Consider the following 57671-nt stretch of genomic DNA (forward strand, 5'->3'; position numbering starts at 1 on the left):
ATACTGAGTTCGAGGTAAGACATGGGACAACACCTTAGCGAAATGCTCAGGTGTTGCACTCAGTTTCTGCGGCCAAGTTGGTTTATTAGATAGTTTTGTTGATTTATTAATTAATTAGCTATCTTTTATTTCATACTTTCTAAAGTCTCGTTAGGGTCTTTTTATTATGCGCAAGTCATTCTTTTTTTAGCTTGCTTAGTGGCTTTTATCATTATTTAATGCCGATGCATCTCATCCCCTGCATCGACACTGGTAACGAACCATATGCTCTCTTTTATTTTGTTCTCGGGAGGCCGCCATGTTTGAGCGTCGGCCACTCTTCCTAGCGGTAGGGATCGCGCTGGGGACTCTTTCATTAGCTGGATGTGGTTCAAGCGGCGGTGGCGGAGGCGATGGCAGCCAAGGAGTGCATACCCCTCAAAGTCTCTCTCCTGAAAATATGAACTATAACTCTGCTGAGGCATTAAAGCCTGGGCTCGTTCGAGTAGCGGTCACAGACAGTGCCTTCAATGTTGCCAGTATCACTAACAGTGAGCGTGTGATCGGCAGCTTAGATGTGTATACCGGTTCAACGGATGTAAGTGGGGTAGATGAGTGGCATGGTAATGCCGTCACTTCGGCCATCACCGGCGGTACTTTGGGTAATGCCCGATTAGACCTACTGAAAGTAGAAGATAGCCTAGGTAACACCCTTAGTAGTGCACTCGATTACGCTGTAGGTGAAGCGGCCAGCCGTGGTGCGCGGGTCATTAACGCTAGTTTTTCACGTCGTTTAGAGGCCAGCGACCCTCGGCTCTCTTTTAATGGAGTGACATCGGCGACTTCCTATCAGCGCGTCGTCGATGCCAACGGCGGCAAAGGCGCGATTTACGTGATCAGTGCCGGTAATACTGGGCGTGCTATCGATACTCAAGGCAAGCCTATTTACACCAGCCAACCTGGGCTTTACGAGATGATGCTCATTGCTGTTGGCACCCGGGCAAATGGCGATATTCACCCTTCGAGTAGCTACCCAGGAGACGATGCTCAGCTGCAATCACGCACCATAGCGACTGATTTTGTAAACCGCGACGTAGGTGCACAGGGCACGTCGATTTCTGCTGCACGCATTTCCGAGTACGCTGCTGGTATTGTGGGCCAGTGGCCGCACCTTTCTGCACAGCAGGCGAGCCAGCGGCTTCTCGACACGGCGAGCCAGGAGAGCGCTCTGTTTCAGCAGAATAACTGCGGCGCGAGCGGCACGTTGAACTGTGGCGCGTTCTACTTGGGCCAAGGCATTGCCGATATTGACGCAGCCCTGGCCCCGGAAGGCGATCTGGTCGTTAGCCAAAGCCAGCGAGTGGACGACGGTGGCGCGCTAGCCGATGTCTCTTACCTGCAGCTTTCCGATGCCTATGGCGATGCGGTCGCAGCGTCTGGCGTGTTAGAGAACGTGGTGGCCTTTGACGCGCTGGGCCGAGATTACGCCATTGATTTAGGGCGCAATACGCAGCCCCGCACCGCGCGGGCCACGCAGCTTCGCGATCAGATGCAGCAGATGGCAAGCGCCTCCCCATCGCACGCCACTACTCAGACGGCGATTGAAGGCAACTATCGTTTCTCCACCAGCACCACGGCCTTCGGTGAGCTGTTGGCCAGCCGTTTCGACGGCACCTTTGGCAATGCGCAGCTCAGCGCCTTTCGTTTTTCGGGCGACCAGCCCAGCCCCATGGGCAGCTACGCCGAACTAGGCGTGATGCCGATGATCTCGTTTCAAGCAGGGTCGGCGCTAACCAATGCCTTCGAGAGTGTTGACGGCGTAGAAACCCGCTATGCGCTGGGGGAACGGCTCAGCATGACGGCCTCTCATTGGGCGGGAAATATGGCTGACGATGCGGCCAGCGACTATCAAGCGCAGCGCTCGGACGTAGGTTTGGCATGGCAAATCGCTCCATGGCTGAGTATCGACAGCTACGTCGGCCAGCTTACCGAGCAGCAGGGACTACTGGGCGCTAGCGGCAACGGTGCATTGGGCTTAGGCGACGATAATCAGATGCGTTTTGCGGGCATCAGTGTGCAAGCTCAAATGGATGGCTTTCGCGGTTTTGCTGAATTTGAGCAGGGGCAGGGGAGCGCGTCGGGTAGCGGCCTTTTGACCAGCGTGAACGGCATGCGCGCCCAGCAAATGGCGCTGGGGCTACAGTGGCAAGGGGAAGGCGAGCGCGCCGAGCGCTGGGCGCTGACCCTGCGTCAGCCGCTGCGTATAGACACCGCCACGGCGAGCTTCGATGTGCCCGTAGGGCGCCGCTTGGATGGCAGCGTGGTGCGTGAAACGCGAAGCGCGTCTCTGGAGCCGTCGGGCCGTCAGCTTGATATCGAGCTGGGCTATGGATTTGCTACCAGTGAGCGCAGCCAGTGGCAGTTCAACCTGCTGCACACCCGAGAGCCGGGCCACGACGCTGACGCACCGAGCGACACAGCGGCCATGATAAACTACACCTACGCTTGGTAATAGGTGTGTCATGACCACATTAATGATTCAAGGTACCACCTCGGATGCGGGTAAAAGCACCGTGGTGGCCGGGCTTTGCCGCGTTCTCAAGCGCCGGGGTATCTCGGTGGCCCCGTTTAAGCCGCAAAACATGGCGCTGAACAGTGCGGTGACCAGCGATGGCGGCGAGATTGGCCGCTCCACTGCGCTACAGGCGCAGGCGGCGGGCGTTACTCCCCATAGCGATATGAACCCGGTACTGCTAAAGCCGGAAACCGACCGGGGTGCCCAGGTGATTCTGCGCGGTAAGGTGTACGGCCATATGGACGCGCTGGACTACCACGCCTTCAAGCGTACGGCCCAAGAGAGCGTGATGGCAGCGTGGCAGGCGCTGGAAAGCCGTTTCGATGTGATTATTGCCGAAGGGGCAGGCAGCCCGGCGGAAATCAACCTGCGCAAAGGCGATATTGCCAATATGGGCTTTGCCGAGGCCGCTGACTGCCCGGTACTGCTGGTGGGCGATATTGACCGTGGCGGCGTGTTTGCTCAACTGGTCGGCACGCTGGCGCTACTGAGTGACAGCGAACAGGCTCGCACCAAAGGTTTTATCATCAACCGTTTTCGGGGCGATATTGCGCTGCTGGAGCCAGGGCTTGAGTGGTTGGAAGCGCGCACTCAAAAGCCGGTGCTGGGCACGCTGCCGTATCTGCAAGGGCTGCTGCTGGATGCCGAAGATAGCATCGGCACTGTGCAGGCGGAGAAAGAGAGCCAAACGATCAAGGTTATCGTTCCCGCACTGCCGCGCATCAGTAACCACACCGATTTCGACCCGCTGCGCCTGCACCCTCAGGTATCGCTTAGCTTTATCGGCCCCGACCAGACCATTCCCCCCGCTGATGTCATCGTACTTCCCGGCAGTAAAAGCACCGCCAGCGACTTAGCTTGGTTAAAGCGCCAGGGCTGGGACGCGGCGATTACTCGCCATCTGCGCTACGGCGGCAAAGTGCTGGGCATTTGCGGCGGTTTTCAAATGTTGGGGGAGTGGGTGGATGACCCCGACGGGCTGGAAGGTGCTCCTGGAAAGGTGGCCGGGTTGGGGCTATTACCGCTGACGACTCGCATGGTAGCGGGCAAACAGCTTCGCAACGTGAGCGGCGTGTTGGTAGGGGAAGAGGCAAAGGTAGATGGGTACGAGATTCATAACGGTGTTAGCGAAGGCCCCGCCCTGAGCAGGCCACTCTTCGATGTAGGCACCCACTTGGATGGGGCCATCAGCGAGGATGGTCAAGTGATGGGCACTTACCTACACGGCCTGTTTGACCACCCAGAAGCCTGCCAAGCGCTCCTCACCAAGCTTGGGCTAGCCAAGGCAGGCAGCGTCGATTACAACGCCCACCGCGAACAAGCCTTGGAGCGCTTGGCCGATACGCTAGAAGCGCACTTGGATATTGAAGCGGTGTTGGCATGGTTAAAATGATAGTAGGGCTATTCCGCTGCGAGGTCTTTCTTAGGTCGCTTTGCCATCAGCGTGATTTCCACGGTACTGGCACCGCAAATGTGGGGTGATTCAGTACAAGTGCGCGCAGGGTAGTGGCCCGGCTCAAAAAATTCGGCGTAGATGCTGTCTAGCGCATTGATCTGTTTTAGGTCAGTGAGGTGAACATCCACGCGAACCACGTCCGCTAGACGGCTACCTTCTTGCACCAGCATACGTTCCAGCTCGCGCATCACTAATCGGGTCTCTTCTTTGACATCGCCACGGGAGGCGCTGCCGTTGGAAAGGTCGGCGACTGTTAGGCCAGAAATAAAGATATAGTGATCGTCAACTACCATGTGACTACCCGGAAAACTGGGTTTTGGCAGGGTAGGGTCGTTGATGAACTGTGTCATGTGCTCTCCTTGGCATTAAGGCTCAAATAAAGCAGCCTGACAACGTCTGACTCGTTACTTTTTGAGTCGTTCAATAATGAGTAGCAGTTAAAAATCCAGTGGTTTGCGAAAATACTCTGCTAAAAAATCTATGAGCAACCGCACTCGAATCGGCGTGTATTGGCTGTAAGGATAAACCGCATAAATATCAGCGTTAGGTAAAGCGTAGTCAGGCAGTAAGCGAATCAGCTTGCCGCTTTTCAAATGCTTCACAACATCCCACTCTGCCCTAACCGTCACGCCCATCCCTTGCAGTGTCCAGTGTAAAACGGTTTCACCATCGTTAGCGCTTAGCGAACCAGCCACTTTGACGTGGTGATGCTCGTTCTCTTTGATAAATGTCCAGTTGCCATAGGTGTCATCGTTTTGACGTAAAAATAAACAATTATGCTGAGCAAGCTCACGTGGATGTTCAGGGGTGCCCGCTTTTTTTAAATAGCGAGGAGCCGCACATAGCCACCGTTGGTGGGTGACCAATTTACGGGCGTGCAGGGTGGAGTCAGGTAAGTTGCCAAAACGGATGCACACATCAAATGAGCGCTCAATGAGATTTACTGGGTGATCCGTTAAATAGAGCTGGCAGTCAATTTGTGGATAGTCACGCACAAAATGTGAGATGGCATCTGCCATATACTTTCGTCCAAATCCAAACGGTGCATTAATCCGTATTGTGCCTTCTGCGCCAGTGCTCTGCTGGCGGATCGCACGTCGCATCGTCTCCATTTCACGGCTAATTTTCTGAGCATATTCAAGATATAGCTGCCCGCTGCTAGTGAGGCTCATCGCTCTTGTAGATCGAATAACTAGCTGACAACCCATGTTTTTTTCAATTTGGGCTAGCCGTTTGCTAGCCGCCGCCGAAGAAATGTCCAGCGCTTTCGCAGCGTTTGAAATACTGCCTTCCGCGCAAAGTAAAATAAAAAAATCGAGTTCAGATACGCTGCTCATTGTTAACTCTCAGGTTATATCTAAATTAACTCTGAGTTTATTGCCGAATTCTTATGATGTCACCTAGGATGCGTTCAGTCCCTAGCAATAAGTCCTTAACAAGCAGGAGCATCCAATGCGTACACATAACGTGGCAGTCATCCCTGGTGATGGTATCGGTACAGAAGTAATTGGCGCTGGTAAAAAAGTGCTTGAAGCGCTGGCGAAGAAGAGCGGTGACTTTACCTTTAATTTTGAAGAGTTTGACTGGAGTTCTCAGCGCTATCTGGATCAAGGCCAGTATATTCCCGAGGGCGGCCTAGAAAAATTAGCGACGTTTGATGCTATTTACTTTGGTGCTGTGGGCAGTCAACAGGTGCCAGACCATATTTCACTTTGGGAGCTGCGGTTAGCTATTTGTCAGGGTTTTGACCAATACGCCAATGTGCGCCCTGCTCGTGTATTACCGGGAGTCAACAGTCGGTTACAGCATGCTGACAAGATTGACTGGGTGATTATTCGTGAAAACAGCGAGGGTGAGTATTCAGGTAATGGTGGTCGCGTTCACCGCGGACTACCGGACGAAGTAGCGACAGAAGTGTCGATTTTCTCTCGCAAAGGTATCGAGCGTATCCACCGTTTTGCCTTCAAGATGGCCCAAAGTCGGCCCCGTAAACAGCTTACTCTGGTTACTAAATCCAATGCACAACGACACGGTATGGTGCTGTGGGATGAAATCTTTTTTGAAGTGGCCAAAGAGTATCCCGATGTTTCCATTGACCGTGAGTTGGTGGATGCGGTGACTACGCGCATGGTGTTGAAACCTGAAACGCTTGACGTGGTGGTAGCGACTAATTTGCATGCCGATATTCTCTCCGATTTAGCCGCTGCGCTTTCAGGCAGCTTAGGGATTGCTCCTACGGCAAACCTTAATCCAGAACGACAATTCCCCTCGATGTTTGAGCCCATCCACGGTTCTGCCTTTGACATTGCGGGCCAGGGCATAGCCAACCCTGTGGGTTCTTTTTGGACCGCGGTCATGATGCTGGAGCATCTGGGCGAACAGTTAGCCGCTGAGCGTCTTATGGCAGCCATTGAGCGTCTAACGGCTTCAGGATTACAGACCAAGGATCTTGGAGGTACGGCTACTACCCACGATGTCACTCTCGCTATTTGTTCTGATATTGAAAGCCAGGCGTAAGCTATCGTCATGAACATTTTGATAGCGCCAGATAGCTATAAAGGATCGCTTAGCGCGACTGAAGCCGCTGCAGCCATGGCGCGTGGTTTCAAGCGCGGCTGCCCCGATGCTCAGATTACTCAATGCCCGCTTGCTGATGGTGGAGAAGGAACATTGGATGTTCTGTTAGTCAGCGGTTATGCCACGCGGCAAACGCGTTCTGTCATTGACGCATATGGTTGTGAGCATCAGGCGGCGTGGGGGTGGGATGAGCAGAATGCGACGGCATTTATAGAACTGGCGCAGGCAAGTGGGTTATGTGCTGATATGGCGAGCAAGCCAGGTGCTGTGGAGCGTGCTAGCACCTTTGGCGTTGGCCAGCTTATCCGCGAAGCGCTGGACAAACAGGTTCAGCATATTGTGTTGACGTTAGGAGGAAGCGCTACCAACGACGCCGGTGCAGGCATGTTAACGGCCCTAGGCGCACAGCTTCTGGATGCAGAGGGCCACTGCCTGCCTTTAGGAGCCGCCGCACTGGAAAGGGTTCAGCGCGTGGCGCTGGATGCGCTAGATCCTAGGCTTGCCAGCGTGTCATTTACTGCTGCGGTGGATGTTAGTAACCCTTTGCTCGGTCAAAACGGGGCCACCGCGATTTTTGGTCCACAAAAAGGAGTCGCAGCTGGCTCGGTCACAAGGTTGGATCGCGCATTAGCGAACTTTGCACGGTGTCTTTGTCTGGCGCTGGATAAGCCATTGGTCGATTTTCCTGGTGCGGGCGCGGCCGGGGGAATGGGGTTCGCTGCCCAGGTTGCGTTGGGTGCCGAGCTAACGCCTGGTATCGAGCTTGTCATGAGGCATTGCCAATTTGATTGCCTTTTAAAGAAATGCGATTGGGTGGTGACGGGAGAAGGTCGGCTAGATGGGCAGAGTCTTGCCGGGAAAACGCCTATTGGCGTCTCTAAAGCAGCGGCGGTACAAGGTGTTCCCGTCGTGGTGCTTGCAGGCAGTTTAGGTGACGGCTGGCAGAATGCCTATCAAGCGGGTGTTACTGCTGCATTTTCACTGGTAGACGGCCCTGTCTTATTAGTGGATGCCATCGCTCACACCAACAAGCTGATTGAAGATCGCTGTGAAGCGTTGGCGCGATTAATGACGGTGAATCAATTAAATAACCTACCCAAGGAGGTGTTTTCTCACGCTAACTCATGATGACTTTATTCTTTTCTACATAACGAACGCAGCATTCATAGCAACAGTGACAACAACATTAATGGAGTATTCCTATGAAAACGTTCACAACACTTTTAACGAGTGCATTGTTCACTGCCGTTGCGGGCAACGCCCTTGCTGATGATCGTAGTGATTGGCCAAACAGTCTTACGATTGGTACCGGTAGCCAAGGTGCGACCTATTACATCTATGGCTCGGGTTGGGGAAATATAGCCAGTGAGGCGACTGGCGCCAATTTCGGAGCAGAGGTCACCGGTGGGCCAGTCCAAAACGTGACGCTAGTGCAAATGGGTGAACACGAGTTCGGTATGGTGACCATGGGGCCTGCTTACCAAGCTTGGGTTGGTGAAAGTGCCCTGGCTCCAGGTGTCGAGCATACTGACATTCGGGCAGTATTTCCGATGTACCAGACCGCCCTTCAGGTGATTGCTCTAGAAAGTTCCGGAATTGAGTCCATCGCTGATTTAGATGGCAAAACGGTGGGGATTGGCCCTGCTGGCGGTACCGGGGATCTGTATTATCCCCAGCTTTTTGATGCTTTAGGTTTGGACGTCGAGACACGTAATGCCGGAGCAGCCGATCAAGCGGGGCAGGTACAGGATGGATTGCTAGATGCGTTTGCCTTTGCTTCTGGCATGCCGGTATCTGCATTTAGTCAGCTAGAAGCTCAGGCTGATGTCAATATTTTCTCGTTTTCCCCCAATGAAATCGCCGTATTTGCCGAGCAGTTCCCTGAACTGTCTGCTTCCGTGATACCTGCCTCTATTTATAGCAGCTTAGAAGAGGATACCTCTGCGGTATCGCTGTGGAACGTTGCCATTACGCATAAAGATATGCCTGATTCGCTGGTGTATGAAGTGACGAAGGCGGTGATGGAGAATAACGACCGGATGATGCAGGTACATGGCGCTGCTATTGAAACGCTACCTGAGAACGCTAAGCACAACGCTTTTATTCCCTGGCATCCGGGAGCTGTCCGCTGGTTTGAAGAAAATGGCGTAGAGATTGACGACGATTTGAAAGGTTAATTAAAACGGCATATTGCGTGCGGGTATAACTCGCACGCCTTCATCCCCAGGCTCAGTCGGCCTAGAAGGTAGGACAGCATGAGTAACAATACTTCAGAAGTGCAGCCCATCATCCGCACCGATAGTGTGTCGGATGTGCCCGTTGCCCATAACGAACGGCTGCTGTCCGGGATGACCGGCAGCATTATTTTCCTTGCGTGTGTTTTGTTTACCTCAATGCACCTATATGCCTTGAATGTCTCGCCCATCGAGACTTGGACATTTCGGATACTTCACGTTGCTGGGGGCTTGGTAGTTGGGTTTGCTTTAACTGCCGCTGTGACGCTTGAACGTGACACCCAGGTCCATCGACGTTCAGCCACTGAGTGGCTAGCGTTAGCTATTAGTGGTACTGCTCTTGGTTACGCAGCGCTATGCATGGTATATGCCTGGTGGTTGCGAGATATGCAGGAAGTTGCATCAGTGACCGCGCCCTTATATCAGCTTAGTTGGGCATTAGTCATCGCTACGACATGCGCACTTCTCAGTAGTTGGACGTGGCGCAGTGATGATAAACATATTCACTGGGCTGATTGGATGTTGATGGTGGCTTCTATTTTGGTCGCTGCTTACTTAATCTTTGTTATTGATCGCTGGCGTATGGTGGCAGGTATGCCACTAGTGGGCCAAACGGAACTGCTTGTGTCCGTTGTTGGTGTTGCGTTGATTATGGAGTTAACGCGTCGCGTAGCGGGGCTAGCATTGATTGTCATCACCGGGGTGTTTTTGGTGTATGCGTTTGCTGGACCGTTACTGCCTGGCATTCTTGAGCATCAGGGCTATGGCGCACCGCGCTTCTTCTCCTATCTCTATACCGACAATGGGATTCTTGGCCCGACAACGGCGGTGTCGTCAACGTATATCATTCTATTCATTACCTTTGCCGCGTTTTTACAAGCGTCCAAGGTGGGTGACTACTTTGTCAATTTTGCCTTTGCTGCAGCGGGGCGCTCCCGTGGTGGGCCTGCCAAAGTAGCCGTCTTTGCATCTGGTTTAATGGGGATGATCAACGGAACGTCTGCGGGCAACGTGGTAGCCACTGGTTCGCTGACTATTCCGCTCATGAAGCGTGTGGGGTATCACCCGCGCAGCGCAGGGGGGATTGAGGCGGCCGCGTCTACGGGCGGACAAATCGTACCGCCCATTATGGGCGCTGGTGCCTTTATTATGGCTGAAATTACCGGTATTCCTTATACCGATATCGCCATTGCCGCTTTAATCCCTGCCGGGCTCTATTTTCTATCTATTTATTTGATGGTGGATCTGGAGGCCCGTCGAGATGGCATGCAGGGCTTGGCAAAAGACCAACTGCCTGTTTTTAAAGATATGGTGAAGCAGGTCTACCTATTTTTACCCATCATCATTCTGGTTGGCACGCTATTTATGGGCTACTCCGTCATTCGTGCGGGCACGCTGGCCATGATCAGTGCAGCGGTGGTTTCCTGGTTCACTCCTCACTGGATGGGACCTAAGGCCTTGCTTAATGCGCTTTCCTTGGGTGCCCGTATGGCGGTTCCATTGATTGCCGTATGTGCCTGTGCGGGCATTATTGTAGGGGTGATCTCATTAACGGGCGTTGGCGCGCGGTTTGCTTCAATGCTGCTAGGCATTGCTGATGCTAGCCATTTTCTAGCGCTCTTTTTCGCTATGTGTATTTCTATTTTGCTGGGAATGGGCATGCCTACGACAGCCGCCTATGCCGTCGCTGCTTCCGTGGTAGCACCCGGATTGCAGCAAATTGGTATTCCACCGCTGGTGGCCCATTTCTTTGTTTTTTATTATGCCGTGCTCTCTGCGATTACTCCGCCAGTGGCCTTGGCAGGCTATGCAGCCTCTGCCATTGCCAATACGGATCCTCTTAAAACGGCCATGACATCGTTTAAGTTCGGGCTATCTGCGTTCATTGTTCCATTTATTTTCTTCTACAGCCCTGCGCTGTTGATGGATGGTCACTGGTGGGAAATCCTCCGGGTAGTGATCACGGCGAGCATTGGGATTTACCTGCTGGCGGCGGCGGTACAAGGCTACTTTATGAGTGGACGCGCGAATGTTTTGCAGCGCCTGATTCTTCTATTAGCAGCGCTGGCGATGATCGCCGGTGGCTGGATGACGGATTTATTGGGTATTGGGTTAGGAAGTATCGTACTGACAACGCAGCTTGTCGCCTCTCGTTCAATGGCAAAATCTCCCAGTTAAACTGGTGTCATCACGCGCTTTGCTCTACGCTGGCGGGCTTTTATAGCTCGCCAGCGCTTGTTGTAAGGTAAAGAAGTGGCGGGGTGATTGAACGCAACGAGAGAGCGTTATGAAGGTAGTCCATGTAAGTCAGAGTGAGCCGCGTGATGCGTGTTTGGCCAAGCTATGTGCTGAGGTGTATGGCCAGCAGGCAGGCCTAACGCCGCTGGTAGTGTTTACCGGTACTAAAAATGTGCTGTTTGCCCAAGAAGGCGCACGCCTTTTGGCGGGTGTGGACGGTGCGGGCAAGCCGCTGGCGCTAGCCCTGCTGGTGCTTGATGAAGCGGGCCAGGGCATGACCGTGACCCATGCCTGCGAGTTTGCAGAGGGCGCGAAAGCGCGTTTACTCAGTGAGTTAAGCCTTAAAGCACCGCTGCGCATTGATGTTCAGGATGAAAACGAGAAGACGTTTTATCAGCAGTGTGGGTTCAAACGCTGGCTAGCGGCGGATAACGGCCAACATATTGGCCTGTCGGCCCGCCATCCTGCCAAAAGCGTCGAGGCGCTATCGCCCACGTTAGCGCTGGATGAAGCGCTGATTTTGCGGCGCTTTAAACACGATGCGGCTGCGTTTGCTCAGGCTAAAGAGGCATTTTTGGCCGGGATCAATAGCGTGCCTGCGACGCTTTGATGCAACGCAGTGTTCCATTTTTTGCAACCAACTTCCTCGCTGTTGTCATGATCTGGTGAGCTGTGCCGGGTAAAATAGTGCCATCGTTTAACGTTGATTAAGAGGAATAACAGATGGCACTAACAGTGATGGACAGCTCTACGCGTTACGGACTGGTGAGTCGGGTATTACATTGGGGAATGGCGCTGCTGTTTGTGTGGCAATTTAGTAGTGCTGCCGCCAGAGTGTTTTTAGAAGATACGGCGATTGAAGGTTTCCTTTGGGGTACCCATAGCCAAGTGGGTGTTGTGTTAATGGCGCTCGTTGTGATTCGCGCTGTGTGGGCGGTGATGAATGCGTCACGGCGTCCGCCAGCGGTAAGCGTGATGGCAAAGCTTGGCCACTTGGCGCTTTACGGTTTGATGATCGCCGTGCCTGCGATTGCGCTGATTCGCCAGTACGGCTCGGGCCGTGCGCTGGATGTGTTGGGCATTAATCTGATGGCGGGCGGTGGCGAGCGCATCGAGTGGATGACTAACTTGGGCGGCTTGTTACACGGCGAGCTGGGTTGGGCGCTGTTAGCCTTGGTGGTAGGCCATATCGCGATGGCGGTATTGCACCGCAGGCTGACCAACCACAGCATTATGACGCGCATGGCTTAGCCATTTAGGCGTTGCAATATGCGCAACGGCGCACCCACTGGGTGCGCCGTTTTTGTTGCTGCTATTGTTGCTGCCTGGGCCAACGCTACTTCGCCAATTCGCGCATGGCGGTTTCCAGGCCTTCCAGCGTCATCGGGTACATACGGTCGTCGATGAGTTCGCGGATCAACTGGGTGGAGTAGGTGTACTCCCAAGCCCTGGGAGGCATCGGGTTTAGCCAGGCTAAACGGGGGAATTTCTCGGCCAAGCGTTTGAGCCACACGCCGCCGGCTTCGTCATTAAAGTGCTCGACGCTGCCGCCGCGGTGCGTTACCTCGTAAGGCGACATGGCGGCGTCGCCTACGATCACCACCTGGTAATCTGCGCCGTAGGTGTGCAGTACGTCCATGGTAGGGATGCGTTCGTTGCCACGGCGCTGATTATTTCTCCACACACCTTCATACAGGCAGTTATGAAAGTAGAAATGCTCTAGGTGCTTAAACTCAGAGCGGGCCGCCGAGAATAGCTCTTCACAGACGCGAATGTGGTCATCCATCGAGCCGCCTACGTCCAGAAACAGCAGCACTTTGACTGCATTGTGGCGCTCTGGGCGCATCTGAACGTTGAGCAGCCCGGCATCCTTGGCGGTTTCACGGATGGTGCTATCCACGTCGAACTCTTCTAACGCCCCTTGGCGGGCGAATTTGCGCAGCCGCCGCAGGGCCATTTTGATATTACGGGTGCCCAGCTCCAGCGAGTCATCGTAATCCCGAAAGCGCCGCTCATCCCACACCTTGGTAGCGCGCCGATGGCGTGAGCCATCCTGCCCGATGCGAATGCCTTCTGGGTTGTAGCCGTAAGCCCCAAACGGACTGGTGCCGCCGGTACCAATCCACTTATTGCCGCCCGCGTGGCGCTCTTTCTGCTCCTCCAGGCGTTTCTTAAAGGTCTCGATGAGTTCCTCTAAGCCACCGAGAGACTCGATCTTGGCTTTCTCTTCGTCGGTGAGCTGTTTTTCGAACTCGCGGCGCAGCCACTCACCAGGAATCAGCGCTTCGATGGCGGCGTCCATGTCCTCAAGGCCCTTAAACCAAGCGGCAAAGGCGCGATCGAAGCGGTCAAAGTGGCGCTCATCTTTGACCATCACCGTACGCGCCACCTGATAAAACGCCTCCATATCGGCAAACACCACGCCCCGCTCGACCACGGCGTGAAGGTCTAACAGCTCCCGCAGTGAAACAGGTACGCCCGCGCGCTTGAGGGTTTCAAATAAGCCGATAAACATGGCTTAGCGCCCGTTGTTCTTCTGGCGACGCATCATAAAGGCCAGGCGTTCAAGCAGGTGGGTATCCTGCTCATTTTTGACCAGCGCACCGGCCATGGGCGGCAGCGCTTTGGCGGGGTCGCGATGGTAGAGCGCTTCTTGCGCCAGCTCGTCGGCCATCAACAGCTTGAGCCAGTCGACCAGCTCTGAGGTTGAGGGCTTTTTCTTCAGCCCTGGGGCGCTGCGCAGGTCAAAGAAAACCTCCAGTGCTTCGCTGACCAGTTTCGGGGCGATGCTCGGGAAGTGAACATCCACAATCGCCTGCATGGTCTCGCGGTCGGGGAATTCGATGTAGTGGAAAAAGCAGCGGCGCAGAAAAGCATCCGGCAGTTCTTTTTCGTTATTGGAGGTGATGACGATAATCGGGCGCTTTTCGGCGCGGATAGTTTCACCGGTTTCGTAGACGTGAAACTCCATACGGCCCAGCTCTTGGAGCAGGTCGTTGGGGAATTCGATATCCGCCTTGTCGATTTCATCAATCAGCAGTACCACCCGCTTATCGGCGGTAAAGGCTTCCCACAGTTTGCCGGGCTTGATGTAGTTAGCGACGTTCTCAACACCTTCTACACCTAGCTGTGAATCCCGCAGGCGGCTCACCGCATCGTACTCATACAGCCCTTGGGCAGCTTTGGTGCTGGATTTGATGTGCCAAGTGATCAGCTTGGTGCCGAGGGATTCTGCCAGCTCTTCTGCTAATAAGGTTTTGCCGGTGCCCGGCTCGCCTTTGATCAGCAGCGGGCGCTCAAGCACCACGGCAGCATTCACCGCCTGTTTAAGCGCATGGGTTGCGATATACGAAGAAGTGGAGTCAAACGCCATAGTAGGCCTCGGCTTGTTAAAAACGTGGTGAATATCAGATTCAAACAAGTGTACGTGAGGCAAGGTGCCCAAGCCAAGCAGGCCTGGGCAGGTGCGTGCTGAGCTTAGCGTTCGGCTCTCAGACGTTCGGCTTGAGCAAGAGCGCAGTCGCTGAACAAGTCAAACGCACCCAGTGCATCGTCAGTGACAAAGGGGTGTGGCTCATCTGAGGCGCGTTGGATTAGCAGCTCGATACGTTCAATGCTGTTATCACGTCGAGCATGGTTGGACAGGAAAACATCCACGTTTGCGGCTTCCGCTAAATGACGAAAGCGAGCACCTGATGCTGAGTACTCGCGAAGCCGTGCCTCATCTGGGCCGAAGTTGAACCCGGTGCCGCCCCATAGCCCGACGTAATGCGTGTCGTTGCCATCATGAACAGGGAAAATCAGCGACAGTGTCCCGGCTGTATGGCCTGGCGTGACGTACATGGAAATGTCTGTATCTCCTAGACTCAGCACGTCACCGTCGGCCACGGTGATATCCCTTAGGGGCGGTTCTCCCCAGCGTGGGTTGCTAACGCTGAGTTCTTCTTGTTCCAAAGCCGCCCAGTCTGCTTCTGCCATAAGCACGCGAGGAGTGAAGTTGTCCACTAAATACTGTTGTCCGCCGTAATGATCCCCGTGGGCATGAGTGATGATGAGGTGCGTAATATCATTGGGGTCCAGGCCCAACGCGATAAGCCCTTGTTCAATAAAAGCCTTGGCTTCTTCATCATTATTCATTGCATCGATCAACACGATGCCTTCATCAGTGGTGACCGCCCAACTTGTGACGCCTCGATGTCCTACAAAGTACAGATTATCAAAGACTCGAGTCGGCATCGCTTCTGGAGGCGTGCGCTCTTCCCGATGCTCATGGCGACGATTATCAGCACCCGCGGAGCGTTGTCCGGCAACGCGCATGGTCATTGTAAGATCGCATAGGCTGTGAAGGCCTGTATGCCCTTCACCTGCTGACAGGCCGCGTTGTGCAATGGCCTCGGCCAGGGGCATCCCTGGCTCTGCCATGGCCGCTTGGCTTATGCCGACGGTAAGTAAGGCTGATAGTAATGATGTTTTCATCGCGGTGTATCCGTATTTAGAAATCAATATTGAGGCCAGTCCAGTAGCGACGCCCGTCTTCGATATAGCCGAAGCTATCCTGACCGATTTCTTTATCAAAGAGGTTATAAACGCCCAGCATTACTTGCATGTTGGGCGCAAAAGACCAGCGTGCGCCGGTATCCCAGGTGGCGTAAGAGGGAGCTCTGACCGCACGACTGGTGTCTAGCGTAGTGGGCTGACTTTCTTTGCCACGGAAGCTGTAGCGTGTCCAAATGCCCAAGTCTGCGTTTGCTTGCCAATCGACACCTGCGTTCAGTAAGTGTGTTGGCAATTGAGTGAGCGGTTGTCCGGCATTCTCGCCGCTACGCTGCTCTGAATCGGTATAGGTGTAGCTAGCCTGCAAATTAAGCGAGGGAGTCAGCGCATGGGTTACACCTGCCTCGACCCCTTGGGTGACCGCTTTATCGATATTGATGTTGTAAGTAGGATCAGCTCCTGCTTGATTGGGGCCATTGAGACAAATGTCACTTGGGCAGGCAGCCCGGCTGATTTTGTCGTTGAAGTCGTTATAGAACGCTGTCACGTTCGCACTGATACCGCTATCACCTTGGTAAAGCAAACCAACTTCATGGTTCACCGAGGTTTCAGGCTGAAGGTTTGGGTTGCCATAGATATCTCCTCCACGGCTGGCTTGCACCCAGCCCGGTGTCAAGTCGCGTAGATTAGGAGCACGGTAACCTGTGGAAACGCCACCTTTTAGGGTCCATTCTGGTTGGAAGTGCCAAACGCCGTACAGCCTCGGGCTCAAATGATTACCAAAGCTCTCGTTGTCATCTAGCCGCAGGCCACCGGTGACTGACACTGTGTCAGCCAGCATCCATTCATCTTCTACAAAGATGGCCCACTGAGATTGGGTGATTTCGGTAAGCGATGCGTTTGCATTGGACGTCGTGTCATTGAGCTGTTCATGCTCATAGTTGACGCCAGCCGTCACGAAATGAGCGCCTAACGGCACCACGACGCGTGAATCGAAAACGGTATTGTTAATTTCGATGTTCCGGCCTCGGTTGTAGCCGGTTTCCTGCTGGAGATAAGAGTCTGAGGTGAAGTGGCTCCAACGGCCTTGATGGGATGCAGAGATATATTCACGCTCATTGTCGGTAGACGACGCGCTGGATCCTGCCTGAGAGAAGCCTGGGCGGAATGTTCGTTCTTGCGCTTGGCGGCCTACTTCAACGTCGATATCGTGGTCTTGATGGGGCGTCCAAGAGAATCGCGCGGACAAGTTATGAAACTCACGTCCTGCATAGCCGCGCACAATGCGGTCTTCTTCGCGCTTTTGGAACTGGCCTTGCAAGCGGAGCCCTAAGGTATCTTGAATCAGCGGTCCACTGAGGTACAGCTGCTGCTGGTGTTCATCCCCTGATGCTCGGTTTTCTTGATAGGTAGTTTCAAGGCGTAGGTTGCCGCTCCACTCATCGGATACGCGGCGCGTGATGATATTAATGACACCGCCTAATGCTTCTGAGCCGTATAAAGTCGACATCGGCCCGCGAATGACCTCGATCCGCTCAATGGCAGAGAGGGGAGGAAGCCAGTCCTTCTGAAAACCGCCGCCACCATTGGGCTGGGTTTCGCGTGTAGATTGGCGCCGTCCATCTACCAACCACAGCGTGTACTGCACTGGCATACCTCTTAGGCTGACATCTTCTCCGTCGCCACCACCCGTCACCACGACACCTGGTACATCGCTCAGTGCATCCGTGATGTCTCGATAAGCGCGTTGCTCTAGCGATTCGCGGGTGATAACGCTAATTGAAGCAGGCGCATCCGCAACAGACTGCTCGTAGCCTGAAGCAGAAACGACGACCTCTGATAAGGTCATACTTTCTTCGGCAGTGGCCTTCAACGATATCAATACACTGATAGGCAAAAGAGCAGAAATCGCCAGCGGAGTCGGAGTAAAAAAACAGTGTCGAGTCACCAGTGGATTCTCAAGCAGTCAATTGGGAGAAAAATAAAGGTTTACTCTATTTGATATTAATTCTTATTTCAATTAAAGGTGCAGGAACGAGATGTTGCGCTTTAAGCGACAGTTAGCAGGCTTTAGAGTTTTTCATCACTAGGCCTTGTTCGGCGGCACGATGCCTTGGCGCTGCATTTGCCGATACACCGTTGGTCGTGAAACCCCCAGCTCGCGTGCCACGGCGCTAATGTTCCAGTGGTGTTGCTGCAGCCGTGCCACGAGATGGCGATCGGCGGCCTCGCTTTCAGGCGCGGGGGGCGTAGGCGTGTGGGTAATGCGCTGGCTGAGGCACTGTTCGGGTAGATCGTACACGGTGATTTCATCACTCTCGGCGGTGGCGAGTGCAAACGCCAGAGCGTTTTTAAGCTGACGAATATTGCCGGGCCAGGCGTAGGCAAGTAGGGCGCTGATGGCGTCGGCGCGTAGCCGAGGGGCGGAGCTTGCGCCGCGCTCGCTCACCACATCGCTGAAAACTTGGCGAATAACGTAGAGCTTGTCGGCGCGTTCGCGCAGCGGTGGTAAGCGCAGTTGGGCACCGTTCAGGCGGTAGTAGAGGTCTTCACGAAACTCGCCCTGCGCAATCATGGTGTCGATGTGGCGGTGGGTAGCGGTGATTACCCGAATGTCGACTTTTTCCGGTTTGTTCGCCCCCAGCGGCATTACTTCCCGCTCGGCGAGTACGCGTAGCAGGCGGGTTTGCAGCGCCAGCGGCATATCGCCGATCTCATCTAAAAACAGCGTGCCGCCGTGGGCCTGGGGGATCAGCCCGCGCATGCCTTTTGCCCGCCCGCCGGTAAACGCGCCGGGTTCATAGCCGAACAGTTCGCTCTCAATCAGCGCTTCGGGAATCGCTGCACAGTTCACCGCCACAAAGGGGCCTTTAGCGCGGTTGCCGCTATCGTGCAGCGCACGGGCAACCACTTCTTTGCCGGTGCCGGTTTCGCCGCTGATCAGCACGTTCACACTGGCTTCGTTACGCAGCCGTTCGGCCAGCTTCTGCACTTTACGTATGGCGGGGTCGTCGGCCCCCAGCCGTTCTAGCGCTGTTGGCAGCGAAGAGGCGGGCTTACCGAGTGGTGCGATGCGCGGCCTGCGCGGCTCCAGCAGGCTAATAAAGTAGATGGCGTTGCTGGCGCGGGCGCGAAACGCCCTGAGCTGGTCGTTGGTTGCGCTGTTGATGCTCAGCACATCGGCAATTTCGCACTCAAACAGCTCGCTGAGCATCGGCGCGTGGTGGGCAGACCACGGTGGCCAGCGGCGTTGGTGCGCACTGATCAATTCGCGGCCGACGGCATTGGCGGCAATCACCTGGCCGTTCTCTTCTATCGCGATAAGCCCACGCCCGTTCACATGCACAAACTCCCGCGAGGTATCTAAGCGCACCATCAGGCAGTCGCGGTAGCGCTGCAGGAAGTAGGCGTCTTCAATCATGCGGGCGTAGAGGGTGACCAGCGAGAGGCTGAAGTTCTGGCTCTCATGCTGAGTGGGCGATTGCAGCGCAGAGATATCCAGCACGGCCATCACGTTGCCTTGCGGGTCGGCGATGGGGGCGGCGGTGCAGGTAAGTGAGATATGCGTGGCGTCGAAGTGCTCCTGGCGGTGGCAAATGATCGCTTGGCGGTCGTGCAGGCAGGTACCTACGGCACATGTGCCTGCGAAGCGCTCGTCCCAGTCGGCACCTAAATAGAGGCCCGCTTTGCGTAGCTGCTGGTCTTGATTGGGGTTGCCGCGAAACTCCACGGTAATGCCGCGATGGTCGGTGAGTAGCAGCACGTAGCCGAGCTGGGCGATTTGCCCGTAGAGCTGATCCACCCCGGCGCGGGCAACGTGCAGCAGCTCATCAACGGATTCCCGGTGCTCGATCAAGGTTTGCTGGGGCACCACCCGGGCAGGGCGTGGCTGCGTGGGGTCGAGTTGGTACTCGTTGAGGCAACGCAGCCAAGAGCGACGGATGGTGGCCTTTGCCGGAAGCTGCGGCGCATCCAGCCCTTCACCTAGCTGGAAGATGTGCTCGATATGCTGGCGCTGCGCGGAGGCCAAGCGTGTCGGTGGCAGTGATGGCGTTGGCATGGCGAATCCACACACAATTATTGTTGTACTTCCAGCCTATGCGCTTTGCCGGCGGTGTCAACGAGGCTGCGTTACGCCGTTAGTCGTGCGTTACACCTGTAACGTTCGCCGTACACACGGCGTGACAGGTGTACGCGGTTTGCGCTGTTTTATAGCGGTGTGTGGATGTTTGATTGCTTATATTTTTCAATCGTTTATTGACTATTTGGCGCATTTGGCACGGCGGGTGCTTAGGGTTGAGTGTCTTATCGACAGTTCAACAATAACAACGACCTTGGAGTACCCGCGATGACTCACACAGAGGTAAGTACCCCATCCAGCGCTACCAGCACCGTCAACGCATGGCTTCATGATTTTGATGAAGCGCTGCAGGCACGCGATAGTCAGCGCGTGCTGACGCTATTCAACGACGAATGCTACTGGCGCGACTTTCTGGCGTTTACCTGGAATCTAAAAACCTGCGAAGGCAAGGAGGAAATCCAGGCCATGCTCAATGCCACGCTGGCCAATACCCAGCCCACCCAGTGGCAGCTTGACGGGGAGGCCAGCGAAAATGGCGATACCGTTGAGGCGTGGTTCACCTTCAAAACAGCCATTGCCAGCGGAAAAGGCTATGTGCGCCTGAAGAACGGCAAATGTTGGACACTGCTGACCACCATGCAGGCGCTGAATGACTTCCCTGAACCCCGCAACCAACACCGCCCTAAAGGGGCCGAGCACGGGGCCAACAAACAGCGGGAAACCTGGCTGGAAGCCCGCGAACGCGAGGAAGCCGAGCTTGGTTACACAAAGCAGCCCTACTGTGTGGTGATAGGCGGTGGCCAAGGCGGCATTGGCCTGGGTGCGCGGCTAAAGCAGATGGGCGTGCCCACCATCATCATTGAGCGCAACGAGCGTGCAGGGGACTCCTGGCGCAAGCGCTATAAATCCCTCTGCCTGCACGACCCGGTATGGTACGACCACCTGCCCTACATTCCTTTCCCGGAGAACTGGCCGGTGTTTGCCCCGAAAGACAAAGTGGGCGACTGGCTGGAAATGTACACAAAGGTGATGGAGCTCAATTATTGGAGTTCCACGACCTGCGACAATGCACGCTTCGATGAAGCCGCAGGCGAGTGGATCGTGAACGTGAAGCGCAACGGCGAAGAGATCACGCTACGCCCGAAACAGCTGGTGATGGCTACCGGGATGTCCGGTATGCCCAACGTGCCCAAGTTTGCAGGCGCGGAGAGCTTCGAGGGCGAGCAGCAGCACTCCAGCCAGCACCCTGGGCCGGATGCTTACGCAGGCAAAAAGTGCGTGATTATTGGTTCGAATAACTCGGCTCACGATATTGCCGCCGCGCTCTGGGAGCACGATGCCGATGTCACCATGCTCCAGCGCTCCTCGACCCATATCGTTAAATCGGATTCATTGATGGAAGAAGTGCTGGGGCCGCTCTACTCCGAAGAGGCGGTGGCAGGCGGGCTTACCCATGAAAAGGCCGATCTGATCTTTGCTTCCATTCCTTACAAAGTGCTGCCTGACTTCCAACGTCCGGCGTTTGAGGCGATTAAGCAGCGCGATGCTGAGTTTTACCAACGGCTGGAAGACGCGGGCTTTATGCTCGATTTCGGTGACGATGAGTCTGGCCTGTTTTTGAAATACCTGCGCCGTGGCTCGGGTTACTACATCGATGTGGGTGCCTGCGATCTGGTCGCCAATGGCGATATCAAGCTGCGCAGCGGTGTCGGTATTGAGCGTATTAATCCCCACTCCATTACCTTGACCGATGGTAGCGAGCTACCGGCAGACCTCATTGTGTACGCCACCGGCTATGGCTCGATGAACGGCTGGGCGGCACGGCTTATCTCTCAGGAAGTGGCCGATAAAGTGGGTAAATGCTGGGGCTTAGGCTCTGACACCACCAAAGACCCCGGCCCTTGGGAGGGCGAGCTACGTAATATGTGGAAGCCCACCCAGCAGGAAGCGCTGTGGTTCCATGGCGGCAACCTACATCAGTCTCGGCACTACTCCCACTACTTGGCGCTGCAGTTAAAGGCTCGCATGGAAGGGCTTCCAACGCCTGTCTATGGGCTGCAGCCGGTTCATCATTCGTCTTAAAAGCTATACGTCTTAAAGGGCATTCGTCTTAACAGGAAGGGATACTTATGAGTCAGTCGACGAATCAGCAACAGATGCAGGCCGCGGTATGGTATGCCGCCAAAGATCTGCGCGTTGAACACGTGCCGGTGCCTACCATCAACGACCCCCATGAGGTAAAGGTGAAAGTCGCCGCCTGCGGTATTTGCGGCAGCGATTTACACGAGTATGCCGCCGGGCCGATTTTTATTCCGGTAGGCAAACCGCACCCCATTAGCGGCGAACAGGCGCCGATTATTATGGGCCATGAGTTTGCGGGCGAGGTGGTGGAGGTCGGCGAGAAAGTGACGCGGGTGAAGGTAGGCGACCGTGTGGCGATTGAGCCGATCCTTTCGCCTAACAAGGATGGCGCTTACCAGATGGAGCGCTACAACCTGACGCCGCTGCTCGGCTTTCACGGTCTCTCCGGCGGAGGCGGCGGATTTTCGGAGTTCACCGTGATGGGTGAACACATGGTGCACAAACTGCCGGATGACCTCAGCTTTGAGCAGGGTGCGCTGGTCGAGCCTGCGGCGGTCGCGCTGCATGCGGTGCGCCAGAGCTGCCTAAAGACCGGTGATAGTGCCGTGGTGTTTGGTGCTGGGCCGATTGGCTTAATGACCATCGAAGCGCTTAAAGCCGCCGGGGCTGCGCAGATTTATGCGGTGGAAGTTGCGCCATCTCGTAAGGCCAAAGCCGAAGCGTTGGGAGCCATCGTTGTCGACCCACAGCAAGAAGACGCAGTGGAAAAGCTACACGCATTGAGCGGTGGCGGGGTGGATGTGGCCTTCGAAGTGACGGGCATTCCCGCCGTGCTCAACCAAGCGCTGCACAGCACCCACGAAGGGGGCGAAGTAGTGGTGGTGAGTATTTGGGAGGGAGAAGCCAGTTTTCACCCCAACGACTTGGTAATCAAAGAGCGCACCATGAAAGGCATTATTGCCTATCGCCATGTGTATCCGGCGGTGATGGCACTGATGCAGCGGGGCTACTTCCGCGCCGAGGATATGGTCACTCAACGCATTCCGCTGGCGGATATCGTGGAGGAGGGCTTTGAGGCGCTGCTGAGCGATAAGGCGCAGGTGAAAATTATCGTCACGCCATAGCGGTACGTTTTTGAAAAGCGAAAGGCCATCTCCGTATGGCCTTTTTTAATGGGATTTTTTGATGGGCTGTGCCGCTACTCGGCGTAAATCATTTTGCGCGTCATCCCGCCGTCGACGACAAAGTTCTGACCGGTAATAAAGCCGGATTCTTTGGAGAGCAGAAAGCGGGTGAGCGCGGCAATATCTTCGGGAGTGCCCACACGCCCAACCGGGTGCTGTTCACGGTCGATATCACGGTGCTCCACCGGCTGCTGGCGGCTGGGCTTTTGCCAGTTGCCGACTTCAATCCAGCCCGGGCTAACGGCATTAACGCGAATATCAGGGCCAAGACTTACCGCCAGTGCATGAGCAAGGGCAACAATGCCGCCCTTGCTGGCGGCGTAGGCTTCGGTATCTGGCTCCGATTGAAGGGCGCGGGAAGACGCCATCAGCACCATGCTGCCGCCGTGCGGGCGTAAATAAGGTGCCCCATGTTTGGCACACAAAAAGGCGCCGGTGAGGTTAGTGTTTAAGTAGGCCTGCCATGTCTCCAGCGAGAGCTGCTCCACCGGGCCATGGAAGGGGTCGGCAATGCCTGCGTTATGCACGATGCCGTCTAGGCGGCCAAAGTGATCGACTGTTTTGGCCAGGCTACTGGCCACTTGCCTCTCGTCACTGGCGTCTGCTGGCAGTGTTAATAGATGGTCAGGGTGGGGCAGCCTGTCAGCGGCTGTGCTAAGGGCTTCCGCATCAATATCGGTAATGGCAACACGGTGGCCGTCGGCGAGCAAGGCCTGTGCGATGCCAAGACCAATGCCTTGAGCACCACCGGTAACGTAGTAAACACGAGATGGGGGCATGGGATTTTCTACCGTAGTGAAGGAGTGTCTAGCGCTACTCGCTGCTGCAAATGTGAAATATCGATACAGCTAACGACAGCGGCTGTATTAATGCATACATTTACATTAACTAAACGAGCTTAGCGGCGCTATGCCCGAAAAATGATATTGGCTATTAGATACCCCTGAGGTTTTCACCATGGTGGAGAGTGAGCAGGCGCGGCTGGAGGCTTTACACAGCTTGGCGATTTTAGATACGCCTCCCGAGGAGCGCTTTGACCGGATTACTCGGCTTGCTACGCACCTTTTCGGTGTGGATATTGCGCTGGTGTCGCTGGTTGATGAAGAGCGTCAATGGTTTAAGTCTCGTCAGGGGTTTTCGTTAACTCAAACATGCCGGCAAGAATCATTTTGTGCCCATGCCATTCAAGGGGACGGCATTTTTGAGATCGAGGATGCCAGCAAAGATCCACGCTTTGAAACGAATGTGCTGGTGACTGCACGGCGAGGCATTCGTTTTTATGCGGGGATGCCACTGACTACCGCTGACGGGTTTCGTGTAGGCACGCTGTGTATTATTCACTCGGAGCCTAGATGCTTAACCAATCACCAGCGTCAGGCATTAAGGGATCTGGCGGCCTGCGCAGAGGATGAAATTAATCGCAGCGGCTTTGAAAGCGAACTTATCCGGGTGAATGACGCCCAGCGTTGTTTAGCGGAAGATGAAAATCGTCAGCGCTTGTTGGTCGAGGCGCTGGCCAAGCTTAACGATATTAGTACTTCTAGCCAGTTAAGCCTGGATCAGCAACTACAGGCGTCACTTAACCTAGGATGCAGCTACTTGCAGCTGCAAATTGGCATTATTAGCCGCATTCACAAAGGTGTGTTTGAAGTGGTGGCTGCAACCGCTCCTGATGATGTCTCCTTAAGCGCGGGCCAGTGTTTGCCGTTAGCGAACACTTACTGCGATATGACGCTCAAATGTAATGATATGCTGGCCATCCATAATGTGGGTATGAGCGATGTGCGACATCATCCCTGCTACGAGACCTTTTGTCTGGAAGCCTATATTGGATGCGCTATTCAACTGGAAGGTCAGCTGTTTGGTACGGTGAGCTTTTCCTCGGCAACGCCGCGGCTTCAGGCATTTGCTGAAACTGATTCGCTGTTCCTGAAGATTTTAAGTCGTTGGATAGGCGCAGCACTAGAGCGTCAGCGTGTTGATGCGCTGAAAAGTGAGTTCGTATCTACCGTCAGCCATGAGCTGCGCACACCGCTGACGACAATTACCGGTGGTTTGAAACTCGTGCTTGGGGGTGCCACCGGTGAGCTTTCCGGTCAAACTCAGCAAATGCTTTCGATGGCGCTTAAAAACAGCGAGCGACTTGTTTTACTAATCAATGACCTATTGGATATTGAAAAGCTCTTAGCGGGTCGGCTAAATTTTATTTGCCGTTCGCGAGAGCTAGGCATGTTGCTCAATGCGGCGCTGCAGGAAAATCAACCTTACGCTGAGCAGTACGGCGTAAAACTTCGCTTAATTCCGCTCTCAGCAGAGCGCTGTATCAACGTTGATGCACTTCGATTCCAGCAGGTCATGACAAACCTACTGTCCAATGCCGCTAAATTTTCTCCAATGAAGAGTGAAGTCGTTATTTATTGCGATGAAGGTGATGAGAGTATACGTATCAATGTAAAAGATATGGGCTGCGGTATTCCGGAAAATTTTAGAGCTAGAATTTTTCAGAAATTTGCACAAGCGGATGCCAGTGATCGTCGCATTAAGGGAGGAACAGGGTTAGGACTTTCTATTAGCAAAGCCATTACAGAACAAATGGGCGGTACCATTGGATTTAGCTCTGTCGAAGGCGAAGGTAGTACGTTTTATGTGATCTTCCCCTATGTAGAGGTAACCGATAGTGTTGAGCCCTGAACGAGCTACGTTACCTAGCGGAGCTCCCATTTACGGTGGGTTGCTGCTTGCCTTTTTGTTAATCGCAGGTGTTGCAGGAAATATGCTGCAGCTCTCGATACTTTTTAACGTCTACTTTATTTTTGGTTCAGTAGCCGTCATGTTGGCTATCGCCTGGTTGGGCACTTGGCCGGCGGTGTTGGTAGGAGTAGTGGCTGGGCTTTATACCTATGTCTTTTGGGAAAATCCAGTCACTGTCATCGTGTTTGTTTTAGAAGCCATTGTGGTTTCTTGGCTTTATCATCACAAAGTTAAAAACCTGATTGTTGCCAGCTTACTCTATTGGGTAACCATTGCTGCACCGATTGATTTTCTTCTTTTTCCCTATTGGTTAAATTGGAGCCAGGAATTAACGCTGCTGGTATATCTAAAACAATCCATTAACGGCGTTTTGAATGCGGTGATCGCGAGTGTCATTATCATTCTCTTTGGCCTATCTAAACGTCCCTGGTTGCCTAGAGCGGATGCTCTTTTAACTCTGAAACATCTCCTTTTTTCTGCTTTGCTATCGGTGACACTGATGACGGGCATCCCGCTGATTCTTTATGATGGCTATGCCATGCGGCAGGGGCAAGAGCACTTTGTGGATCAAACGCTTGCCTCTATGGGGAGCGAGCTGATTGGTCGACTGTCCGAACCAGACGCCGACCAGCGCTATACCTACCATATTGGGCGCACGCGCGGAGGCAGTGATGTCAGTATCGGGCTATTAGATGCTGAGGGTAATCTTCTTGACCAAATTGGTAACCTTAACTCACTAGCACTAGCGCCTGGAGATGAGTTGATAAAAATTAATGAGCGCACAGCAATGTGGCTCCCAGGTGGCATGGAGAATCCCGCTGTGCGCTTTGGGCAAGGGCAGTATACGCTACGAATGCCAGCGCAAAACGTGGCAGGTGTGGATCAAGTAGTGCTAGAGACGCCTGCACTCCCCACTGTGCGCGCAATGGAATCCTACCGTACGGTGCTGTTAACCATGTTAGCGGCAGTGTTGGGCTTTGGTATTTTAATCGCAGAGCTATTAAGCCGAATGATCACCCAGCCGTTGCTTAGGTTGGGTAGAAAAGGCCGTACACTGAGTGACAGCATTGCGAGCGGAAAAAAACCGACATTACCCAGTAGCCGCATTATCGAATTTCAACAGCTATCTGATCTGCTGGGGGCGATGAGTGTTGAACTAAGCGCTGCATTTAAGCGTCTTCACCATACCCAGAGTAACTTAGAAAGGGAAGTGGAGCAGCGCACTAAAGCGCTCGCCAGTAGCAATGACCTGTTAAGTTCAGTGATGGATGCTGCTTCAGACTTTGCGATTATTGCCACCGATACCCAAGGGGTGATTAAGCTCTTTAACAAGGGGGCTGAAAACATTCTCGGCTATCAGGCAAGTGAGGTTGTTGAGTTGCATACACCTATGCTGTTCCATGATGCTGATGAAGTAGAGCAACGGCTGATTCAATTGAACCAAAACTTTGGCTATACACTAACGCCTTTTGAAGTGTTTACTCATCGCGCTGCGATTGATAAGCGTGATGCAAAAGAGTGGTTTTATATAACCCGCTCAGGCGAACGTATCCCGATTAAATTGGTAGTGACGGCTATTAGAGATCAGCAAGGTAATATCACCGGCTATTTAGGCATCGCTGAGGATATCTCCGAGTCGAAGCGGATAGAGCAAATGAAAAATGAGTTCATTGCCACCGTGAGTCACGAGCTACGAACGCCCTTGACGTCTATCTCCGGAGCATTAGGTATGGTGTCTGCCGGGGCGCTGGGCAGTGTTCCCGACACGGTGATGCGAATGGTGAATATTGCCCATAAAAACAGCCAGCGTCTAACACACCTCATCAATGACTTGCTAGATATTGAAAAAATTGCTGTCGGTAAATTAGCCTTTGATATGCAGTGGCAACCGTTACAGCGTTTGCTGGAAAGCGCCATCGAGGAGAATCGTCATTACCGCCATGAACGAGGTGTCACCTTACATCTTGATAATCCTTACTCTGACAGTCAGGTCCGGGTAGATGGGCAGCGCTTACAGCAGGTCATGGCGAACTTGCTTTCAAATGCGGTGAAGTTTTCACCAGAAGGTGGGGATGTTCATATTATCGTTGAAAAGCAGGAGCAATCGATTACCGTTAGCGTAAAAGATGACGGTCCAGGTATACCTGAGCACTTTAAAGCACATATTTTTAGTAAATTCGCACAGGTAGATGCCTCTGACTCTCGGGCAAAAGGGGGGACCGGGCTTGGCTTAGCGATTACCCGAGAGCTTATTGAGCATATGGAAGGCTCCCTGGGCTTTACCTCTCATGAAGGCGAGGGAAGCTGTTTCTGGTTCTCGCTACCCTTACACCCATCAGACACAGCGGATGACCATCAGGAACAAGATGCTTATGGTGATAGAGTACTCGTCATAGAAGATGATCCTTCGGTAGTACGAGTGCTGTATGAAACGTTGTCCCAGGCAGGGTATGAAGTGGATTCAGCGCTGAATGGCGCCATGGCGCTAAAGAAGCTGACTAACCAACGTTATGACGCCATTACGGTAGATATTGGTTTGCCGGATATGAGTGGGTTTGACGTTATCCATGCCCTCCGGGAGCAGCGCGCTTCCAAGCATACGCCAGTGTTGGTTGTTACAGGCAGGGTAGAGCGTGGCAAGGTGGCGCTGGAAGGCCATCTAGAAGACATCGCATGGTTGGCTAAACCTATTCAAACTCAGCACCTGCTGGCGCTGCTTGGCGAGCAAATATTGGCACATCAAGAGCGCTTAACGCTGCTGCATATTGAGGATGATCCCGACCTGCACGCGGTTATTCGCGCCATGCTCAGCGAGCATGCAGAGTGTGAGCACGCAGTGAGTGTTGCCATGGCGCGGCGCTTATTATCCTACCGCCGTTATGACGCCATTATTCTTGATATTGGCCTGCCGGATGGAGAAGGGTGGGAGCTGTTAGAGCAGATTCGCCACGCACACCCACGCGCTCGGGTTATTATTCTATCTGGTCAATCAATTAGTGAAGCAGATCAACATCGCGTTGAGGCTGTTTTTCTAAAATCTCGCATTAGCCCAGCGCAGCTGCTTGAGGCAATTCAACAACGAACCCAACTGGTGCAGACGGTGGATAACGGATGAGCAGTTTAGAGCGTATTTTGTATGTGGAAGATGACCCTGATATTCAAACCGTCGCTGCATTGGCGCTGGAAGTCGTCGGTGGCTTTAATATCAAGGTATGCTCCTCTGGCGAGCAGGCGTTGCAAGAGGTGGTGGCTTATGCGCCGGACATGATTCTTCTCGATGTGATGATGCCCGGTATGGATGGGCCATCTACCTTGGCTGCGCTGCGACAACTGCCCAGCCTTGAAAAAATACCCGTTGCCTTTATGACCGCTAAAGTGCAGCCCCACGAAGTGGACCAACTCATTGCACTAGGTGCTGAAAGTGTGATTGCCAAGCCGTTTGACCCCATGACGTTGGCCAATCAAGTTCGCACTCTTTGGGAGCAGGCGTGTGGTAAATCGTGATCAACAATCGCTAGAACATAAGCTGGCGCTGTTAAAGCAAACGTATCAGCAAAATTTACAGACCGAATTGACTTCGCTGTGCAGCATGCTTAATCGACTCCAGCAAACACTGCGTGCACAGCTAATGGCACCCGCTGGAGAGGGGCACGATGCCGAAGAGCACACTCCTCGCGAGATGCTGACCGATGTCTATCGGCGCCTGCACAAGTTGGCGGGGTCGGCCGGTACCTTTGGGTTTGATGTGATTGGTAGCCAAGCACGTATTCTTGAAGGCGGATTAAAGCGCTGGTTAGAGGAGAGCGATCAAGAAATAGATCTGCAGCTTGTTAACGTGGTGAGCAGCCAGCTGCAGTCGATGCAGGTTGAGTTAATCCCTAGCTTGCAAAGTGCGCCTACGATTGAGATGCCTCAGGAAATGAATGGCTCCACTGTAACGATATGGTTGATCGAAGAAGATGCGCATCTTGGCAGACATATTCGTGAACAGTTAACAAACTTTAGCTATGACGTGCATCTTTTCACGTCTGTGCCGGATGCCTGCCAGCACATTAAAGATGGAGCGCCTGATATATTAATAATAGATGTCATGGCAGGCGTAGGCCACCTTTCGCCGCTGCAAGCACTTTCATGCCCGCTGCTCTTTATTAGCGACTGTGACACCTTCGATGCGCGCATGCGCGCGGCCCAGTTAAATGCCCACGGTTATTTCTTGAAGCCGCTGAACATTCCACAGCTGGTGAATCGGCTGGAACAGTTGCTTCAAGAACGCCAGTCTCCCCCCGCACGTATCCTGGTGGTCGATGACGATCAGCAGCTTGCTGCCTATTATCAGCTTGTGCTGGAAGCGGCAGGGATGGAAGTACGCATCTTGGACACGCCTCGTCATATCATTGAACAGCTTCGCTCATTTAGGCCTGAGCTGTTGCTGATGGACGTACATATGCCTGAATACGATGGGCCTGACCTGGCGTCAGTGGTAAGGCAATACGATGAGTGGAGCAGCCTGCCAATTGTATTTTTATCCGCAGAGATGGACCTTGGTAAGCAGGTAGATGCACTGAGCCACGGCGCCGATGACTTCCTGACCAAGCCCATTTTGGCTGCGCAGTTGGTCGCCTCAATACGGGTGCGCGTGGCTCGCTCGCGCACGCTATCAGCGTTACTCAATAAAGACAGCTTAACGGGCCTGTTAAAGCACGCCAGTATTAAAAGTTCGGCCATGAACGAAATTAGCCGTGGTTACCGCCAGAACTACTCGGTGGTGGTGGCCATGGTGGATATCGACCACTTCAAATCGGTGAACGATACCTATGGCCACGCAACAGGGGATGTCGTCATTGCCTCCGGGGCCACACTGCTGCGCCAGCGTTTGCGGCAAACGGATATGATCGGCCGTTACGGTGGCGAGGAGTTTTTAGTGGTGTTGCCTCACTGCAGCGCAGAGGATGGCCGCAAACGACTGGAAGACATCAGAGAGTACTTTTCTCGGCTGCGTTTTAACCAAGGGGAGCAGGAGTTTTCCTGTACGCTATCGGCGGGCATGGTATGCAGTATCGACGTGGCAGAAAACGACCGAGATCGACTGCTGGTACTGGCGGACGAAGCATTGTACCGCGCTAAACGGGGCGGCCGTAATCAGGTCTGTCAGTAGTGCTGCTGTGCTGTGGTTATTGCGTGATTCGTTATGAAGCAGCGCAGTAAAAAAATGCGCAGTGCTGGTGCGCTATTTGCGAACAGAGATTGGGTGCGTAACGCTCCGATCTGTAGATGTTTTTATAAGATGATGTTTTTATTGGTAAATAAAATTTATGGCACGCAGCTCGCAATATAAATAGTAAGTAGCAAATGAACAGAGTCATTTACGTCGCGATAGATACGGCATTCAATGCTCTCCCTTCTTTGCAACGTTGCCGCGGCAATGCCCGGTAACACAACGAGTGAGCTGGCGTGCTCCACCTGGGTCCCCTTCGGGGGACTTTTTTTATGCCTGCTTGTCAGAGCCAGTAGTTAACAAAAGCTATCAGGGTAAGAAAACCTATAATAAAATTTCACAGGAAATTTGGAAACAGTGTTCGTATACTATATATTGTATAGGTAAGCTGGTGTTGACCAGCACCAATCCCAAGCAAGATGCAAGAGGATGACCCTGATGAGCAAAATGAAATTGATCACCGCCGCTATTGTTTCTGCAAGCGCCGTCATGGCGAGCCAAGCGGTAATGGCTTATGAAGCAGGCGATGTCTTTGTTCGCGGTGGTGTTGCCCAAACGGACACGGGCTCAGGTAATGGTAACGTTGGCGGCGCAGACCTCAACGTACAAAGCGCACGCGGTTTTACTTACGGTGCGGGCTATTTGTTTAGTGACAAATTTGGTGTTGAGCTCAACAGCTCGGAAAAATTCGAGCATGATCTGAACACCACTCCCGGCGGTAGCGCGGGCAGCGTAGATCGTCTGCCGGTAAACCTGCTGGTAAACTACTACCCGATGGGTGGTTTAGACTCCAAAGTTCAGCCTTATGTAGGCCTGGGCTTGAATTACACCAGTTTCTCTAGCGAGCCGACTGGCCTGAGCATCGACGAGAGCTACGGTGCGATTGGCCAAGCGGGCGTTGATTTGGCAGTGACCGACAACATCATGTTGAACGGCTACGTTAGCTATGCTGACGTGAGTGCTGACATTAATAATGCAGCCGGCGCTACGCTAGGCGAAGTTGATATTGAGCCTGTCACCATCGGCGGTGGTATTACTTACCGCTTCTAATTCAGGTTTGGTAGACACACGCCCGGTTCACGTAAGTGAACCGGGCGTTTTTGCGTTGATCGCTTATTACTGCGTTAAGTTATCTGAACCGCTATCCGTCACCAGAATATTGTCTTCTATGCGAATACCGCCGCAGGCAGCGAGCTGATCAACCAGTGTCCAGTTGATGGGGTGGGGCTGATTGCGCAGCGGCGCGAGCAGCATGGGAATAAAGTAGAGCCCTGGTTCAATGGTGACTACCATGCCGGGTCGCAGCGTGCGGGTGAGGCGAAGGGCAGGGTGAGCGTTAGGTGCCGGTGATGGCGTGCCATCTGGCTGCATCAACCCGGCCACATCGTGTACCTGAATACCCAACGAGTGCCCTAGCCCGTGGGGGCAGAAAGCACGCGTAATACCTGCTTCCACGGCGCTTTCTGCGCTGCCGGTATATAGCCCGTGTGCGACCAAGATATCAGCCAATCCTTGGTGCATTTTTTCATGCAGTGCAACGAAATCAACGCCAGGGCCGATGTGTGCAATCAGCGCATCTTTGAGACTGTGCATGGCGGTAATTAAAGCGCCAAACTCGCTGGGGGCATCTGGGCCTGCGTAGGTGCGGGTAATATCGGCGCAGTAACCTCGAAAGCGTCTGCCCGCATCTACCAATAGGCTGTAACGCTGCTTAGGGGCCGACAGATCATAACGCTGATAGTGTAAGACCCCGGCATGCTCATTCAGCCCGATAATATTTTGATAGGGCACTTCCGACTCACGCTGTCGGCTGGCCCCCAAATACGCGAGTTGCACATCCAGCTCGGCGGCAGCACCAATAAAAGCAGCGTTGGCCGCCTGATGGCCTGCCACCGCCAGTCGGTTAGCTTCACGCAGGCAGGCAATTTCATAGGTGGATTTCACCATGCGTAGCTCATCAAGCTCCCGCACAAGCGCTTCCGGGTGCAGCGTAGCCACATTGGAAAGCAGCGCGGCGCTCTCAAGCTTCGTTACATCGCCAATGATGGCGGTGCGGCCCGAGAGCGGTGGCGTGATTTTGTCGCTACATAGATGCACATCAAACTCAGCGACCCACGGCTCTTCGGGTAGCTGTGTCGGCAAGTGCCAAAAGTCTGCGGGCGCATAGAGGTAGAGCTGGGGGCGTTGATTGGGTTGAATCACCAGCCAGCTATGCTGAACGTCTACCATACCGACCCAGTGTATAAAGTGGCCGTAGGACTGGAAGCTGGTGGCATGATCGTCGGCAAAGTGGTTGCGTGCATGGCCGCTGTAAATCGCCAGGCTATCCAGCTGATGGGTAGCCAAGCATTGCTGGTAAGCACGCTGTAGCGACGCGATATGCTCGCGCTGCTGTTGGTAGAGGGTTGCTGACATATAAGACATCCTTTCAAGATCGGGGCGGGTTAAGCTCGCTCCACAGGCTATCGAGTTCGGCGTGGTGCTGGCTTTGGTGACGATAAAGACGCAGCTCCATGGGCACGTCCCAGCGGCTATCGCCCGCCCTGACCAGCGTGCCGTTGGCGAGTTCCGCCGCCACATTGCGTTCCGGTAGCCAGCTCATGCCATAGCCCAGCAGCACCAGCTCTTTGATGCCCGCCGCGTAGAGATTTTCACTTTGTGCCGTTAAGTACGTGCTTTGGGGCAGTCGCGCCAAATGCGCTTTGACCGCCGAGCCTAACAGCCCCCGTTTGGGGTACGCCAACCACGGCGCTGGCTGCTGGCGAGAGCCGGGCAGCAGGGCGCAGGCGGTGCCGTCGCTCTTCAGCCCGGTCACCGGAATCAACCGCTCATGCCCAATGACTCGGTAAGTACAGGCGCTGGTGTCAATATCCAGATCGCAGCGGCCAATCGGCCAGTAGCAAATAGCCAGATCACACTCTGCCCGGGCAAGCGCCTGGAAGTAGTCGCTGGCCACCCAGCCCGTCGCACGTAGGTAGGGTTGAATACGCTCCTGCCTGCCAGTGCTGGCAAGCCATTCAGGCAGAAAATGCGCCAGCAGGCTTTGCGGTGCTGCCACCATAATGCGCCGCTGCTGCCCGGCACTGATCTCACGAACGCGATCGCGCGTTAAGCGAACTCGGTCAGTGACCTGTTCGCATAGCGTTAAAAACTCTTCCCCCGCAGGCGTTAACGACAGCGGTAGCGTTTGCCGATTAATCAGCGTGACGCCCATCTCCTCTTCCAGCAGCTTAATGCGCCGGGAAAAGGTGGGCTGTGTGACGTGCTGTTCGTCGGCAGCGCGGGAGAAGTGTCGCGTTCTGGCCAGGGCAATAAAGTCTTCTAGCCAGCGAATTTCCATACCTTACCTCGCAAAGCGGCCAAGCGTATAGCGGTTGAATGAGCCGCGCTCATAGGCGGCCTTCTTCAACAGCGTGACACGCAACCCGGGTACCGTCATCCTGGGTTCTTAGTGCAGGGATTTCCTGTTTGCAGCGGGCGTTGGCATGGGGGCAGCGGCCATGGAAAACACAGCCGCTTGGCAGATTAACCGGCGTAGGTACCTCGCCCGAGAGACGAATATGCTGCGGCCGGTCATCTTCCAAGCGAGGAATAGCGGATAGCAGCGCCTGGGTATAGGGGTGCCGAGGCTTAGCAAACAGCGTAGCGGTGGTCGAAATCTCGCATACCGTGCCCAAGTACATAACAGCCACCCGCGTCCCAAAATGCTCTACCACCGCCAAATCGTGGGTGATGAACAGATAGGTCAGGTTACGGTCTCGTTGGGCATCCATCAGCAGGTTGAGCACCTGAGCCTGGATGGATACGTCCAGTGCTGAAATGGGCTCGTCGGCCACGATAAATTCGGGGTCAACGGCGAGTGCGCGTGCAATCGCGATACGCTGGCGCTGCCCGCCGGAGAACTCATGACCAAAGCGTTTGCCCCAGTCCGGGTCGATGCCCACCGAGCGCATCACTTCCCCAACTTTGTCGAGGATCTGCTGGCGGTTCCAGTCGGGGTGGTGCAAGCGGAGCGGCTCTTCCAGGGTTTGCTGAATCGTCATACGCGGGTTTAGCGACGCGTAAGGATTCTGGAAGATCATCTGCATGCGCTTGCGATAGGGCAGCAACTGCTTGGAGCTGAGATCGTCAATGCGCTGGCCGTCGTAGCGAATCTCGCCCTCTGAGGGAGAGATCAGCCCCATGACCGTGCGCGCCACGGTGGACTTACCGCAGCCAGATTCACCCACCACGCAGAGCGCTTCGCCGCGTTTGATGTCCAGGTTCACGCCGTTAATGGCGTGGACATACTCCTGATGGCGAACCAGCTTGCCACCTTTGAAGCGTAGCTGCTCAAGAAAATCGCCAGAGAGTGAGAAGCGCTTTTTGAGGCCACGAATTTGCAGCAGTGACTCGCTACTCTCCTCATTTTGGGTCGGCATGGTCGCTATCGTTTCCGCCTGGGTGTTCATAGGCTTTCCTCCTTCAAGCGGCGGTCTTCAAGCATTTCCGCCACCATATGGCAGGCAACGCGGCAGTTACCGGAGTCAACAAAGTCGGGGACTTGCTGGGTGCACGCTGGCCGAGGCTGGCCGTCGGCACGGTTGATAAAGTCGCAGCGGGGGTGAAACGCACAGCCGCTAGGCAGGTTAGACAGAGACGGCATGCTGCCACGAATCTGATTGAGCTTTTCCCCCGGCGTTGCCATCTGCGGCAGTGCGTTGATCAAACCTTGCGTGTAAGGGTGCTGCGGGTCGTTGATGATTTCCCGCGTGGGGCCTTGCTCGATGACACGGCCTGCGTACATGACCAGCATGCGCTGAGTCACTTGGCTCACCACGCCCAGGTCGTGGGTAATCAAAATCAAGCCCACGTTGTGCTGCTCACATAGCTCCAGCAGCAGCGCCATGATTTCGGCCTGAATCGTCACGTCTAGCGCCGTGGTAGGCTCGTCGGCAATGATGATGTCCGGGTCGAGCAGCAGGGCGATGGCGATAATAATACGCTGGCGCATCCCGCCGGAAAGCTCGTGGGGGTACTGGTCTAAGCGCTTTTCCGGAGAAGGGATCTGCACCTGGCGCAGCTTATCCAGGGCGATGGCACGGGCTTCTTTGGTAGAGATGCGACGGTGCGCCTTTAAGCACTCCACCATCTGTTCGCCGATGGAGAGCACTGGGTTCAGAGTCATCATCGGATCTTGAAAGATCATCGAGATGCGGTTGCCGCGCACTTTGCGCAGGCCGCGCTCCGACATGCTGTTGAGCTCTTTCCCTTCGAAAGTAATGCTACCCCCGGCAATAAAGCCGGGCTTGGCGATCAAATTCAGCAGTGAGAAGGCGGCGACGGATTTACCCGCGCCAGACTCGCCTACAATACCCAAGCGCTCGCCGCGTTCCAGGGTGAAATTCACGTCGCGCAGGGCGCGCACTTCGCCCTGGCGCAGGGCAAAGCGGACATCGAGATGAGAAACTTCAAGAAGTGCCATGGTGTCCTCAGCCTTTGTAGAGTCGTGGGTTCATGACATCGCGCAGCCAGTCGCCCAGAAGATTGATTGACAGCACCAGCACTACCAGCACCGCACCGGGGATCAGCGTGATCCACCAAGAGCCTGATTGAATATAGTCAAAGCCTGCTTTGATCAGCGAACCCAGCGAGGGGTGCGTTTCCGGCATGCCTAGCCCCAAAAACGACAGCGCCGCTTCGGAGATAATCGCGTTAGCAATTTGCACCGTGGAGATAACAAAAATCGGTGACAGCGTGTTCGGCAGCACATGGCGGAACATAATGCGTCGGCTACGCAGGCCCATTACACGGGCGGCGTCCACGTACTCTTTGTTTTTTTCGGCCAGCACTGACGCGCGCACGGTACGAGCATACTGGGGCCATTCGGCGAGGCCGATAATCAATATCAGCATCATCACCGCGTATTGGCTGTAGAACGCGCTGCCCATGGTGGCCTTCACCACCGCACCCACCACAATCGCCACCATCAAGGTGGAGAACGAAAGCTGGATATCTGCTAGGCGCATCAGGAAGGCATCTACGCGGCCGCCCAGGTAGCCTGCCATCAGGCCGAAGGTAACGCCGAGTAATGCTTGCAGCGCCACCGCGCCAAAGCCAATCAGCAGCGATACCCGCGTGCCGTAGAGAATGATCGACAGCAGATCACGCCCCTGGGCGTCGGTGCCCAGCGTATACATCTCGTCGGCACCATCAACCCAGAAGGGCGGCAGTTCTGAGGCAAGAATGTCGATTTGAGCTAGGTCATAAGGGTTAGTAGGCGCCAATAGCGGTGCTGAAAAGGCGGCGATGACCAAGCAAACAAAGACCGCAAAGCACAGCTGTGCCGTACGATCACGTTTGAAGCTGTACCATACAAAGGAGTCGCGCAAGCGCTCCCAGCGGCTTGGGGCAGTCGAAGGTGTGGACGTTGTCATGCGGGCTTACCAGTCAGTTTTACAGTGGGGTTCACAAAGCCGTAGATCAAATCCACGATGGTGTTCGTGACCACGAAAATGACGCCGACAATCATCAGATAGGTAACAATCAGCGGAATATCGGCACGGTGAATAGCATCTAGGAACATCAGCCCCATGCCCGGCCATTGGAAGACGGTTTCGGTCAAAATGGTGTAGGCCACCATGGTACCAATCTGTACGCCACCTACGGTAATCACCGGCAGCATGGTGTTTTTCAGCGCGTGAACGAAATAGACACGGCGCATGGAGATCCCTTTAGCGCGCGCATACTTCACGTATTCAGATTGCAGCACTTCCATCATTTCTGCGCGAATCAAACGAATAAACAGCGGCAGCATGATCGAGGCCAGCGATACGGCGGGTAGAACAAGGTGTTGCAAACCATTCCAGGTAACCAAGTTGGTGTCCCAGTGGCCGACGACATGCACCAAATCATAGCCACGACCAAACGACGGCATGTTGCCCTCAGTCGAGAGCAGGCCGTTTAACCAAGCGCCCCAGGCAGTGCCTTCGGGGAACAGCGAGACGGTAATACCAATCGAGAAAATTTGAATTAACACAATCGCGGTCAAGAAGACCGGGATCGAAATACCGATAATCGATGCCCCCATGAAGAACCGGGAGATCGGCGAGCGCGGTTTGATAGCGCTATAAACGCCAATGGGCACAGACAACAGCACGATAATCAGGGTGGCAGCAAATACCAGTTCAAGAGTGGCGGGCAGGTGCCGGGCAATCACTTCCAGCGCTGGTTCGCGGTAGAAGTAGGAGTAGCCAAAATCACCCTGAACGGCGTTTTTAGCAAAACGCACGTACTGCACAAGGAAGGGGTCGTTGAGCCCCAGCCGTTCGCGAATGGCTTCGCGTTCACTTTCGGGGACCGACTGTCCGACCATCTGCTGTACAGGGTCACCCAGGTTATCCTGGATGGCGAAGGCCAGTACACTGATGACAAACATCACCAATATTGCGTGCATCAGCCGCTTGATTAAAAAAGCAATCATGGCGTACGCCACCTATGTAGGTTAATCAGAGAAGCGCCGCGTGGCCGTCTGGCGGCCGTAAAGAAAACGCTTCGCTCTCCAGCAGGGCTGGAGAGCGAAGCATCCTTGCGCGGGTTATCAGTTCTGCGTGGGGATTAGCGGTTAATTACCAAATCACCCAGGTAGGGGAAGTCCAGCGCGCTAACAACCGGCTCAACATCTACGCCTTCAGCTGCGGCGTAGGCGAGGTTTTGCCAGTGCAGCATGACGAAACCAACGTCTTCATACAGCATGGCTTCTGCTTCACGCAGCATTTCGTTGCGTTTTTCAAGATCTGTTTCGCTGTCGGCTGCCGTCACCAGTGCGTCGATCTCTTCGTTGCAGTAGCTGCCGTAGTTGTACTGGCCAGCACCGCTCTCTTCATCAATACAGAAAGAGAGGTACTGGAAGAAGTTAGCGGTGTCTTCGGTATCCGCGTGCCAGCCGATCATGGCGATGTCTGACTGGCGAGTGTCGTACTCAGGCCAGTACTGAGCCAGCGGCATGGTGCGCAGGTTAACGGTGATGTTAATGCGGGCGAGCATGTTGGCAACCGCTTGGGCCAGCTGCGCATCGTTCACGTAACGGTTGTTCGGCGCGATCATATCAACGCTGAAGCCCTCTTCGTAGCCAGCTTCGGCCATCAGCGCTTGGGCGCGCTCAAGGTCGTAGCGGGGAACGAGGTCAGAGTTGTGGCCTGAGTAACCTTCCGGAGAGAACTGACCAGCCGGCGTTGCGAAGCCGCGCATTAAGCGGTCGGCGATGCCTTCCTGGTTGATGGCTAAGTCAACGGCTTGGCGAACGCGAGCATCCTGGAAGGCCTCAACGCGCTCTTCGTTGAGCTGGAAGCCGATGATGCGGGTGCCGGGCACTTCGACTAATTCAACACCGTCAGCGTCGCGCACACGATCTAGGTCGTTAGGCGGAACGGCATCGATGAAGTCAACGCCGCCAGACAGCAGGGCCGCCACGCGTGAGGCATTTTCAGCAATCGGCGTTAACACGATTTCAGAAACGTTGCCTTCGCTTTCGGTGTCCCAGTAGTCTTCAAAACGTTTGAAATCAACGCGTACACCCTGGCGACGGTCAGTGACGATGAATGGGCCGGTGCCTGACACGTTGCGTGAAGCGAAGGAGTTACCCGCTTTAACGATTTCGGCTTTGTCGTTACCGTCTTCGGTTTCGCCTGTGTAGAACTCGCTATCCATCGGGAAGATGTAAGTAGCGAGGTTCAACAGCAGCGGGTAGGGCTCAGACGTGGTGATTTCGACGGTGTACTCGTCAACGGCTTCTGCGCTGGCCACCGGATCAAAAATGGCGCGGTAGTCCGGGCTCTCTTTCAGACGCTCAATGGTCCATACGACGTCTTTCGCGGTGAAAGGGTTGCCTGAATGGAAAGTCACACCTTCACGCAGGGTCATGCGCATGGTGGTTTCGTCGACCTGTTCCCACTCAGTGGCTAGGCGCGGCTCAAACTGAAAGTCTTTCGTCCAGCGAACCAGCGGGTCAAACGCGAGGTGCGAAAAACGCAGAACGCCACCCGAGAGCTGCTCGTGGAGGTCAAGGGTTTCAGGGTCGGCAGAGTAGCCGATACGGAGCGTTTCGGCACTTGCGGTCATCGGCAGCATTGCTGTCGCTGCCACGGCAGCACCAATCACAGAGGCCAGTAGCGTCTTTTTGAGCGTCATAATTGTTCCCATGCATGTTGTTTATTGTTCAGTTTTACTGAAGGGGTGTTCAGCACAGCCCTGCCCTCAACGAGTTTCTACGCTGTGCTCGTCAGTAAAACAGACACGGTCAGCCCGTAAGCTATCCTGACAACATAGAGAGAGGTGGCAGCGTCATACAATCGAAATAATGACAGGCATCATTCATCTACTGAATGATACGGCTAACGGCGGACGTTGCAGCGCGGAGTGTTAGACAAAAGTCGATAGCTGGGCCGTGTGTGAAGACAATCCACACTTCACTCAATAGATAAGGCGTAAAAGACTATGTTGAAACAATGTATTACCTGGTTAGCTGCTAGCGTTATCGCGGGCGGTTCGTTGGGGCTAAGCGCCGATGAAACGGCAGACATGATCGGTACACTTGGCGAGGAGGAGTATGCCTGGTTTGTATTACGCCAAGGGGATGATTCAAACGCATCATTCATGGAGGTGGGCGACCAAGTACAAATTGAGGCGACAGGCTTTGTTGATCCTATGGAATGGGATGCTCAAGAGGCCTTGGTCATCAGCTTAGTGTTGGAGCAGGGTAAGCTTGTCGACGCAAAGGTGATGCAACTGATAGGCGAGACGACCATGCCGCCTCTTTATACCTCCCAAGATGGCGGTGTCACGGTGGTACTTAGTCACGTGGAGTCAGCAGGGCGCGAGCTTCATGTGGTAGGGCGCATTGAAGGCCAGCTGGCCCTGCAGCACACGCTGGAGTCGCCCCCCAATGCGTCAGAGGTCGTGCCGCTCAGCGTGCGCTTTGATATTACTGCGCAAAAAGTCGAGTTTTAGGGAGCGTATGTCGCTGCAATTACGCCCCAAAACGCTGGTGAAGCCAGCGGTTAATCTCATCCGATTCGTAGAGCCACGTGGCTTGACCTGCGTCATCGGTAATTTTTAGGCAGGGGACTTTTACTTTCCCGCCACCTTCCAGCAGGGCTTGCTTATGGGCAGGGTCTAGCTGGGCATCGCGAAGCTCAATAGTAAGACCCAGTCGGGCAATTTCCTTACGCACTTTGATACAGAAGGGACACGTTCTGAACTGGTAAAGCGCGAGTTGTTGGCAAGCCGCGTCTACCTGAGCCTGCTCTTCTGGGGTGCGCTCAACGGCTTTTGGCGTGGATAGCTTCTCGGAGATCAGCATGACGGGGGCTAGCAGGACGCGAACGCCCCGAAAGAAGTAACGAATTAAGATGCGCATGGTTGTCTCCTCTCACTGCACTGCTTTACAGCCTGTGTAGTGGACGGGTTGTTGGATGTCGATTAAGAAAAGGTGCGCGCATCCTGCAATAAATCGTCAGAATTGTCACTTTCTGAGCCTGTAATGCCATGTCGCGCGGGGAACGAGATGAGCAACACCGCGTGGCGTGCTAATCTCAGCGCTCGTTGATTGATGTGTTTAGTAAGTTCAATCGTTTGAAATGGTTAGGAAGGGAGCGCTTGGCCCATGCGTCTGCACATTATCGGTATCTGTGGCACCTTTATGGGAAGCCTTGCACTACTTGCCCGTGAGTTAGGTCATGAGGTGAGTGGCTCTGATGCCAACGTGTACCCACCGATGAGCACGCAGCTCGCTGAGGCGGGCATTACTCTGATGGAGGGGTATCGGGAAGCCAACCTCTCCGGCGCTATCGACTTGGTCGTCGTGGGTAATGCACTCTCACGGGGCAATCCAGAGGTGGAGGCACTGCTTAATAGTGGCATGCGCTACACCTCAGGCGCGCAGTGGCTCGCTGACTATGTACTGCCTGGCCGCAAAGTGATTGCGGTGGCGGGCACTCATGGCAAAACCACCACCGCTAGTTTACTGGCGTGGCTGCTAGAGAGTGCGGGGTTGGCCCCTGGTTTTCTGATTGGCGGTGTGCCGCGTAATTTTGGTATTTCCGCCCGGCTAGGCGGCGCTGATGCCCCCTTTGTGGTGGAAGCCGATGAGTATGACACGGCCTTTTTTGATAAGCGCTCCAAGTTTGTTCACTACCGCCCGACGATTGCGGTGATGAACAACCTTGAGTTTGATCATGCAGATATTTTTCCTGATCTCGCCGCTATTGAGCGCCAGTTCCACCATTTAGTGCGTATTGTTCCCAGTCAAGGGCATTTGCTGGTGGCCGATCAGCAGCCCGCGCTTGAACGGGTGCTAGAGATGGGCGCATGGTCGCCGGTGGCCTATTTCGGGACCGATAGGGATAGCCAGTGGCAGCTGCGCCTAGAGCGTGCCGACGCAAGCCGTTTTCAGGTTTTGTATGTGGGAGACCAAGGCGAAGAAGATGGCGTCGTTGAGTGGGGGTTAACTGGCGAGCATAACGCACGCAATGCGCTAGCGGCACTTGCCGCTGCACGGCTATGTGGCGTGAATTTGGCGCGTGCCTGTGCCGCGCTGGCGCGGTTTAAAACACCGCGCCGCCGGCAAGAGGTAAGGGGCGAGGTCAATGGCATTCAGGTGATCGATGATTTTGCCCACCACCCGACGGCCATTGCCGCCACGCTGCAAGGTCTGCGCGCCGCCACGACCAAGGGGCGCCTGTTGGCGGTGATTGAGCCCCGCTCGAACACCATGCGCTTGGGCGCATTGCGGGAGCGCTTGAACGACAGCGTGGCCGATGCGGATGCGGTGTTCTGGTTTCAGCCAGCGGGAGTGGCTTGGTCGATGGAGTCGCTGGTAGAGACTCAAGGAGAGCGTGCCGCGCTGTATAACGATATTGATGCGTTAGTAGACGCGGTGGTCATGCAAGCGTCACCGCTAGATCGTATCGTGGTGATGTCGAATGGTGGTTTTGAAGGGGTGCACGAGCGGTTATTGAATGCATTAACCAAGCGGGAGCAGGCAAAGTGACAACGTTTAAACCACCGATAACGGTCGCGCTAACGGGCGCATCAGGTGCCCAGTATGGCCTTCGTTTAATCGATGTACTGGTCGATGCGGGGCATGAGGTGTGGGTGATGATTTCCAAAGCAGCCCACATGGTGATTGCCACGGAAACAGATGTGTCACTTCCTGCTCAGCCCCAACGCTTGGTAGAGGCGCTCACGGAAAAAAGCGGTGCTCAACCAGGGCAAATTCGCTGTTTTGGGCGTGAGGACTGGATGGCGCCCGTGGCGTCTGGGTCAGGCGCACCTTCGGCCATGGTGATTTGCCCCTGTTCAACGGGCACGCTATCTGCCGTCGCCACCGGTGCCAGCAATAATTTGATTGAGCGCGCCGCCGATGTGGCCATTAAAGAGCGCCGAACGCTGGTGATGGTGCCGCGAGAAAGCCCGTTTTCACCTATTCACCTGGAACACATGCTGGCGCTTAGCCGCCTGGGTGTGGTCATTTTGCCCGCCGCACCAGGGTTTTATCACCGCCCTCAAAGCATGGAAGATCTGATCGACTTTATTGTTGCGCGCATACTCAATCAGTTGGGTATTGCCCACCGCCTGATGCCCCGCTGGGGCGAAGAACAGCACTCAACACATGCATCCAGCGATGCGGAGAACAAGGAAGGTTAGACATGATGTCATGGGCGACGCTCTCGGTATTTGTACCCACGTTTCTGTTTGTTTCATTAACTCCTGGCATGTGTATGACGCTTGCTATGGTGTTAGGCATGACCCAAGGGGTGAAGCGAACCCTGTGGATGATGGTAGGGGAGCTGATTGGCGTTGGTTTTGTGGCCGCCGCCGCCGGTGCGGGCGTGGCCGCCTTGATGCTCCGCCAGCCTGAGCTGTTTATCGCCTTTAAGTGGGTGGGCGGCGCTTACTTGGCTTATCTAGGTATTATGATGTGGCGCTCACGGGGGCGTATGGCGATTCCTAGCGAGCTGGATACCGGTCCTGCCGCTGGGCGTCTTCAACTGGCTATTCAAGGGTTGGTGACGGCCGTCGCGAATCCGAAAGGGTGGGCATTTTTTATGGTGCTGCTGCCGCCGTTTTTAGATGGCAGTAGGCCGCTTGCGCCGCAGCTGAGTATGCTGATTGCCGTCATTCTCACCATCGAGTTTGCCAGTATGCTGATCTATGCCACCGGCGGTAAAACGCTGCGTAAACTGTTGGGCAAAAGTGGTAATGTCCGGCTGCTGAACCGTATCGCGGGAACGCTAATGATTGGTGTGGGCGTGTGGCTAGCGCTGGGGTAAGCCGACCTATGAGGCGCCGCTGGGCGCCGACGCTAACGGTTATCTATCCACTCAAACGGGCGGAAAAAGCATCACCCTCAGGCTAACGAGCAGCAGTGAGCCCATCATCAAGCTGGCCCATGGAACAGCAGGAAGCGGGGCTCGGTAGCGCCGCTGCCAGTTAATTTGAATCAGCGCACACACCACTAGCCCCATTAGGGCGCCGCCAATTAAATCACTTAGCCAATGAACACCAAGCGCTAGCCGCGAAAGTGCCATTGGCATTGCTATCACTATCGCCAGCCAATAGACCCACATCCGCCACTGCCGCGGCACCCTGGCGGCTAGAAACGCGGCGGCTATGCCAACCACCACCACCCACGTTGACGTATGTGCGCTTGGGTAGGAAAAAGATCCCATCAAATAATCTGGCGTGGCTGGCCGGGCGCGTGCAAACAAGGCCTTGCCCAGCGTGTTAAGTGCGCCAATGCCGCCCAGTGCAAGCACGCCATGGGCGAGCAAATCCGTACGTTTCAGCCAGAGCAGCCACGCCGCCCAGGGAACTGCCAGCGCTACCACGCCTGCTTTATCGCCTATTTTAGCAAGTAGCAGGCTTGCGTCTGTTAGCCAAGGCGTTGCCAGCCATGAGAAGAGTCGCTGGGCCTGAAGGTCCATAGAAAGCGGGCCTGGGTGCTGCATCACGACCAGCGTCCAGGCCGATGCCGCGGTGAGCGCGATGATACATAAAAACAGTGAGGCTAACGGCACTTCGCCGCTGCGGCTCATGGCCAGCCAAGGGCGTCGCATAGCGGGGATGCGCCTCGCTATTTGCGCCATTGTAAAGTACACCCGCCCGTGGCGGCCTACCTGGGCGCGCCCCCAGGAAAACATCATGGCTAACACTACCATGCTAGCGGCCAGTATAAGCACGGCCATTTGAATGTTGGCGGGTAGGTCGAGCCGCTGCTGCCAGGTATGGCCCAGCAAGTAGCCAGGTAACACGTAGGCAGGCGCCCAAAGCGCAGCCGACACGATATTTGCCAATAAAAAAGTGCGTGAGGGCATCCGCATCATGCCCGCGATGAGCGGAATGATGGGGCGTACGGGCCCCACAAAACGGCCGATAAACACCGAATAAACGCCATAACGCTCAAAAAAACGTGCCCCTCGCCCCAGCCACTCAGGATGCAGTGATAAGGGCCAGCGGGTGACGACCGTTTCGCGGTGCCGGTAGCCTAAAAAGTAGCTGAGGCTATCGCCCAACACGGCCCCGATAAACGCGGCGCCTATGAGCCATGGCAGTGCGACCATCTGATGCCCTGCCATGGAGGCAGCGGCGGTGATCAGCACTACGCCGGGCACCAGCAATCCCACCAGCGCTAGCGACTCTACTAAGGCGATGGTCAGGATGAGTAAGAGCAGCGTCGTAGGCGAGAGTGAAAGAGCTAACAGGCTATCGGCAATGGCCAAGGGCGATTCCATCCGCAGTGAGCTTAAACGTGGGCAATAGCGTCGGCACGCGCTTCCAAGCGCTGCATATAACGCCCAAAACTCTCCTTACGCTGTGGAAGGCAGGTGGTGATCCGTGCTTCCAGCTGGCCGGTTTCCACCAGCACGCAGCGTGAAAGAGCACGCTGTAACCGTTCTCGTACCAATAAGGCTCCGCTTTCGCTGGTGTCGGGCAGTACTAGCCAAAAAGTCGCGTTACCCGCGCGGCCCAGTATGTCGTGATCTCGGCAGCGGCTATTGACCTCGTTGCACAGAGCGCCTAGCAGCGCCGTTTGCGCACGGTGCCCAAACTGCTCCTCTGCCATATCCAGCTGCGGTAAATGCAGGACCAGCACAGCAAGGCGTTTGTTCAACATGGACGCGCGTTGAAACTCGTTATTTAACCGCTCTTTCAGCGTATCGATATGGTAAGCATCGCAGTCGCTGTCGTTGGGGTCAGTGGCGCGCAGGAGTGCACGGCGACGGGCGTGCTCCCAAGGAGGGAGTGCGAGCAGGAATGCCAGTGCGATATAGCCAACCGATATGGGAGCGTGAGCAGCAAACGGCGCGAACCACCACCACGCTAACAAAGACGCCCCGTTAACCGCCAATGCTCCCCACAGCGGTAGCAGCAAAAAAGTAGCTGCGATAGGTAAGCCTAACCAAATGGCAGAGGGTTCTGGCGCTATGTAAGCAGCAGATAACACCACGACATAGGTGCTTGCTAAAAGGAGTAAGCGAGGCAGGGTTGGCTGCACACCCTGGCCCAGGTGCATTAGTAAACACACGAGAAGCATGAGCGTTACGAAGAGTGGAACCAGCAGCTCTCGATAGCTACCCAGCGCGTAGAGCCACAGGGTATAGGCGGCAATCATCCCGATACTGGCGCTATAAGCGAACGTCATTAACCGTTTGGGTGAGGAGCGCACGTTCATAAAGCCTCACGTAGTGACGATTCGGGATAACGGCTGAGGGCTTCCAGGGTTAGCAATTCAAGCTCGATATCCATGAGTGGCTTGTGTTGAGTGAGCGCATTGTCCGGTAATGCGGCCAGGAGCAGGGTGCGTCGTTTCGCTGCTTCGCTTGCGCTGCACGATAACATCAGGGTAGCCAATGTGGTGCTATTGAGCCGATAGACGTTTTCAAAATCGTAGGTGATCTCACACAGCTTTTGCGCTACGGGCCAAAGCTGATGTCGTCTGACCTGAATCACCAGTACTTCAGCGTAAATAGCTTCACGCTCAGAGCGGGTCTGTTCGCGCATTAAATCACGCAGTAACTGCTCTCCGGCCCAGAGGTTTAAGCCAGGGATTAAACGCAGCCGCTGACGGATGGTGCCGTTCATATGAAGGAGCTGGTGGGTGCGTGCCATGGCCAGCAGGCTGAGTATCACCAGTGCCAGGGTTAGCAGCAGCCACTCAGGGAGCGACATTAACGGCATAATAATCAAGCAGCTCGCCAGTGCGGCGCAGGCGTTGAACAATGCCGCCCAGCGGTGTTGGGGCAGCATAAAGACGGCTCCCCATGCCCAGATGAGCAGCGCGTGTCGTTCAGGGGCAACCGCGATTAGCCCAAGCAGCAGAGTGCCTGCCAGCATTTGCCAGGGTAAGCCCCGGGAGCGGCGGTGGCTAAAATCTAATGTTAGAGCCGTGATTAACAGCCAGCCAATCGACAGCCAGAGCAGAAGCGCAGCGCCAGGTGCGGCGGTGGGCGTCCATAAACATAAGGCCACAGCGGCGGCGAGCAGGTTGGCTCTTAGTAGGCTGATTTTGTATTTGCTTTGCATGGTGGCTTACTATCTACCTAATGGCGAATGGCCTTTTGAGCAGTAGCATAACGCATTGCTTGGCCTCATCCTTTGAATCACTCAGTATAATGTCCATTGGACGTATTACACGCCTACTTACACGGCAAGGCTCAAGACATAGGGAGATCGTATGCGCGGTTCTGATGCATTCCAACAAGACGCCCAACACCATCTGGCTGCAGGGGATGTGCCCGCGTATATGCAAACGCTCGGGCAGAGTGCCCGTGCCGCTGCCAGTGCACTACGTCGTGCCGACACACAGATCAAGAATCAAGCGCTTGCCGCCATGGCGCAACGTTTAGACGCCGCCCGACGCGATATTTTACAGGCCAATGACGAAGACATGCAGCTCGGGCGTGAAAATGGCCTTGATAGCGCACTGCTTGACCGCCTAGCGCTGAATGAGCAGCGTATCGATGCCATGATTGAAGGGTTACGCCAAGTGGCGGCGCTGCCTGACCCGGTCGGTGAAATTGACGGCATGAGCTACCGTCCTAGCGGTATCCAAGTGGGTAAAATGCGCGTGCCGCTAGGCGTGATCGGGATTATTTACGAGTCGCGCCCCAATGTGACGATCGAGGCGGCCAGCCTGTGCCTTAAATCAGGCAATGCGTGCGTTCTGCGCGGTGGCTCTGAAGCCAGCGCCTCCAACGCAGCGCTGAGCCGTTGCCTTCAGGCAGGCCTTGCTGATGCTGGGCTGCCTGCGGGCAGTGTGCAGGTATTAGCCACGACAGACCGCGCCGCCGTGGGTGAAATGATCAGCATGCCTGAGTATATCGATGTGATTATTCCACGCGGTGGCAAGTCGCTAATTGAACGTATTTCTCGCGACGCTAAAGTGCCGGTGATCAAACACCTGGACGGTGTGTGCCACGTCTATATTGATACCACCGCTGATCCTGCTAAAGCATTAGCAATTGCTGTTAATGCCAAAACGCACCGCTATGGCACCTGCAATACCATGGAAACGCTGCTGGTTGATGCGCCCATCGCCGATATTTTGCTGCCAGAACTTGCCCGAGCCTATGCCGAGCACGAGGTTGAGCTGCGTGGCTGCGAGCGCACGCTGGCACTGCTTCCCCAGGCCGTCCCCGCGACCGAAAGCGATTGGCACGCCGAGTATTTAGCCCCCATTCTGGCGATTAAGATTGTCGATGGGATGCAAGAGGCGATTGAGCATATTGAGCGCTTTGGCTCCCACCATACCGACGCCATCGTGACGCAAGACTACTCCCTGGCACGTCGTTTTATGGCGGAAGTGGACTCAAGCTCCGTGATTGTTAATGCATCGACGCGTTTTGCAGATGGCTTCGAGTATGGGTTGGGCGCTGAAATTGGTATCTCCACCGATAAACTGCACGCTCGTGGCCCCGTGGGTCTTGAAGGCTTAACGACACAAAAATATATCGTGTTTGGAGACGGCCAGGTTAGACAATGAGTGATACGCCCAGCATCGCCGTGCCGATGCGGATAGGGATGCTCGGGGGCACCTTTGACCCCGTGCATAACGGCCATCTACGCAGCGCTATAGAAGTGCGCGAGGCGTTAGGCCTTCATACGCTACATATGGTGCCCGCACCGCAGCCGCCCCTACGAGATACCCCGCAGGTGTCGGCGGCCCAGCGCTTAGCCTTATTAAAAGCTGGTATTGGCGATACGCCAGGCCTGTTGGCGGATGATCGAGAGCTGCACCGTGAAGGCCCTTCCTATAGCGTGGATACGCTAACGGAACTCCGCCAGCAGTATGGCGAGAACGTGCCGCTGGTGATGGTAATTGGCTTTGATGCCTTTTTACGTTTGGCGAAGTGGGACCGTGCAGAGCAGCTATTTGAGCTAGCGCACCTGGCCGTTATCGCTCGACCTGGTTATCAATCTCCCTGGCCGACCCCATTGAAGGAACTGGTGGGGGATCGCGCAGTCGATAGTGTGGCAGCGTTAATGCAGCACACGCGGGGGAGAGTGCTCATGCTAGAACTTCCGTCGTTAATGGCAATCTCCGCTACCTATATTCGTCAACGCCTTAGCGACGGTAAAAGCGTGCGTTATCTGGTGCCAGAGGCCGTTGAGCAAGCTATTTTTCACCAAGGGCTTTATCAATCCAGCGAATAGCGCTGGCAGTCGTGAAAGAAGCCGTTACAATGGCCCGCTCACAGGCTGATGCCACTCGAAACCGACATTAGTAACGACACTTAATACCATCACAAGGGGTTGCCTTCAGGAGTCATGCACATCGATACACTGAAAAACCTAGCGATTGACGCGCTAGAAGAGCTTAAAGCACGCGATATTACTCAACTCGACGTTGCGAAATTAACCGAAGTCACTGATCTCATGCTGATTGCGAGCGGTACTTCTACCCGTCATGTGGCCGCACTGGCCCAGAACGTTGTCGAAAAAGCCAAGGCCTCCGGCCTACACCCCCGTGGTGTTGAAGGTGGTGACAATGCTGATTGGGTACTGGTCGACCTGGGTGATGTGGTTGTCCACGTTATGCTTCCAGAAGCCCGTGCACTGTATGACCTGGAACGCCTCTGGGCGGATCTACCAAATGACGCTGGCGCTATTAGCGAATCGCTGAAGCAGTTTGAAGAGCGAGCCACGATGTCATGAGGATTCGGCTGTTAGCGGTAGGTACGAAAATGCCTGCGTGGGTAGAGCAGGGTGTTGAGACCTACCGCAAGCGGCTCCCTCGGGATTTCTCGCTGGATATTGAAGAGATAGCGCTAGGGCAGCGTGGCAAAAATGCCGATATCGCGAAAGCCCGTGCGCAGGAAGCGCAGCGCATTCGCGATAAACTGCGTGGCGATGAAATTGTGGTGGCGCTGGAAGTGAAGGGTAAGCCCTGGACCACTGAACAGCTGGCGCAAGAAGCAGATGCTTGGCGCATGGAAGGTCGTGATGTGGTGCTGTTGGTGGGTGGGCCAGATGGCCTAGAGCCTTCGCTTTCTGCGATAGCTGATAAGGCGTGGTCGCTTTCCCCGCTAACGCTGCCGCACCCGCTTGTGCGGATTATGCTGGCCGAACAGCTATACCGCGCTTGGACCCTGTTGGTAGGCCACCCCTATCACCGCTAAAGAGTTGTTTACTAAGCGTTGTTTCCCGGCTGATTACCACCCGGTATGTTGTATTTTACGCCCGCCGGGGCCGCCGCCTTTACTGTTTGCTTTGAGAGTCATCTGTTGCCATGCCCCAGCGCCGTGACACGCTAAAAAACCCTGAGCAAGAGCTGCGTATTTTCCGTGTCAGGGCGCTGCTTGCCGTTTTGGTGGTGGTGGTGTTGACGAGTTTGTTAGTGAGCCGCCTTGGCTATTTGCAAATCGTACAGCACGACTTATACAGCACACGTTCTGAAAAAAACCGGGTGCGTGTCGAGCCGCTGCCGCCTAACCGTGGCCTTATCTATGACCGCAACGGTGCTCTCCTGGCGGAAAACCGTCCTACCTACAACCTGACCTTTGTCCGCGAGCGTGTTGACGATTTAGATGACACGCTGGCCCTGCTTGTTGATTTGTTAGAGCTTCCTGAAGAGGAGATTGAGGCGTTTCAAGTACGCTCTCGTCAGCGCCAGCGGCCCTTTCAGCCAGCGCTGCTGATGAGTGATCTCAGTGAAGAACAGATCGCACGGCTGGCAGTGAACCGCCACCAGTTACCCGGCGTAGAGGTAGAGGCCCAGCTGCTGCGCTACTACCCCGATGCTGAAGTGATGGCCCATGCGCTTGGGTATGTGGGGCGCATTAACGCCGAAGAGCTGCAGGATCTCGACCCAGGCCGCTACGCAGGCACCCACTTTATTGGCAAAACGGGGGTAGAGCGCTTTTACGAAACCGAGCTTCACGGCGAAGCAGGCTTGCGTAAAGTGGAAACCAACGCCCGTGGCCGGGTGCTCCGAGAGCTGGGTCGAACCGATCCTGTCCCGGGGGCCAACCTAACGCTGACCCTGGACCGTTCGCTCCAAATGTTGGCGTACGAGCTTCTGGACGGTCGACGTGGCTCTATTGTGGCCATTGTGCCCGGTACTGGCGAAATTTTAGCGATGGTGTCGACCCCAGGGTTTGATAGCAATCAGTTCGTGACGGGTATCGACGTCGCTTCTTACCGTGCGCTGCAGGAAGATATTGACCTGCCGCTGTTCAACCGCGCTATTCGCGGCCACTATCCTCCAGGTTCTACTATCAAGCCATTTCTTGCCCTGGCCGGTTTAGTGGACGGGGTCATCACCCCTGATAGCACCATCAACGACCCCGGTTTCTATCAGTTGCCCAATGACTCCCGCCGCTACCGTAACTGGCTACGGTGGGGGCATGGCCGTGTGGATATGGAGCGCTCCATTGCCGTCTCCAATAACACCTACTACTACACGCTGGCCCATGACCTTGGCATTGATAAGCTCCACGAGCAGATGACCAACTTCGGCTTTGGCCAGCGGGTAGCTCACGATGTGCAGGGCGAGAGTACCGGTTTAATGCCCTCTAGAGATTGGAAGCGCGCCCGTTTTAACCAGCCGTGGTACCCCGGAGAGACGCTCTCAGTGGGGATTGGCCAGGGCTACTGGCAAGTCACGCCGCTCCAGTTGGCCAGTGCTACCGCCGCGCTTGCTAATCGAGGGCACTGGGTGAAACCTCGCCTTGCCCTGCGTCTTGGCGAAGAGCCCGTGCCGCAAGTGCTGCCGGACACACTGCCAGATATTCAGCTCGCCAACGACAACTGGTGGAATCGTGTCTACAGCGGTATGGAGAAAGTGCTTACGGGTAGCGAAGGCACGGCTCGTCGCACCGGCGTAGGCCTTGAGTACCGCATGGGCGGTAAATCGGGCACGGCCCAGGTGTTTTCGCTTGGCCAAGATCAGCGCTATAACGCCGATGAGCTGGAAGAGCGGCTGCGTGACCACGCGCTCTTTATGGCGTTTGCCCCCATTGAAGACCCGCAAATTGCGGTGTCAGTTATTGTGGAAAATGCGGGCGGCGGCAGTACCCACGCGGCGCATTTGGCGCGCGCTATGACGGATGCTTGGTTGCTGGAAGACGAAGCCCCTGAAGTTGACGAAGTCAAAGAAGTGCTAGAAGCGGATACTGCCAACGTGGAGGGCAACTAACGATGCCTTGGCAACGAATTACCCGCTCGCTGCGCGGTTACCCAGTACGCCCACCGGATAGCGGCATTGCTCGGCGCAAAAGTATTTGGGAGCGTATTCATCTGGACCCCTGGCTGTTAGGGATGCTGATGGTATTAATGGGCGGCGGCCTGCTGGTGCTCTACAGCGCTTCTGGACAGCGTATTGATACCGTGATTGCCCAGGCGATGCGCTTTGGCGTTGCGCTTTCGGGAATGATCATTATTGCACAATTTTCTCCCTCCACTTTTTTACGCTGGGCGCCGCTTGCTTACGGCGTAGGGTTAGCCATGTTGCTGGCGGTGGAAATTGCGGGCGATGTAGGAATGGGGGCCAAGCGCTGGCTTGAAATTCCCGGGGTGATCCGGTTTCAGCCGTCTGAGATGATGAAGCTGGCTGTGCCGCTGATGGTGGCTGCTTATCTTAATCGCTGCCAGTTACCGCCTAGGCTGCGTGATATTGTGGTGTGTGCAGTCATTATTGGTGTGCCGGTAGTATTAACGGCGATTCAGCCAGACCTGGGTACATCGCTGTTGGTAGCGTGTGCGGCGGTCATCGTGGTGCTGTTGGCCGGGCTTTCATGGAAGCTGATTGGTTTAGTGGCTGCGCTAGGTGCGGCAGGCTTGCCCGTTTTGTGGATGAATATGCACAATTACCAGCGCCAGCGTGTGTTAACGTTTTTGGATCCAGATAGCGACCCGCTTGGTTCAGGGTGGAACATTATTCAATCCACCACCGCCATCGGTAGCGGCGGGCTTTGGGGGAAAGGCTGGCTAGAGGGCACCCAGTCTCAGCTTGAGTTTCTTCCCGAGCGACATACCGACTTTATTATTGCCGTCTTGGGTGAAGAGTTTGGTTTGGTCGGGATGCTAGTGCTGCTGGCTCTGTACGTGATGATTGTAGGCCGGGGGTTATGGCTGGCGGCCTCATCGCAAGATACGTTTGGGCGGCTGTTTGCTGGCAGTATTATTTTGACGTTTTTTATCTATGTATTTGTCAATGTGGGCATGGTGAGCGGCATTTTGCCCGTGGTAGGCGTACCGTTGCCGTTAGTAAGTTTTGGCGGGACCTCCAGCGTGACCTTGCTAGCGGGGTTCGGTATTCTCATGTCCATACATGCCCATCGACGGTTATTGCCACGTTGATTATTTAAACCGTGGTCGTGCGTATTCACAGGAGTGGTGAGCGAATGAACAGGGCGCGAAGTAAAGCAGGCGGTTACGCAATTGCCATGCTAGTAGCGTGTTCGGCCCCTGCAGTATTGGCAGAGGAAGAGGTCAGTTTTGATCCTCAAGACAATGCGCAGACCCAGCAGCTAGTCGATGAGTTAACCCAGCAAGGTGTGCCGAGTGAGTGGCTGGAACAGGCGCTCTCACAGGCTAGTTATCGTCAGGAAGTGCTGGATGCGATGGCGGGCGCCGCTGAGCGGCGGCTACGCTGGTTTGAATATCGCGCTATTTTTATGACCGAGCAGCGCATTGAAGAGGGCGCTGCGTTTATGCAGGAGTATGCAGACACGCTTGCTCGTGCGCAGTCGGAATATGGTGTTCCTCCCGAAGTGATCACGGCGATTATCGGTGTGGAAACCTACTATGGCCGTCATAAAGGAAGTCATAAGGTGTTGGATTCGCTGGCAACGCTGGCTTTCCACCATCCGGCGCGTGGCACCTTCTTTAGGGGAGAGCTCGCCGCCTTTTTGAAAATTGCCTATGAGCAGGAAGTGTCGCCTAGTTCACTGTACGGCTCCTATGCCGGTGCCATGGGCTATCCGCAGTTTATTCCTACGAGCTATCAGGCGTACGCGGTCGATTTTGATGACGATGACAGGCGCGATCTATGGAATAATCCGGTTGATGCCATTGGCAGTGTCGCTAACTACTTTGCTGAGCACGGCTGGCAGCGGGATGGCGCGATCTATCATGAAGCCAACGGGCCAGACACGCCGCCTGACGGGCTAAGCTTTAATCAAACGGTTCGCCCCACCACAACGGCTGCCGACGCCGCAGAACAAGGCGTTGTTTCTGAAGCCGCTTTGGCGGATGACACGCCGGTCGTGCCGCTGTTGCTGGAGTACGCCGATGGCCGCCAGAGCTATCGTCTGGGTGAATATAATTTCTATGTCATTACTCGCTATAACCATAGCCATCTCTATGGCATGGCGGTTGCCGAACTGGCAGAGGCTATCAAGCAGCAAGCTGAGGCTGAGCATGACTAAACTGCGAATCAATATGCGCTATTTAAGTGGCTCGCTGCTGTTAGCGGCCTTTGTTAGCGGTTGTGCCAGCCAGTCATCACCGCAGCGAGTGGCAGGCGGTGAGGTGGGTAGCTCAAATCCTGCGCCAGCGGCTCCCGCCGCTGCCAGTGGCGAGCGCTATGCCATGACGGGCGATGCTTACCCCGTGGCCCCGCCGGATGTGAGTACCGTGCCCGACGCTGAACCGCGCGTTGAGCAGCCCTCCCGGGCTGGAAATCGCTCTACTTACGAAGTATGGGGCGAAACCTACCACGTTATGCCCGATTCCCGTGGCTATACTCGTCAGGGAACGGCTTCTTGGTACGGCGAGAAGTTTCATGGTTACGCAACGTCCAACGGTGAGATTTATGACATGTATAAAATGTCGGCAGCTCACCGCTCGCTACCGCTGCCCACTTTTGCCCGTGTCACTAGTGTAAATAACGGACGTTCAGTCATTGTGCGCGTTAATGATCGTGGCCCCTTCCACAGCGACCGCGAAATTGACCTCTCTTACGCGGCGGCGGCACGTCTAGGGATTTTAGATAACGGTACGGGTGCTGTACGTGTTGAGGCGATTGACCCTGAGCAATGGATCGCTGAGCGAGGCGGCAGCCGCGCTGCACCGGCTGCCGCGATGCCCGTTGCCGCATCTCGTGAGGCGGCTTCAGCGCCTAGCGTAGCAGCGTCGCCATCACCGGCCCCGGCGTCTGCAGCCTCTAATCAAGCAGGCGATGTTATTTTTCTGCAAATTGCTGCACTTGGTAGTGCCGAGGGCGCGCAGCAGCTTCAGCAGCGCCTAGCGGAAGAGTTGCCCCACGGCGTGCGAGTGAAAAGCGAAGCGGATGTTCACCGCGTTCAGGTTGGCCCTGTCAGCCCTGGACAAGAGGGGCAGGCGCGTGCCGAGCTACGTCGAGCCGGCTTTCCTCAAGTTTTTGTCGTGAGATAATGCCTCTCAGTAGGTAATACCTATCAATAGGTAATACCTTTCAATAGGTGCCCAAGTGGCGTTTAATGCGCCGCCATTTTCTTTGTCAGTGAGAAGTGTGTGATGAATGTATTGATGTCGATTCGCCGTACCGCCAAGCTGTGCCTGTTTGCGGTCATGACGGCCATCGTTTCGCCTGCCATGGCGCAGGTGATACCTCAGCCGCAAACGATTATTCCCGCACCGCCCCAACTGGCGGCAAGCTCGTGGATTTTAATGGACGCCAACAGCGGCCGTATTCTTGCCGAGCATAATTCTGATGAGCGCCTGCCGCCCGCGAGTTTGACCAAACTGATGACCGCGTATTTGGTGGAGCGCGAGCTAGATCGCGGCACCATCAATCTTACTGACATGGTGAACGTCAGCGAAAATGCTTGGCGCACCGGCGGCTCGAAAATGTTTATCGAAGTCGGCGACCGAGTGTCGGTCGATAACCTGCTGCACGGCATCATCATTGTGTCGGGTAATGATGCAAGCGTGGCGATGGCCGAGCATTTGGCGGGTGGCGAAGCGCCGTTTGCTGATTTAATGAACCAGCACGCAACACGCCTGGGCATGAACGATACCAACTTCATGAACGCCACCGGCTTGCCCCATGAGAATCACTATTCAACCGCTCATGACATGGCGCGTTTGTCTCAGCACATTATTAATGACTACCCCGAGCACTATGCTATCTACTCTCAGCGTAACTTCTCGTTTGGGGGGATTGACCAGCCGAACCGTAACCGCCTGCTGTGGCGCGACCCTTCTGTTGATGGCTTGAAAACGGGCTGGACCACCGAAGCGGGCTACTGCTTGGTGTCTTCTGCTCAGCGTGATGGTATGCGCTTGATTGCCGTGGTCATGGGCACTAACTCAGACGAAGCGCGTGCTCAGGAATCTCAGAAGCTGCTGAGCTACGGTTTCCGTTTCTATGAAACCATGAAACTCTATGAGCGCGGTGCCGTATTGGCAACACCACGTATATGGGGCGGTGATACCAACGAACTGCGTGTAGGCGTCGACCAAGAAGTCTTTATGACGTTGCCCCGGAACCGTAATGAAGAACTGCGTGCGCGTTTAAACCTGGATGCGGATCTTCAAGCTCCTGTGGCCGTGGGTGATAATGTGGGTACCCTAGAAGTATATCTGGGTGAAGAAATGGTCGGTGAGCGCCAGCTAGTAGCGTTAGAAAATATTGAAGAGGGCGGTTTGTTTAAGCGTTTATTTGATCAAGTTCAGCGCTTTTTCAGCAATCTTATTAGCGGCTTTACCAGCTAGTTTTACGATTTTAGTGTGATTAGGCCCAGCTTTTGTCGATGCACCTTGCATTGCCAGGAGTTGGGCCTTATCTAATGGCAGGTGAACCATCGAACGATTTACCGTTTATTGAAAGTGAAAGGCAAACTATGAAAAAAGGCGCTAAACAAGGGTTGCGCGATTTACGCCAGCCTGCGGCCCAAGAGCCCCCCAAAATTACGTTTCCCTGCGACTATCCGTTAAAAGTGGTAGGGGATGCTGCTGATGATTTTCCTGCGGCTGTGTGCCAGGTCATCATTAAGTATGATCCAGATTTTGATGAATCCACGCTGCAGGTTGTCGATAGCCGCAACGGCCGTTTTCAATCGGTGCGCGTGACCATTACTGCTACCGGTGAACAGCAGATTATCGAGCTGTTTGATGAGCTGAAAGCAACAGGCCGCGTTCATATGGTGGTATAGATATGAGCCATGATGCCCCGATAGAGCTCCATCGCCTGGGCCACCGCGCCTATCTGCCCGTATGGGAAGCCATGCGTGAGCTCACCGATAACCGAGATGAGGCCACCGCTGACCAATTTTGGCTTGTCGAGCATGACCCAGTGTTTACGCAAGGGCAGGCGGGTAAGCCAGAGCATTTGTTGATGCC

Annotated in this window: 49 protein-coding genes (1 of these 49 running past the window's edge); 30 read left to right on the forward strand and 19 right to left on the reverse strand. The window is 54.9% G+C overall.

Features of this window, described 5'->3' with window-relative positions:
• Window positions 1-298 precede the first annotated feature (298 nt).
• Both R0J87_RS05930 and R0J87_RS05935 read left to right on the forward strand, forming a co-directional pair.
• Window positions 299-2491 carry a S8 family serine peptidase gene (locus tag R0J87_RS05930; RefSeq protein ID WP_498884973.1) on the forward strand — a complete coding sequence of 731 codons (2193 nt, stop codon included), beginning with the start codon at window positions 299-301 and terminating at the stop codon, window positions 2489-2491.
• A gap of 10 nt (window positions 2492-2501) precedes the next feature.
• A complete protein-coding gene (locus R0J87_RS05935) occupies window positions 2502-3947 on the forward strand; it encodes a cobyric acid synthase (protein WP_498884975.1) in 1446 nt (481 codons plus the stop codon).
• Window positions 3948-3955: 8 nt separating this feature from the next.
• On the opposite strand, the gene R0J87_RS05940 is transcribed toward R0J87_RS05935, so the two are convergent.
• Together R0J87_RS05940 and R0J87_RS05945 are read right to left on the reverse strand one after the other, a co-directional pair.
• On the reverse strand, window positions 3956-4360 hold the full coding sequence (locus tag R0J87_RS05940; RefSeq protein WP_498884976.1) for a RidA family protein: 405 nt from the start codon (window positions 4358-4360) through the stop codon (window positions 3956-3958).
• Window positions 4361-4447: 87 nt separating this feature from the next.
• On the reverse strand, window positions 4448-5347 hold the full coding sequence (locus tag R0J87_RS05945; protein ID WP_498884978.1) for a LysR family transcriptional regulator: 900 nt from the start codon (window positions 5345-5347) through the stop codon (window positions 4448-4450).
• Between the two features lie 115 nt (window positions 5348-5462).
• Between R0J87_RS05945 and R0J87_RS05950 the strand changes: the two genes are divergently transcribed.
• The 6 genes from R0J87_RS05950 to R0J87_RS05975 all read left to right on the forward strand — a co-directional run bounded on the left by R0J87_RS05950 (window position 5463) and on the right by R0J87_RS05975 (window position 12310).
• Window positions 5463-6527 (forward strand): tartrate dehydrogenase, encoded by a 1065-nt coding sequence (locus R0J87_RS05950; RefSeq protein WP_498884980.1) that lies wholly within the window; start codon window positions 5463-5465, stop codon window positions 6525-6527.
• Between the two features lie 9 nt (window positions 6528-6536).
• Entirely contained in the window at window positions 6537-7715 is a 1179-nt protein-coding gene (locus R0J87_RS05955; RefSeq protein ID WP_498884981.1) for a glycerate kinase, read from the forward strand.
• Between the two features lie 74 nt (window positions 7716-7789).
• Complete coding sequence (locus R0J87_RS05960) at window positions 7790-8764, forward strand: TAXI family TRAP transporter solute-binding subunit (RefSeq protein WP_498884983.1); 975 nt, start codon at window positions 7790-7792, stop codon at window positions 8762-8764.
• A 78-nt stretch (window positions 8765-8842) separates the two neighbouring features.
• On the forward strand, window positions 8843-10999 hold the full coding sequence (locus R0J87_RS05965; protein WP_498884984.1) for a TRAP transporter permease: 2157 nt from the start codon (window positions 8843-8845) through the stop codon (window positions 10997-10999).
• A 109-nt stretch (window positions 11000-11108) separates the two neighbouring features.
• Window positions 11109-11669: a hypothetical protein gene (locus tag R0J87_RS05970; protein ID WP_498884986.1), complete on the forward strand. Its 561-nt coding sequence runs from the start codon at window positions 11109-11111 to the stop codon at window positions 11667-11669.
• Between the two features lie 113 nt (window positions 11670-11782).
• The gene (locus tag R0J87_RS05975; RefSeq protein WP_498884988.1) at window positions 11783-12310 is read left to right on the forward strand and encodes a cytochrome b; all 528 of its coding nucleotides are present in this window, start codon (window positions 11783-11785) and stop codon (window positions 12308-12310) included.
• 85 nt (window positions 12311-12395) lie between these two features.
• Here the strand turns inward: R0J87_RS05975 and R0J87_RS05980 are convergent, their stop codons facing one another.
• The 5 genes from R0J87_RS05980 to R0J87_RS06000 form a co-directional block, all read right to left on the reverse strand.
• A complete protein-coding gene (locus R0J87_RS05980) occupies window positions 12396-13574 on the reverse strand; it encodes a vWA domain-containing protein (protein ID WP_498884990.1) in 1179 nt (392 codons plus the stop codon).
• Window positions 13575-13577: 3 nt separating this feature from the next.
• Complete coding sequence (locus tag R0J87_RS05985; protein ID WP_498884992.1) at window positions 13578-14432, reverse strand: AAA family ATPase; 855 nt, start codon at window positions 14430-14432, stop codon at window positions 13578-13580.
• Between the two features lie 104 nt (window positions 14433-14536).
• Window positions 14537-15535: an MBL fold metallo-hydrolase gene (locus R0J87_RS05990; RefSeq protein WP_498884994.1), complete on the reverse strand. Its 999-nt coding sequence runs from the start codon at window positions 15533-15535 to the stop codon at window positions 14537-14539.
• A 16-nt stretch (window positions 15536-15551) separates the two neighbouring features.
• The gene (locus R0J87_RS05995) at window positions 15552-17402 is read right to left on the reverse strand and encodes a TonB-dependent receptor domain-containing protein (RefSeq protein ID WP_498884996.1); all 1851 of its coding nucleotides are present in this window, start codon (window positions 17400-17402) and stop codon (window positions 15552-15554) included.
• Between the two features lie 237 nt (window positions 17403-17639).
• The gene (locus tag R0J87_RS06000) at window positions 17640-19613 is read right to left on the reverse strand and encodes a sigma-54-dependent Fis family transcriptional regulator (RefSeq protein ID WP_498884998.1); all 1974 of its coding nucleotides are present in this window, start codon (window positions 19611-19613) and stop codon (window positions 17640-17642) included.
• Between the two features lie 288 nt (window positions 19614-19901).
• Between R0J87_RS06000 and R0J87_RS06005 the strand changes: the two genes are divergently transcribed.
• Both R0J87_RS06005 and R0J87_RS06010 read left to right on the forward strand, forming a co-directional pair.
• Window positions 19902-21716, forward strand: a complete 1815-nt coding sequence (locus R0J87_RS06005; RefSeq protein ID WP_498884999.1) for an NAD(P)-binding domain-containing protein — start codon at window positions 19902-19904, stop codon at window positions 21714-21716.
• A 47-nt stretch (window positions 21717-21763) separates the two neighbouring features.
• Window positions 21764-22840 carry a 2,3-butanediol dehydrogenase gene (locus R0J87_RS06010; protein ID WP_498885000.1) on the forward strand — a complete coding sequence of 359 codons (1077 nt, stop codon included), beginning with the start codon at window positions 21764-21766 and terminating at the stop codon, window positions 22838-22840.
• Between the two features lie 74 nt (window positions 22841-22914).
• On the opposite strand, the gene R0J87_RS06015 is transcribed toward R0J87_RS06010, so the two are convergent.
• A complete protein-coding gene (locus R0J87_RS06015; RefSeq protein WP_498885002.1) occupies window positions 22915-23679 on the reverse strand; it encodes an SDR family oxidoreductase in 765 nt (254 codons plus the stop codon).
• Between the two features lie 178 nt (window positions 23680-23857).
• Here R0J87_RS06015 and R0J87_RS06020 point away from each other — a divergent pair, with 178 nt between their 5' ends.
• The 5 genes from R0J87_RS06020 (at window position 23858) to R0J87_RS06040 (ending at window position 31916) form a co-directional block, all read left to right on the forward strand.
• Window positions 23858-25591 (forward strand): sensor histidine kinase, encoded by a 1734-nt coding sequence (locus tag R0J87_RS06020; protein ID WP_498885004.1) that lies wholly within the window; start codon window positions 23858-23860, stop codon window positions 25589-25591.
• 40 nt (window positions 25592-25631) lie between these two features.
• The gene (locus tag R0J87_RS06025) at window positions 25632-28766 is read left to right on the forward strand and encodes a response regulator (protein ID WP_498885005.1); all 3135 of its coding nucleotides are present in this window, start codon (window positions 25632-25634) and stop codon (window positions 28764-28766) included.
• A complete protein-coding gene (locus R0J87_RS06030) occupies window positions 28763-29155 on the forward strand; it encodes a response regulator (protein ID WP_498885007.1) in 393 nt (130 codons plus the stop codon). The genes R0J87_RS06025 and R0J87_RS06030 overlap by 4 nt, the downstream gene beginning before the upstream one ends.
• On the forward strand, window positions 29142-30806 hold the full coding sequence (locus tag R0J87_RS06035; RefSeq protein ID WP_498885009.1) for a diguanylate cyclase: 1665 nt from the start codon (window positions 29142-29144) through the stop codon (window positions 30804-30806). Before R0J87_RS06030 ends, R0J87_RS06035 begins: the two co-directional genes overlap by 14 nt.
• Window positions 30807-31304: 498 nt before the next feature.
• Complete coding sequence (locus tag R0J87_RS06040; RefSeq protein WP_498885011.1) at window positions 31305-31916, forward strand: OmpW/AlkL family protein; 612 nt, start codon at window positions 31305-31307, stop codon at window positions 31914-31916.
• 66 nt (window positions 31917-31982) lie between these two features.
• Here R0J87_RS06040 and pepQ read toward each other — a convergent pair whose 3' ends face one another.
• The 7 genes from pepQ to R0J87_RS06075 all read right to left on the reverse strand — a co-directional run bounded on the left by pepQ (window position 31983) and on the right by R0J87_RS06075 (window position 40034).
• A complete protein-coding gene (gene pepQ / locus R0J87_RS06045) occupies window positions 31983-33281 on the reverse strand; it encodes a Xaa-Pro dipeptidase (protein WP_498885013.1) in 1299 nt (432 codons plus the stop codon).
• Between the two features lie 13 nt (window positions 33282-33294).
• The gene (locus R0J87_RS06050; protein ID WP_498885015.1) at window positions 33295-34206 is read right to left on the reverse strand and encodes a LysR family transcriptional regulator; all 912 of its coding nucleotides are present in this window, start codon (window positions 34204-34206) and stop codon (window positions 33295-33297) included.
• Window positions 34207-34255: 49 nt separating this feature from the next.
• Entirely contained in the window at window positions 34256-35317 is a 1062-nt protein-coding gene (locus R0J87_RS06055; protein ID WP_498885017.1) for an ABC transporter ATP-binding protein, read from the reverse strand.
• Window positions 35314-36330, reverse strand: coding sequence for an ABC transporter ATP-binding protein (locus R0J87_RS06060; protein WP_498885018.1), 1017 nt, complete (start codon window positions 36328-36330; stop codon window positions 35314-35316). The genes R0J87_RS06055 and R0J87_RS06060 overlap by 4 nt, the downstream gene beginning before the upstream one ends.
• A 7-nt stretch (window positions 36331-36337) precedes the next feature.
• Window positions 36338-37282 (reverse strand): ABC transporter permease, encoded by a 945-nt coding sequence (locus R0J87_RS06065; RefSeq protein ID WP_404466045.1) that lies wholly within the window; start codon window positions 37280-37282, stop codon window positions 36338-36340.
• On the reverse strand, window positions 37279-38328 hold the full coding sequence (locus R0J87_RS06070; RefSeq protein ID WP_404466047.1) for an ABC transporter permease: 1050 nt from the start codon (window positions 38326-38328) through the stop codon (window positions 37279-37281). Before R0J87_RS06070 ends, R0J87_RS06065 begins: the two co-directional genes overlap by 4 nt.
• 134 nt (window positions 38329-38462) lie before the next feature.
• Window positions 38463-40034, reverse strand: a complete 1572-nt coding sequence (locus tag R0J87_RS06075; RefSeq protein WP_498885020.1) for an ABC transporter substrate-binding protein — start codon at window positions 40032-40034, stop codon at window positions 38463-38465.
• A gap of 306 nt (window positions 40035-40340) precedes the next feature.
• On the opposite strand from R0J87_RS06075, the gene R0J87_RS06080 reads away from it, so the two are divergent.
• On the forward strand, window positions 40341-40853 hold the full coding sequence (locus tag R0J87_RS06080) for a hypothetical protein (RefSeq protein ID WP_498885021.1): 513 nt from the start codon (window positions 40341-40343) through the stop codon (window positions 40851-40853).
• A gap of 19 nt (window positions 40854-40872) precedes the next feature.
• On the opposite strand, the gene R0J87_RS06085 is transcribed toward R0J87_RS06080, so the two are convergent.
• Window positions 40873-41262, reverse strand: a complete 390-nt coding sequence (locus R0J87_RS06085; protein WP_404345496.1) for a glutaredoxin family protein — start codon at window positions 41260-41262, stop codon at window positions 40873-40875.
• Between the two features lie 246 nt (window positions 41263-41508).
• Here R0J87_RS06085 and mpl point away from each other — a divergent pair, with 246 nt between their 5' ends.
• From mpl to R0J87_RS06100, 3 genes are read left to right on the forward strand one after another with little or no spacing between them, the layout of a single operon-like run.
• Entirely contained in the window at window positions 41509-42894 is a 1386-nt protein-coding gene (mpl, locus tag R0J87_RS06090) for a UDP-N-acetylmuramate:L-alanyl-gamma-D-glutamyl-meso-diaminopimelate ligase (RefSeq protein ID WP_498885024.1), read from the forward strand.
• Window positions 42891-43550, forward strand: coding sequence for a flavin prenyltransferase UbiX (locus tag R0J87_RS06095; protein ID WP_498885026.1), 660 nt, complete (start codon window positions 42891-42893; stop codon window positions 43548-43550). Before mpl ends, R0J87_RS06095 begins: the two co-directional genes overlap by 4 nt.
• A 2-nt stretch (window positions 43551-43552) precedes the next feature.
• The gene (locus tag R0J87_RS06100) at window positions 43553-44176 is read left to right on the forward strand and encodes a LysE family translocator (RefSeq protein ID WP_404345499.1); all 624 of its coding nucleotides are present in this window, start codon (window positions 43553-43555) and stop codon (window positions 44174-44176) included.
• 51 nt (window positions 44177-44227) lie between these two features.
• Here R0J87_RS06100 and R0J87_RS06105 read toward each other — a convergent pair whose 3' ends face one another.
• Genes R0J87_RS06105 through R0J87_RS06115 form a run of 3 tightly spaced genes read right to left on the reverse strand, consistent with a single transcriptional unit; the run spans window position 44228 to window position 47429 of the window.
• Window positions 44228-45625, reverse strand: coding sequence for a bifunctional DedA family/phosphatase PAP2 family protein (locus R0J87_RS06105; RefSeq protein ID WP_498885027.1), 1398 nt, complete (start codon window positions 45623-45625; stop codon window positions 44228-44230).
• A 23-nt stretch (window positions 45626-45648) separates the two neighbouring features.
• Window positions 45649-46578 carry a GGDEF domain-containing protein gene (locus R0J87_RS06110; protein ID WP_498885029.1) on the reverse strand — a complete coding sequence of 310 codons (930 nt, stop codon included), beginning with the start codon at window positions 46576-46578 and terminating at the stop codon, window positions 45649-45651.
• The gene (locus R0J87_RS06115; RefSeq protein ID WP_404345502.1) at window positions 46575-47429 is read right to left on the reverse strand and encodes a hypothetical protein; all 855 of its coding nucleotides are present in this window, start codon (window positions 47427-47429) and stop codon (window positions 46575-46577) included. Before R0J87_RS06115 ends, R0J87_RS06110 begins: the two co-directional genes overlap by 4 nt.
• A gap of 151 nt (window positions 47430-47580) precedes the next feature.
• Here R0J87_RS06115 and R0J87_RS06120 point away from each other — a divergent pair, with 151 nt between their 5' ends.
• The 11 genes from R0J87_RS06120 to lipB form a co-directional block, all read left to right on the forward strand.
• Window positions 47581-48888, forward strand: coding sequence for a glutamate-5-semialdehyde dehydrogenase (locus R0J87_RS06120; protein WP_498885031.1), 1308 nt, complete (start codon window positions 47581-47583; stop codon window positions 48886-48888).
• Window positions 48885-49559, forward strand: a complete 675-nt coding sequence (gene nadD / locus R0J87_RS06125; protein WP_498885033.1) for a nicotinate-nucleotide adenylyltransferase — start codon at window positions 48885-48887, stop codon at window positions 49557-49559. The genes R0J87_RS06120 and nadD overlap by 4 nt, the downstream gene beginning before the upstream one ends.
• A 114-nt stretch (window positions 49560-49673) precedes the next feature.
• A complete protein-coding gene (rsfS, locus tag R0J87_RS06130; protein ID WP_404345505.1) occupies window positions 49674-50060 on the forward strand; it encodes a ribosome silencing factor in 387 nt (128 codons plus the stop codon).
• A complete protein-coding gene (gene rlmH, locus R0J87_RS06135; RefSeq protein ID WP_404345506.1) occupies window positions 50057-50524 on the forward strand; it encodes a 23S rRNA (pseudouridine(1915)-N(3))-methyltransferase RlmH in 468 nt (155 codons plus the stop codon). The genes rsfS and rlmH overlap by 4 nt, the downstream gene beginning before the upstream one ends.
• A gap of 110 nt (window positions 50525-50634) precedes the next feature.
• Entirely contained in the window at window positions 50635-52542 is a 1908-nt protein-coding gene (gene mrdA / locus R0J87_RS06140) for a penicillin-binding protein 2 (RefSeq protein ID WP_498885034.1), read from the forward strand.
• 2 nt (window positions 52543-52544) lie between these two features.
• Window positions 52545-53705 carry a rod shape-determining protein RodA gene (gene rodA / locus R0J87_RS06145; protein WP_498885036.1) on the forward strand — a complete coding sequence of 387 codons (1161 nt, stop codon included), beginning with the start codon at window positions 52545-52547 and terminating at the stop codon, window positions 53703-53705.
• Between the two features lie 44 nt (window positions 53706-53749).
• Entirely contained in the window at window positions 53750-54775 is a 1026-nt protein-coding gene (gene mltB / locus R0J87_RS06150; RefSeq protein WP_498885038.1) for a lytic murein transglycosylase B, read from the forward strand.
• On the forward strand, window positions 54768-55742 hold the full coding sequence (locus R0J87_RS06155; RefSeq protein ID WP_498885039.1) for a septal ring lytic transglycosylase RlpA family protein: 975 nt from the start codon (window positions 54768-54770) through the stop codon (window positions 55740-55742). Before mltB ends, R0J87_RS06155 begins: the two co-directional genes overlap by 8 nt.
• A 102-nt stretch (window positions 55743-55844) precedes the next feature.
• The gene (locus R0J87_RS06160) at window positions 55845-57044 is read left to right on the forward strand and encodes a D-alanyl-D-alanine carboxypeptidase family protein (RefSeq protein ID WP_404346012.1); all 1200 of its coding nucleotides are present in this window, start codon (window positions 55845-55847) and stop codon (window positions 57042-57044) included.
• Between the two features lie 128 nt (window positions 57045-57172).
• Window positions 57173-57484, forward strand: a complete 312-nt coding sequence (locus R0J87_RS06165) for an HP0495 family protein (protein WP_404345511.1) — start codon at window positions 57173-57175, stop codon at window positions 57482-57484.
• A gap of 2 nt (window positions 57485-57486) precedes the next feature.
• A protein-coding gene (lipB, locus tag R0J87_RS06170; RefSeq protein ID WP_404345512.1) for a lipoyl(octanoyl) transferase LipB crosses the window boundary here: on the forward strand, window positions 57487-57671 show its beginning. It continues 463 nt past the right edge of the window; only the first 185 of its 648 coding nucleotides appear in the window; the start codon lies at window positions 57487-57489; the stop codon falls past the right edge of the window.

It is taken from the genome of Halomonas sp. SIMBA_159 (assembly GCF_046536035.1).
GTDB lineage: Bacteria > Pseudomonadota > Gammaproteobacteria > Pseudomonadales > Halomonadaceae > Vreelandella > Vreelandella venusta_A.

Excerpts from the sequence above, each read along its gene's own strand:
- R0J87_RS05930 (WP_498884973.1), top strand. The coding sequence starts at position 299 with ATGTTTGAGCGTCGGCCACTCTTCCTAGCGGTAGGGATCGCGCTGGGG.
- R0J87_RS05935 (WP_498884975.1), top strand. The coding sequence starts at position 2,502 with ATGACCACATTAATGATTCAAGGTACCACCTCGGATGCGGGTAAAAGC.
- R0J87_RS05940 (WP_498884976.1), bottom strand. The coding sequence starts at position 4,360 with ATGACACAGTTCATCAACGACCCTACCCTGCCAAAACCCAGTTTTCCG.
- R0J87_RS05945 (WP_498884978.1), bottom strand. The coding sequence starts at position 5,347 with ATGAGCAGCGTATCTGAACTCGATTTTTTTATTTTACTTTGCGCGGAA.
- R0J87_RS05950 (WP_498884980.1), top strand. The coding sequence starts at position 5,463 with ATGCGTACACATAACGTGGCAGTCATCCCTGGTGATGGTATCGGTACA.
- R0J87_RS05955 (WP_498884981.1), top strand. The coding sequence starts at position 6,537 with ATGAACATTTTGATAGCGCCAGATAGCTATAAAGGATCGCTTAGCGCG.
- R0J87_RS05960 (WP_498884983.1), top strand. The coding sequence starts at position 7,790 with ATGAAAACGTTCACAACACTTTTAACGAGTGCATTGTTCACTGCCGTT.
- R0J87_RS05965 (WP_498884984.1), top strand. The coding sequence starts at position 8,843 with ATGAGTAACAATACTTCAGAAGTGCAGCCCATCATCCGCACCGATAGT.
- R0J87_RS05970 (WP_498884986.1), top strand. The coding sequence starts at position 11,109 with ATGAAGGTAGTCCATGTAAGTCAGAGTGAGCCGCGTGATGCGTGTTTG.
- R0J87_RS05975 (WP_498884988.1), top strand. The coding sequence starts at position 11,783 with ATGGCACTAACAGTGATGGACAGCTCTACGCGTTACGGACTGGTGAGT.
- R0J87_RS05980 (WP_498884990.1), bottom strand. The coding sequence starts at position 13,574 with ATGTTTATCGGCTTATTTGAAACCCTCAAGCGCGCGGGCGTACCTGTT.
- R0J87_RS05985 (WP_498884992.1), bottom strand. The coding sequence starts at position 14,432 with ATGGCGTTTGACTCCACTTCTTCGTATATCGCAACCCATGCGCTTAAA.
- R0J87_RS05990 (WP_498884994.1), bottom strand. The coding sequence starts at position 15,535 with ATGAAAACATCATTACTATCAGCCTTACTTACCGTCGGCATAAGCCAA.
- R0J87_RS05995 (WP_498884996.1), bottom strand. The coding sequence starts at position 17,402 with ATGACCTTATCAGAGGTCGTCGTTTCTGCTTCAGGCTACGAGCAGTCT.
- R0J87_RS06000 (WP_498884998.1), bottom strand. The coding sequence starts at position 19,613 with ATGCCAACGCCATCACTGCCACCGACACGCTTGGCCTCCGCGCAGCGC.
- R0J87_RS06005 (WP_498884999.1), top strand. The coding sequence starts at position 19,902 with ATGACTCACACAGAGGTAAGTACCCCATCCAGCGCTACCAGCACCGTC.
- R0J87_RS06010 (WP_498885000.1), top strand. The coding sequence starts at position 21,764 with ATGAGTCAGTCGACGAATCAGCAACAGATGCAGGCCGCGGTATGGTAT.
- R0J87_RS06015 (WP_498885002.1), bottom strand. The coding sequence starts at position 23,679 with ATGCCCCCATCTCGTGTTTACTACGTTACCGGTGGTGCTCAAGGCATT.
- R0J87_RS06020 (WP_498885004.1), top strand. The coding sequence starts at position 23,858 with ATGGTGGAGAGTGAGCAGGCGCGGCTGGAGGCTTTACACAGCTTGGCG.
- R0J87_RS06030 (WP_498885007.1), top strand. The coding sequence starts at position 28,763 with ATGAGCAGTTTAGAGCGTATTTTGTATGTGGAAGATGACCCTGATATT.
- R0J87_RS06040 (WP_498885011.1), top strand. The coding sequence starts at position 31,305 with ATGAGCAAAATGAAATTGATCACCGCCGCTATTGTTTCTGCAAGCGCC.
- pepQ (WP_498885013.1), bottom strand. The coding sequence starts at position 33,281 with ATGTCAGCAACCCTCTACCAACAGCAGCGCGAGCATATCGCGTCGCTA.
- R0J87_RS06050 (WP_498885015.1), bottom strand. The coding sequence starts at position 34,206 with ATGGAAATTCGCTGGCTAGAAGACTTTATTGCCCTGGCCAGAACGCGA.
- R0J87_RS06055 (WP_498885017.1), bottom strand. The coding sequence starts at position 35,317 with ATGAACACCCAGGCGGAAACGATAGCGACCATGCCGACCCAAAATGAG.
- R0J87_RS06060 (WP_498885018.1), bottom strand. The coding sequence starts at position 36,330 with ATGGCACTTCTTGAAGTTTCTCATCTCGATGTCCGCTTTGCCCTGCGC.
- R0J87_RS06065 (WP_404466045.1), bottom strand. The coding sequence starts at position 37,282 with ATGACAACGTCCACACCTTCGACTGCCCCAAGCCGCTGGGAGCGCTTG.
- R0J87_RS06070 (WP_404466047.1), bottom strand. The coding sequence starts at position 38,328 with ATGATTGCTTTTTTAATCAAGCGGCTGATGCACGCAATATTGGTGATG.
- R0J87_RS06075 (WP_498885020.1), bottom strand. The coding sequence starts at position 40,034 with ATGACGCTCAAAAAGACGCTACTGGCCTCTGTGATTGGTGCTGCCGTG.
- R0J87_RS06080 (WP_498885021.1), top strand. The coding sequence starts at position 40,341 with ATGTTGAAACAATGTATTACCTGGTTAGCTGCTAGCGTTATCGCGGGC.
- R0J87_RS06085 (WP_404345496.1), bottom strand. The coding sequence starts at position 41,262 with ATGCGCATCTTAATTCGTTACTTCTTTCGGGGCGTTCGCGTCCTGCTA.
- mpl (WP_498885024.1), top strand. The coding sequence starts at position 41,509 with ATGCGTCTGCACATTATCGGTATCTGTGGCACCTTTATGGGAAGCCTT.
- R0J87_RS06100 (WP_404345499.1), top strand. The coding sequence starts at position 43,553 with ATGATGTCATGGGCGACGCTCTCGGTATTTGTACCCACGTTTCTGTTT.
- R0J87_RS06110 (WP_498885029.1), bottom strand. The coding sequence starts at position 46,578 with ATGAACGTGCGCTCCTCACCCAAACGGTTAATGACGTTCGCTTATAGC.
- R0J87_RS06115 (WP_404345502.1), bottom strand. The coding sequence starts at position 47,429 with ATGCAAAGCAAATACAAAATCAGCCTACTAAGAGCCAACCTGCTCGCC.
- R0J87_RS06120 (WP_498885031.1), top strand. The coding sequence starts at position 47,581 with ATGCGCGGTTCTGATGCATTCCAACAAGACGCCCAACACCATCTGGCT.
- nadD (WP_498885033.1), top strand. The coding sequence starts at position 48,885 with ATGAGTGATACGCCCAGCATCGCCGTGCCGATGCGGATAGGGATGCTC.
- rsfS (WP_404345505.1), top strand. The coding sequence starts at position 49,674 with ATGCACATCGATACACTGAAAAACCTAGCGATTGACGCGCTAGAAGAG.
- rlmH (WP_404345506.1), top strand. The coding sequence starts at position 50,057 with ATGAGGATTCGGCTGTTAGCGGTAGGTACGAAAATGCCTGCGTGGGTA.
- mrdA (WP_498885034.1), top strand. The coding sequence starts at position 50,635 with ATGCCCCAGCGCCGTGACACGCTAAAAAACCCTGAGCAAGAGCTGCGT.
- rodA (WP_498885036.1), top strand. The coding sequence starts at position 52,545 with ATGCCTTGGCAACGAATTACCCGCTCGCTGCGCGGTTACCCAGTACGC.
- mltB (WP_498885038.1), top strand. The coding sequence starts at position 53,750 with ATGAACAGGGCGCGAAGTAAAGCAGGCGGTTACGCAATTGCCATGCTA.
- R0J87_RS06155 (WP_498885039.1), top strand. The coding sequence starts at position 54,768 with ATGACTAAACTGCGAATCAATATGCGCTATTTAAGTGGCTCGCTGCTG.
- R0J87_RS06160 (WP_404346012.1), top strand. The coding sequence starts at position 55,845 with ATGAATGTATTGATGTCGATTCGCCGTACCGCCAAGCTGTGCCTGTTT.
- R0J87_RS06165 (WP_404345511.1), top strand. The coding sequence starts at position 57,173 with ATGAAAAAAGGCGCTAAACAAGGGTTGCGCGATTTACGCCAGCCTGCG.